General features: G+C 68.4%; 52 protein-coding genes (1 of these 52 only partly in view). 33 read left to right on the top strand and 19 right to left on the bottom strand.

The annotated features are described in order from the left end of the window. On the bottom strand, positions 1-904 hold the 5' end (the start) of the coding sequence (locus B2R83_RS22155; RefSeq protein WP_292045065.1) for a GH92 family glycosyl hydrolase. The gene continues 1451 nt to the left of window position 1, outside the view; 904 of the gene's 2355 nt are visible here — the first part of the coding sequence; its start codon is at positions 902-904; its stop codon lies beyond the left edge, outside the window. A gap of 186 nt (positions 905-1090) precedes the next feature. Here B2R83_RS22155 and B2R83_RS22150 point away from each other — a divergent pair, with 186 nt between their 5' ends. Continuing rightward, positions 1091-3061, top strand: a complete 1971-nt coding sequence (locus B2R83_RS22150; RefSeq protein WP_292045063.1) for an alkaline phosphatase family protein — start codon at positions 1091-1093, stop codon at positions 3059-3061. Between the two features lie 19 nt (positions 3062-3080). Here B2R83_RS22150 and B2R83_RS22145 read toward each other — a convergent pair whose 3' ends face one another. From B2R83_RS22145 to B2R83_RS22135, 3 genes are read right to left on the bottom strand one after another with little or no spacing between them, the layout of a single operon-like run. Next, the gene (locus B2R83_RS22145) at positions 3081-5504 is read right to left on the bottom strand and encodes an ABC transporter permease (RefSeq protein WP_292045062.1); all 2424 of its coding nucleotides are present in this window, start codon (positions 5502-5504) and stop codon (positions 3081-3083) included. Positions 5505-5517: 13 nt separating this feature from the next. Further along, complete coding sequence (locus tag B2R83_RS22140; RefSeq protein ID WP_209586177.1) at positions 5518-6198, bottom strand: ABC transporter ATP-binding protein; 681 nt, start codon at positions 6196-6198, stop codon at positions 5518-5520. Between the two features lie 28 nt (positions 6199-6226). Beyond that, a complete protein-coding gene (locus tag B2R83_RS22135; RefSeq protein ID WP_292045059.1) occupies positions 6227-7516 on the bottom strand; it encodes an efflux RND transporter periplasmic adaptor subunit in 1290 nt (429 codons plus the stop codon). A gap of 215 nt (positions 7517-7731) precedes the next feature. On the opposite strand from B2R83_RS22135, the gene B2R83_RS22130 reads away from it, so the two are divergent. Continuing rightward, positions 7732-9102, top strand: coding sequence for a sigma-54-dependent transcriptional regulator (locus tag B2R83_RS22130; protein ID WP_292045057.1), 1371 nt, complete (start codon positions 7732-7734; stop codon positions 9100-9102). After that, positions 9092-10336, top strand: coding sequence for a sensor histidine kinase (locus B2R83_RS22125; protein WP_292045055.1), 1245 nt, complete (start codon positions 9092-9094; stop codon positions 10334-10336). The genes B2R83_RS22130 and B2R83_RS22125 overlap by 11 nt, the downstream gene beginning before the upstream one ends. Here B2R83_RS22125 and B2R83_RS22120 read toward each other — a convergent pair. Beyond that, a complete protein-coding gene (locus tag B2R83_RS22120) occupies positions 10326-11126 on the bottom strand; it encodes an AraC family transcriptional regulator (RefSeq protein ID WP_292045052.1) in 801 nt (266 codons plus the stop codon). The two genes, B2R83_RS22125 and B2R83_RS22120, sit on opposite strands and share 11 nt — an antisense overlap. 87 nt (positions 11127-11213) lie before the next feature. Here B2R83_RS22120 and B2R83_RS22115 point away from each other — a divergent pair, with 87 nt between their 5' ends. Next, on the top strand, positions 11214-12434 hold the full coding sequence (locus B2R83_RS22115; protein ID WP_292045051.1) for an MFS transporter: 1221 nt from the start codon (positions 11214-11216) through the stop codon (positions 12432-12434). Here B2R83_RS22115 and B2R83_RS22110 read toward each other — a convergent pair. Together B2R83_RS22110 and B2R83_RS22105 are read right to left on the bottom strand one after the other, a co-directional pair. Then, a complete protein-coding gene (locus B2R83_RS22110) occupies positions 12431-12832 on the bottom strand; it encodes a hypothetical protein (RefSeq protein WP_292045048.1) in 402 nt (133 codons plus the stop codon). The genes B2R83_RS22115 and B2R83_RS22110 overlap by 4 nt on opposite strands. Positions 12833-12859: 27 nt before the next feature. Beyond that, positions 12860-13231: a hypothetical protein gene (locus B2R83_RS22105; protein ID WP_292045046.1), complete on the bottom strand. Its 372-nt coding sequence runs from the start codon at positions 13229-13231 to the stop codon at positions 12860-12862. A 189-nt stretch (positions 13232-13420) separates the two neighbouring features. On the opposite strand from B2R83_RS22105, the gene B2R83_RS22100 reads away from it, so the two are divergent. Then, positions 13421-13984: a carboxypeptidase-like regulatory domain-containing protein gene (locus B2R83_RS22100; protein ID WP_292045044.1), complete on the top strand. Its 564-nt coding sequence runs from the start codon at positions 13421-13423 to the stop codon at positions 13982-13984. On the opposite strand, the gene B2R83_RS22095 is transcribed toward B2R83_RS22100, so the two are convergent. The 3 genes from B2R83_RS22095 to B2R83_RS22085 all read right to left on the bottom strand — a co-directional run bounded on the left by B2R83_RS22095 (position 13978) and on the right by B2R83_RS22085 (position 18292). Continuing rightward, positions 13978-14802 carry a hypothetical protein gene (locus tag B2R83_RS22095; RefSeq protein ID WP_292045042.1) on the bottom strand — a complete coding sequence of 275 codons (825 nt, stop codon included), beginning with the start codon at positions 14800-14802 and terminating at the stop codon, positions 13978-13980. The genes B2R83_RS22100 and B2R83_RS22095 overlap by 7 nt on opposite strands. A gap of 97 nt (positions 14803-14899) precedes the next feature. Beyond that, a complete protein-coding gene (locus tag B2R83_RS22090; protein WP_292045039.1) occupies positions 14900-17752 on the bottom strand; it encodes a PAS domain S-box protein in 2853 nt (950 codons plus the stop codon). A gap of 69 nt (positions 17753-17821) precedes the next feature. Further along, the gene (locus B2R83_RS22085; protein WP_292045037.1) at positions 17822-18292 is read right to left on the bottom strand and encodes a MarR family winged helix-turn-helix transcriptional regulator; all 471 of its coding nucleotides are present in this window, start codon (positions 18290-18292) and stop codon (positions 17822-17824) included. A gap of 130 nt (positions 18293-18422) precedes the next feature. Between B2R83_RS22085 and B2R83_RS22080 the strand changes: the two genes are divergently transcribed. Continuing rightward, the gene (locus B2R83_RS22080; RefSeq protein WP_292045035.1) at positions 18423-20345 is read left to right on the top strand and encodes a glycosyltransferase; all 1923 of its coding nucleotides are present in this window, start codon (positions 18423-18425) and stop codon (positions 20343-20345) included. Here the strand turns inward: B2R83_RS22080 and B2R83_RS22075 are convergent. Continuing rightward, complete coding sequence (locus tag B2R83_RS22075; RefSeq protein ID WP_292045033.1) at positions 20342-21649, bottom strand: metal-dependent hydrolase; 1308 nt, start codon at positions 21647-21649, stop codon at positions 20342-20344. The genes B2R83_RS22080 and B2R83_RS22075 overlap by 4 nt on opposite strands. A 173-nt stretch (positions 21650-21822) precedes the next feature. Here B2R83_RS22075 and B2R83_RS22070 point away from each other — a divergent pair, with 173 nt between their 5' ends. From B2R83_RS22070 to ccoS, 5 genes are all read left to right on the top strand, one after another. Further along, on the top strand, positions 21823-23418 hold the full coding sequence (locus tag B2R83_RS22070) for a methyl-accepting chemotaxis protein (RefSeq protein WP_292045031.1): 1596 nt from the start codon (positions 21823-21825) through the stop codon (positions 23416-23418). Positions 23419-23614: 196 nt separating this feature from the next. Then, a complete protein-coding gene (hemN, locus tag B2R83_RS22065) occupies positions 23615-25081 on the top strand; it encodes an oxygen-independent coproporphyrinogen III oxidase (RefSeq protein WP_084416228.1) in 1467 nt (488 codons plus the stop codon). Beyond that, complete coding sequence (locus B2R83_RS22060; RefSeq protein WP_292045030.1) at positions 25078-25863, top strand: sulfite exporter TauE/SafE family protein; 786 nt, start codon at positions 25078-25080, stop codon at positions 25861-25863. Before hemN ends, B2R83_RS22060 begins: the two co-directional genes overlap by 4 nt. After that, a complete protein-coding gene (locus B2R83_RS22055; protein WP_292045028.1) occupies positions 25860-28340 on the top strand; it encodes a heavy metal translocating P-type ATPase in 2481 nt (826 codons plus the stop codon). Before B2R83_RS22060 ends, B2R83_RS22055 begins: the two co-directional genes overlap by 4 nt. Position 28341: 1 nt before the next feature. After that, complete coding sequence (ccoS, locus tag B2R83_RS22050; protein WP_027863618.1) at positions 28342-28491, top strand: cbb3-type cytochrome oxidase assembly protein CcoS; 150 nt, start codon at positions 28342-28344, stop codon at positions 28489-28491. 8 nt (positions 28492-28499) lie between these two features. Here ccoS and B2R83_RS22045 read toward each other — a convergent pair whose 3' ends face one another. Continuing rightward, positions 28500-28898 (bottom strand): TraR/DksA family transcriptional regulator, encoded by a 399-nt coding sequence (locus tag B2R83_RS22045; protein ID WP_036208145.1) that lies wholly within the window; start codon positions 28896-28898, stop codon positions 28500-28502. Between the two features lie 217 nt (positions 28899-29115). On the opposite strand from B2R83_RS22045, the gene ccoN reads away from it, so the two are divergent. The 7 genes from ccoN (at position 29116) to B2R83_RS22010 (ending at position 35520) form a co-directional block, all read left to right on the top strand. Beyond that, on the top strand, positions 29116-30576 hold the full coding sequence (ccoN, locus tag B2R83_RS22040; RefSeq protein WP_051996255.1) for a cytochrome-c oxidase, cbb3-type subunit I: 1461 nt from the start codon (positions 29116-29118) through the stop codon (positions 30574-30576). Between the two features lie 16 nt (positions 30577-30592). Further along, entirely contained in the window at positions 30593-31213 is a 621-nt protein-coding gene (ccoO, locus tag B2R83_RS22035; RefSeq protein WP_036208150.1) for a cytochrome-c oxidase, cbb3-type subunit II, read from the top strand. 1 nt (position 31214) lies between these two features. Further along, positions 31215-31385, top strand: coding sequence for a cbb3-type cytochrome oxidase subunit 3 (locus tag B2R83_RS22030; protein ID WP_036208152.1), 171 nt, complete (start codon positions 31215-31217; stop codon positions 31383-31385). Beyond that, positions 31378-32325 carry a cytochrome-c oxidase, cbb3-type subunit III gene (gene ccoP / locus B2R83_RS22025; protein WP_036208156.1) on the top strand — a complete coding sequence of 316 codons (948 nt, stop codon included), beginning with the start codon at positions 31378-31380 and terminating at the stop codon, positions 32323-32325. The genes B2R83_RS22030 and ccoP overlap by 8 nt, the downstream gene beginning before the upstream one ends. Further along, positions 32322-33710 (top strand): cytochrome c oxidase accessory protein CcoG, encoded by a 1389-nt coding sequence (gene ccoG, locus B2R83_RS22020; protein WP_036208159.1) that lies wholly within the window; start codon positions 32322-32324, stop codon positions 33708-33710. Before ccoP ends, ccoG begins: the two co-directional genes overlap by 4 nt. A 15-nt stretch (positions 33711-33725) precedes the next feature. Next, positions 33726-34265 (top strand): FixH family protein, encoded by a 540-nt coding sequence (locus B2R83_RS22015; protein ID WP_292045020.1) that lies wholly within the window; start codon positions 33726-33728, stop codon positions 34263-34265. A 175-nt stretch (positions 34266-34440) separates the two neighbouring features. Further along, positions 34441-35520 carry a S41 family peptidase gene (locus B2R83_RS22010; RefSeq protein WP_292045018.1) on the top strand — a complete coding sequence of 360 codons (1080 nt, stop codon included), beginning with the start codon at positions 34441-34443 and terminating at the stop codon, positions 35518-35520. A 34-nt stretch (positions 35521-35554) separates the two neighbouring features. Here B2R83_RS22010 and B2R83_RS22005 read toward each other — a convergent pair whose 3' ends face one another. From B2R83_RS22005 to B2R83_RS21995, 3 genes are all read right to left on the bottom strand, one after another. Further along, positions 35555-36016 carry a hypothetical protein gene (locus tag B2R83_RS22005; RefSeq protein ID WP_292045016.1) on the bottom strand — a complete coding sequence of 154 codons (462 nt, stop codon included), beginning with the start codon at positions 36014-36016 and terminating at the stop codon, positions 35555-35557. Positions 36017-36133: 117 nt separating this feature from the next. Beyond that, a complete protein-coding gene (locus tag B2R83_RS22000; protein WP_292045014.1) occupies positions 36134-36895 on the bottom strand; it encodes a ThuA domain-containing protein in 762 nt (253 codons plus the stop codon). A gap of 91 nt (positions 36896-36986) precedes the next feature. Next, positions 36987-37385, bottom strand: coding sequence for a hypothetical protein (locus tag B2R83_RS21995; protein WP_292045012.1), 399 nt, complete (start codon positions 37383-37385; stop codon positions 36987-36989). A gap of 172 nt (positions 37386-37557) precedes the next feature. Here B2R83_RS21995 and B2R83_RS21990 point away from each other — a divergent pair, with 172 nt between their 5' ends. The 5 genes from B2R83_RS21990 (at position 37558) to B2R83_RS21970 (ending at position 42742) form a co-directional block, all read left to right on the top strand. Continuing rightward, a complete protein-coding gene (locus B2R83_RS21990; protein ID WP_292045010.1) occupies positions 37558-39390 on the top strand; it encodes a DUF885 domain-containing protein in 1833 nt (610 codons plus the stop codon). A 7-nt stretch (positions 39391-39397) separates the two neighbouring features. After that, positions 39398-40765, top strand: coding sequence for a serine hydrolase domain-containing protein (locus B2R83_RS21985; protein WP_292045008.1), 1368 nt, complete (start codon positions 39398-39400; stop codon positions 40763-40765). Then, positions 40765-41343 carry a PH domain-containing protein gene (locus B2R83_RS21980; RefSeq protein ID WP_292045006.1) on the top strand — a complete coding sequence of 193 codons (579 nt, stop codon included), beginning with the start codon at positions 40765-40767 and terminating at the stop codon, positions 41341-41343. The genes B2R83_RS21985 and B2R83_RS21980 overlap by 1 nt, the downstream gene beginning before the upstream one ends. Before the next feature lie 91 nt (positions 41344-41434). After that, a complete protein-coding gene (locus B2R83_RS21975; protein ID WP_292045004.1) occupies positions 41435-41863 on the top strand; it encodes a VOC family protein in 429 nt (142 codons plus the stop codon). Positions 41864-41908: 45 nt separating this feature from the next. After that, positions 41909-42742 (top strand): metallophosphoesterase, encoded by an 834-nt coding sequence (locus B2R83_RS21970; RefSeq protein ID WP_292045002.1) that lies wholly within the window; start codon positions 41909-41911, stop codon positions 42740-42742. A 31-nt stretch (positions 42743-42773) separates the two neighbouring features. On the opposite strand, the gene B2R83_RS21965 is transcribed toward B2R83_RS21970, so the two are convergent. The 4 genes from B2R83_RS21965 to B2R83_RS21950 all read right to left on the bottom strand — a co-directional run bounded on the left by B2R83_RS21965 (position 42774) and on the right by B2R83_RS21950 (position 47020). After that, positions 42774-43700 carry a DMT family transporter gene (locus B2R83_RS21965; protein ID WP_292045000.1) on the bottom strand — a complete coding sequence of 309 codons (927 nt, stop codon included), beginning with the start codon at positions 43698-43700 and terminating at the stop codon, positions 42774-42776. A gap of 60 nt (positions 43701-43760) precedes the next feature. Further along, positions 43761-44516 (bottom strand): helix-turn-helix transcriptional regulator, encoded by a 756-nt coding sequence (locus B2R83_RS21960; RefSeq protein WP_292044998.1) that lies wholly within the window; start codon positions 44514-44516, stop codon positions 43761-43763. Positions 44517-44527: 11 nt separating this feature from the next. Continuing rightward, positions 44528-45289 (bottom strand): fumarate/nitrate reduction transcriptional regulator Fnr, encoded by a 762-nt coding sequence (gene fnr, locus B2R83_RS21955; RefSeq protein WP_027863600.1) that lies wholly within the window; start codon positions 45287-45289, stop codon positions 44528-44530. A gap of 81 nt (positions 45290-45370) precedes the next feature. Further along, on the bottom strand, positions 45371-47020 hold the full coding sequence (locus tag B2R83_RS21950) for a hypothetical protein (RefSeq protein WP_292044994.1): 1650 nt from the start codon (positions 47018-47020) through the stop codon (positions 45371-45373). A 407-nt stretch (positions 47021-47427) separates the two neighbouring features. Here B2R83_RS21950 and B2R83_RS21945 point away from each other — a divergent pair, with 407 nt between their 5' ends. The 10 genes from B2R83_RS21945 to B2R83_RS21900 all read left to right on the top strand — a co-directional run bounded on the left by B2R83_RS21945 (position 47428) and on the right by B2R83_RS21900 (position 56480). Then, positions 47428-48912 (top strand): cytochrome ubiquinol oxidase subunit I, encoded by a 1485-nt coding sequence (locus tag B2R83_RS21945; protein ID WP_292044990.1) that lies wholly within the window; start codon positions 47428-47430, stop codon positions 48910-48912. Beyond that, positions 48902-49921 carry a cytochrome d ubiquinol oxidase subunit II gene (cydB, locus tag B2R83_RS21940; RefSeq protein ID WP_292044987.1) on the top strand — a complete coding sequence of 340 codons (1020 nt, stop codon included), beginning with the start codon at positions 48902-48904 and terminating at the stop codon, positions 49919-49921. Before B2R83_RS21945 ends, cydB begins: the two co-directional genes overlap by 11 nt. Further along, the gene (locus tag B2R83_RS21935) at positions 49921-50064 is read left to right on the top strand and encodes a DUF2474 domain-containing protein (RefSeq protein ID WP_292044985.1); all 144 of its coding nucleotides are present in this window, start codon (positions 49921-49923) and stop codon (positions 50062-50064) included. The genes cydB and B2R83_RS21935 overlap by 1 nt, the downstream gene beginning before the upstream one ends. A 95-nt stretch (positions 50065-50159) precedes the next feature. Continuing rightward, complete coding sequence (locus B2R83_RS21930) at positions 50160-50849, top strand: TorD/DmsD family molecular chaperone (RefSeq protein WP_292044983.1); 690 nt, start codon at positions 50160-50162, stop codon at positions 50847-50849. Positions 50850-50866: 17 nt separating this feature from the next. Then, the gene (locus tag B2R83_RS21925) at positions 50867-51121 is read left to right on the top strand and encodes a twin-arginine translocation signal domain-containing protein (protein WP_292044981.1); all 255 of its coding nucleotides are present in this window, start codon (positions 50867-50869) and stop codon (positions 51119-51121) included. A 19-nt stretch (positions 51122-51140) separates the two neighbouring features. Then, positions 51141-53960 carry a formate dehydrogenase subunit alpha gene (locus B2R83_RS21920; protein ID WP_292044979.1) on the top strand — a complete coding sequence of 940 codons (2820 nt, stop codon included), beginning with the start codon at positions 51141-51143 and terminating at the stop codon, positions 53958-53960. A gap of 38 nt (positions 53961-53998) precedes the next feature. Beyond that, the gene (gene fdh3B / locus B2R83_RS21915; protein ID WP_292044977.1) at positions 53999-54682 is read left to right on the top strand and encodes a formate dehydrogenase FDH3 subunit beta; all 684 of its coding nucleotides are present in this window, start codon (positions 53999-54001) and stop codon (positions 54680-54682) included. Continuing rightward, a complete protein-coding gene (locus B2R83_RS21910; protein WP_285378872.1) occupies positions 54679-54894 on the top strand; it encodes a hypothetical protein in 216 nt (71 codons plus the stop codon). The genes fdh3B and B2R83_RS21910 overlap by 4 nt, the downstream gene beginning before the upstream one ends. Before the next feature lie 10 nt (positions 54895-54904). Beyond that, on the top strand, positions 54905-56008 hold the full coding sequence (locus B2R83_RS21905) for a formate dehydrogenase subunit gamma (RefSeq protein WP_292044973.1): 1104 nt from the start codon (positions 54905-54907) through the stop codon (positions 56006-56008). 16 nt (positions 56009-56024) lie between these two features. Beyond that, positions 56025-56480, top strand: coding sequence for a hypothetical protein (locus B2R83_RS21900; protein ID WP_292044972.1), 456 nt, complete (start codon positions 56025-56027; stop codon positions 56478-56480). Positions 56481-56607 lie beyond the last annotated feature (127 nt).

Genomic DNA, 56607 nt, shown 5'->3' with positions numbered 1-56607 from the left:
TGGCCAGTGCGTTGTCTTCGCTGACCGGCGACAGCGCCACTTTCACCAGGAGAGTGCCATCCGGCGGCGCGCCGAATTCCAGCTCCGCCATCAGGGCCTTGCCCTCGACCAGCACCTTGTCCGCCGGCGTCTTGCCCGGCGGGGCGAAGCCGCGGTACTCGATGGCTTCCTCGCGGTTGTGCAGCTGGCGCGCGCTCATCGGGCGCGAGAACTTCACCGCGAAGTAGAGCTGGCGCCCCGGCGCCCAGCCGCGCGTCTCGCGCATGCCGGTGAGGGTAGTGGCATCAACCACGCGCAGGCGCGACCACAGGTTCTTGCTGCCGTAGTCGTAGATGCTCGAGCGCAGGTCGAGGATCACCTTGGCCGTGGCGTCCTTCCTGAAGCGGTAGCGGTGCAGGCCGACCCGTTCGCTGGCGGTCAGCTCGACGTCCACCTCGTTGTCCTGCAGGCGCACCGCGTAGTAGCCGGGCTCCGCCCGTTCCTGTTCGTGCGAGAAACGCGAGCGGTAGCCGGAGAAGGGACGCTCGGGGTAGCCCGGCTCCAGCTTGGTCTCGCCGCTGGTGGGCATCAGGAGCACGTCGCCCAGGTCGGAGTGGCCACTGCCGGAGAAGTGGGTGTGCGAGAAGCCGAGGATCGAATTGTCCTCGTAGCGGTAGCCGGCGGCCCAGGGATAGCTCTGGCGGAAGTGGCGCACCTGGGTGTCGGGGCTGAGCTGCACCATGCCGAAGGGGCGGGTGGCGCCGGGGAAGGTGTGGCCGTCGCCGCCGGTGCCGATGAAGACGTTCACTGCTGCGGCCGGGGTGCCCGGGGCCGCGGCCTGGGCCGGCACGGCGGCGGATGCCAGGGCGGCCAGAAGGACCAGGGTGGAGTGGGAGAGGGCGGCGCGGGTCGAACGGACGGTCATGGAGTCTCCAACGGTGGCGGCAAACGCTTTCTTGTCTCGCATGTATATGCCGAGTTTGCTTTTTGAGCAATAAAGCGATGGTAACCCAGCCCTTGTTTAGTTCGTTTACTAAACATCTTCCGAAACTGGACCGCCTGGAGTGTCTGCTACACTCGCGTGTTCATCAAACCAGCTTGGTCCACCCGATTGACCCCGACTCCAGCCCCTGAAGGCCTGCCGCCCGTCCTCGCCGGCCCTATCCTGCGTCGCCTCGAACCGGGCCGCCTGGTGCTGTGGCTGGTCGGCAGCGCGCCGCTCGACCTGACCCTGGTGCTGGCGCACAGCGCAGAAGCGCCCCGGCGCCTGCCCCTGGACACGGGCTGTTGTCGCGTGATCCGTGTCGGCTGCCACGCCTGCGTGCACCTGATCGACGTGACACTCACCGAGCCGCTGCCGCTGGACACGATCATCGAATACGACTTGCTCGTCACGCAGGACGATGGCGAGGAGGCCGGCATCGCCCGATGGGCGCCGCACCTGCTGCATGCCGGCGCGACACGGCCGAACCTCGTGCTGCGCAGCCGCAGCGACAATATCCTGTTCGGTTCCTGCCGCAAGCCGCACCATCCCGCGCGCGACGGCCTGGCGCGCGCCGACGCCTTGCTGGCCGATCATGTCGAGCAGGCCGAGGAGCGGCCCGCCGTGCTGATTCTGTGCGGAGACCAGGTGTATGCCGACGACGTGGCCGGCCCGATGCTGGCGGCGATCCACGCGCTGATCCGGCGCCTGGGCCTGTATGCCGAATGCCTGCAAGGCGCGGTGGTCGCCGACAGCGAGGCGCTGTACCGCCATCCGGCCAGCTACTACCGGCGCGAAGAGCTGCTCCCTGCGGTCAAATCCAACGACGCGCTGCGCGACCGCTTCTTCGGCGGCAGCGAAAAGCCGATCTTCACCACGGCCAATGCGCACAACCACCTGGTCACCCTGTCCGAGGTAATGGCCATGTACCTGCTGGTCTGGTCGCCGGTGCCATGGCAGCTGGTGGCGGATGCCGCTCCGCCCGCATTGGAACCCAGGCATGCGCAGCGCTGGCAGCGCGAGTCGCAGGCGCTGGCGGGCTTTCGCGGCGACCTGCCGCGCGCCGTCCGGCTGCTGGCGCACGTCCAGACCCTGATGATCTTCGACGACCACGACATCACCGACGACTGGAACCTGTCGGCCAAGTGGGAAACCTCCGCCTACGAGCACCCGTTCTCGCGCCGCATCGTGGGCAATGCGCTGGTGGCCTACATGCTGTGCCAGGGCTGGGGCAACCGTCCCGAGGTCTTCGGGGCGGCGCTGGACGACCTGGCGGGGCTGATCGACACGGCGGCTGGCGACGACCGCTTCGACGCCCCAAGGCAGGACGCGCTGATCGACCGTTTGCTGGCTTTCCGCAAGTGGGATTTCGTGCTGCGGACCCGGCCCACGATCATCGTGCTCGATACCCGCACCCGGCGCTGGCGCAACCGGGGCCGGCCCGGCCATCCGTCGGGCCTGATGGATTGGGAATCGCTCACCGAGCTGCAGCACGAGCTGCTGGACGAAACGGCCGCCGTCATCGTCTCGCCGACGCCCATGTTCGGGGTCAAGCTGATCGAGGTGGTGCAACGGCTTGCCACCTTTCTGGGTGCGGCCCTGACGGTCGATGCCGAGAACTGGATGGCGCATCGCGGCGCGGCCGGCAGCATGCTGAATATCTTCAGCCATTCGCGCACCCCGGGCAATTATGTGGTCCTGTCGGGCGACGTGCACTATTCGTTCGCCTACGATGTGGAGGTGCGCGAGGCGCGCGACTCGGACCGGGCGCCGCATGTCTGGCAGATCACCAGCAGCGGCATCAAGAACGAATTCCCGCGCCGCCTGCTGGACTGGCTCGATCGCCTGAATCGCTGGCTGTACTCGCCGCGCTCGCCGCTGAACTGGTTCACCCAGCGCCGCGATCTCGTGTTCACGCCGCACCTGCCCGACCAGCGCCAGGAGGGCCAGCGCGTCTGGAATGGCGCCGGCATCGGCCAGGTGTGGCTCGACGCGCAAGGCCGGCCGCTGCGCATCATGCAGCACAACGCCGATGGCCGGCCGTCGACCCGCTTCCTGGCGCCGGAGGGGGGATCGTCCCCTGCGGTGGCGGCCGAGTAGCCCGCAGGGAAGCGCTGACTTACTCGCGCAGCGCCTGGGCCGGCCGGATCTGCATCGCCGCCAGCGCATGGCGCGCGGTCGATCCGGTCGCGACCAGCGCCGCCACCACCAGGGCCGCGGTCAGGGTCCAGGCGCCGATCGGCGCCTGCTCGGTGAAGCCGGCCAGGTAGCGCTGCACCGCCACGAAGGCGATCGGCAGGCCGAACAGGGCGCCGATCCCGATCAGCACCACGAACTCGCGCGCCACCAGGCGGCCGATGGCGGCGTGGCCGGCGCCGTAGAGCTTCCTCAGGACGATCTCGCGCGCCTTGCGCTGCACGCTGTAGGCGGCCAGCACGTAGATGCCGAACGCAGCGATCGCGGTGGCGATCACGCTCGATGCCGCCAGCAGCTTGGCCATGCGCAGGTCGTCCGCATAGCTGAGCGCAAACATGGACGACACGCGCTGCACTTCCAGCACGTCGTTCGGGAAGTAGCGCGGCCACAGTTCCTCGATGGCGCGCTGCACGGCCTGCTGGTCCGGACCGGTTCGTACGGTAAACACGCCGGTGCGATCGCCCGGGAAGTAGACCGTGGGCTGCATCTCCTCGCGCGCCGAGCGGTGCCGGATGTCGGGCGCAACCCCGATGACCTGCATCCTGTCCGCGCCGATCGGGCTGATGATGAACTTGCCGACCGCATCCTGGGCGCTGGCGAAGCCGAACTTGCGGACGGCGGCCTCGTTGATGACGATCTTGTCCTCGTCCTCGACCTTGTCGCGCGCCGGATCGTACAGCCTTCCGGCAACCGGCTTGAGTCCGTGCACGTCGAAGAAATCGGGGCTGACCTGCCTGTTATTGATCTCGATCGGGCTGCCGCCGTCGCGTTGCAGGGATGTGCTGTTGAAGTTCACGGTCACCGCCGACTCGCTCGCCCCGACAGCGGTCACGCCCGGGATGCGCGCCAGGGTGTCGCGGAAGGCGCGCACATTGGCATTGCGCATGTCGTCGGAGGTGGCCACGAGCAGCAGCGGCGCCGCATCGAAGCCGGGGTCGAGCGTGCTGGCATAGCGCGTCTGCCAGGCCACGGCCAGGGTCAGGCTGGTCAGGCCCATGGCGGTGGCGAACTGCAGCACCGTGAGGACCCGGCGCAGGCGCAGGCCGCCCACGGTCTCGCTGTTGCCGCGGCCGGCCAGCGCCGCGGTCGGGCGCACCTTGATGGCCGACCAGGCTGGATAGGCGCCGGCCAGCAGGCCCACCAGCATGCCCAGCAGCAGGCTCAGGCCAAGCGAGAGTGGGGTGAACATATGGTCGAGCTTGCGCTGAACCAGGTCGGAGAACACCGGCAGCAGCAGCCAGGCCAGCAGCAGTCCGATTGCAGTGGCGATCAGGCACACCAGCACCGATTCGGCCAGGAAGTGGCGGCTCACCGTACCCGTACCGGCGCCGAGTACCTTGCGCACCGCGATCTCGCGCTGGCGGCGCACGGTGCGCACGGTGGCCAGGTTGACGTAGTTGGTGGCGGCCAGCACCAGGATCAGCGCTCCCACCGCGCCCAGGCCGAAAATGGTCTTCCGGTCGCCATGCGTGGGCGAGGATTCCTTGATCAGCGGGTCGAGGTAGGCTTCGCTCAGGGGCCCGAGGCGGAAATCGATCAGGTCGCGGCCGTTCAGGGACGCTATCTGCTCGGGACTCATGCGCTTGATGAAGTTCGAAGACAGCATGGCGCGCCGCAGCGAATCGAGCACGGTTTGCTTGTCCGCTCCCGGCAGCAGTTTGACGTACACGCCGCCGTGCGAGGAGCCCCAGTTGGTGGTAACCAGCTGCCGGTACTCGTCCTTCCAGATCGAGGTACGGCTGCCGGCCAGCGAAGCGTAGGGAAGGGTGGTGGCGGCCGGCTGGTCTTCCAGCAGGGCCGTGATACGGTAGGGTAGTCCGCCCACCTGCACGGTCTTGCCGACCACGTCGATGGTGCCGAACAGCTTGGTGGCGGTCTCGCGCGTCAGCGCCAGCGTATCCGGCCGGGCAAGGGTGACGGCCAGGTCGCCGGCCAGCACGGTCGGCTGGAAGATCTGGCGGAAATCGGGATCGACCACGGTCAGGCTGATGGTCTGAACCGGGCTGTGGCCGTTCACCACCGAGCGCACGTCGATGCTGCGTTCGATAAAGGCGCTGGCCAGTACCGGTGCGCCGCTCGCGATAACGGCGTCGCGTGCCGGCAGGCTGCTGGAGTCGTTCCAGTTGCCGCTGGAGTTCGAGGTATTCCATTTCTGCATGAGGCGGTAGACCTGTTCCCGCTGCGGCACGTGGCGGTCATAGGACAGCGAATGGGCCACGTAGCCGAGCAGCAGGAAGCAGGCGGCGAAGCCGACAGCCAGGCCCAGCACCACCACGGCCGAGTAGCCGGATTCCTTGACCAGCAGGCGCCAGCCGATGCGGAAATCACGTAAGACGCGCAGGTTCATTCTCAATCGCTCCTCATGCTGCCTGCAGGGCGTCGACCACCACGCGGCCGTCCACCAGGTGCAGGGTGCGCGAGGCCTGGGCGGCGTGCGCCGGCGAGTGGGTGACCATGACCACGGTCGTGCCCTCGGCGTTGATGTTGCGCAGCAGGCGCATCACTTCGTCGCCATGTGCCGTGTCCAGGTTGCCGGTCGGTTCGTCGGCGAGCAGCATGGCCGGCTCCGCCACCAGGGCGCGCGCGATCGCCACGCGCTGCTGCTGGCCGCCCGAGAGCTGGGACGGGCGATGCCTGGCACGGTGCGCCACCCCCAGGCGCTCCAGCATGGCCTCGACGCGGCGGCGCCGCTCGGCGGCCGCGGTGCCGGTGTATTCCAGCGCCAGCTCGACGTTCTCGTACACGCTCAGCTCCTCGATCAGGTTGAAGCTCTGGAAGATGAAGCCGACCCGCCCGCGGCGCAGCGCGTTCAGGCGCGCCTCGCTCCAGCCGGCCACGTTCTGTCCTTCGAAGAAGTAGTCGCCTTCGTTCGGCACGTCGAGCAGGCCGAGCACGCTCAGCAGGGTGGACTTGCCGCAGCCGGACGGCCCGGTGATGGCGACGTATTCGCCGGCCGCGATGTCGAGGTCGACGCGGTCGAGGGCGCGGGTCTGCACTTCGCCCGCCTGGTGGATCTTGGAGACGCCCCTGAGTTTCAGCATGGTGCTTCCTTTCTGATTGTTTGTTCGCTTATCGGTTGATCTGCAGCTGCTCGGCCTTGCCGAACGGCCCGTAACTGGAAATGACGACCTGCTCGCCCGCGCTCAAGCCGGACAGGACCTCGACGTGGCTGTTGTTGCGGCGGCCCAGGCGCACGGCGCGCTTCTCGGCGCGCCCGCTGGCCTGGTCGACCACGAAGACCCAGGCGCCGCCGGTATCGTTGACGAACGCACCCGTCGGCAGCAGCAGGGCCTGGGCCGGCTGGCCCAGGGTCAGCTGCGCGTCCAGGCTCTGGCCCGGGCTGATCACGGCCGGCTGCTCTCCCGTGAACACCATCTCGGCGGTAAAGCGGCCATCGCGGATTTGCGGGAACACCGCGCTCACCTTCAGCGGGTAAGCCTTGCCGTCCTGGGTCACGCTGCCCGCCAGGCCGCGCGTCACCCGGCTCAGGTAGAACTCGTCGACTTGCAGCGAGAGCTTGAAGCGCTTGGGGTCGTCGATGCGGCCGATGTTCTGGTTGGGCTGCACGGTCTGGCCCACCTGCAGGCGGAAGTCGGTCAGCATGCCGGCCGCCGGCGCACGCACGGCCAGGGCGTCGACGGTTGCGCTGACCAGCTGCAGGCCGGAGGCGAAGCCGTCAATCGCCGTTTCCATCTGTTGCAGGCCGCGCTGGCGTACGCGCTCCTCCAGCTCGAAGCGGCGCTGTTCGTTGTCCAGGGTGCGGCGCTGCTGGGCCAGGCGGTCGCTTGATTCTTCCAGCGCCACCGCCGAGATGAAGCCCTGCTGGGCCAGCCGGCTGTTGCGCGCATGCTGCTTCTCGGCCTGCTGCACCGCGAATTCGGCATCCGACAGGCGGCGGCGGTGTTCGCTGCGGCTGGTTTCCTGGGCCACGCGCAGGTTGGCCAGGTTCGAGATCTGCTGCGCCTGTTCGGCCTGGCGCTCCAGCAGCGCCAGGTTGCGCAGCGGGTTGGACAGGCGGAACAGCAGCTGGCCTTTGTCGACCGCCTGGCCGTCCTCCACCAGCACTTCCTCGACGCGGCCGGATTCGACCGAGTCGAGCATGATCGAATTGAGCGGCTGCGCGGTGGCGCGCACCACGATGTCGTCGCGGAAGATGCCGGTGGTGGCGCTGGCCAGGCGCACGTCGGCGCTGTCTACCTGCAGGCCGTGCGGCATGGTGTGCCAGGCGCCGGCGCCGAAGGCGGCGAGCAGGGCGAGGGTCACGCCGGCGCGCACATACAGCTTGGCGCGGCGCTTGGGCATCACCACGTCCATGGCGGCGCCGGTGACGGCCTGGGCTTGGGGAGGGAGTCGGTCCATAGTAGTCGGGTATTCGAGACTGCGGGTTGAAATGCCCCAGTCTTCGCAACTTCCGTGCCATCCCGGTTTTGGCGCTTGCGAATGGCGATTCGAACAAATGTGTCCGGATTCGGACAGGTATGCATGTTCGCAGGCGGACAGGTGTCCGGCTGGCTGTCCACAGCGCGGATTGGCGCTGCTAGAATGCGATTCTGTCATTACCCGCGCACGAACGCATGTCCCCATCGACCGCCTCCATCCTGATCCTCGACGACGACGAGGACGTCGCCTGCGCCGCGCAGATGCTGCTGCGCCGGCGTCACGGAAAGGTCGCGACGCTGGGCGATCCGCGCGGGCTCGACGCGGTGCTGGCAGAAGGCGTACCCGAGCTCGTGCTGCTCGACCTGAACTTCACCCCCGGCCGCATCGATGGCGCCGAAGGGCTGGCGGTGCTGGACCGCCTGCGCGCGCTGCCGCGCCCCCCCGGCGTGATCGCGCTGACGGCCTATGCCGACATTCCGCTGGCGGTCGAGGCGCTCAAGCGCGGCGCCAGCGATTTCATCACCAAGCCCTGGGACAATGCGCGCCTGGTGGCGGCGGTCGACGGCGCCCTGGCGCGCCACGCCGCCACGGCGCCGCTCGACGCGACTCCGGGCCAGGCGGGCGCCTCGCCGCTGATGGGCGACTCCGGCCCGATGCGCGAGCTGCGCGCGATGATCGCCGCGGTCGCCCCGACCGAGGCCAACGTGATGGTGCTGGGCGAGAACGGCGTCGGCAAGGAGCTGGTGGCGCGCGCCATCCATGCGGCCTCGAAGCGCGCCGGGGAAACCTTCCTGGCCGTGGACATGGGCGCGTTGCCGGAAGCTACTTTTGAAAGCGAACTGTTCGGTCACCGCAAGGGGTCCTTCACCGACGCCAGGTCCGACCGCGCCGGGCGTTTCCAGGCGGCGCGCGCCGGCACCCTGTTCCTCGACGAGATCGGCAACATGCCGCTCGGCGCCCAGGCCAAGCTGCTGACCGCGCTGGAGCGTCGCGAAGTCACGCCCCTGGGCGCGGACCGGGCCGAGCCGATCGACGTGCGCATCGTCAGCGCCACCAACCTGGAAGAAGCGCGCCTGTTCGACACCTCGGTATTCCGGCCCGACCTGTTGTTCCGCCTGAACACCATCGTGCTGCGCGTGCCGCCGCTGCGCGAGCGGCGCGACGACATCCCCCAGTTGCTGCACCACTACCTGTCGCTGTACGAAGGCCAGTACGGGCGCCCGGTGCGCGAGCTGACCCCGCACGCGCTGGACGCCCTGTGCGCCTGGCCCTGGCCCGGCAACGTGCGCGCGCTGCGCCACGCCTGCGAGCGCGCGGCGATCCTGGCGGCGCAGCCGGAATACCGCTTCGAGGATTTCGGATTGTCGGCGCCGGCTGCGCCACCCGCCGCGGCGCCGGCCGTGGAGACGCCGGCGCAGACCGAGGACTTCAGGCTCGGCACGCTGGAACGCGACACCATCGCCGCCGCCCTCGACAAGGCCAAGGGCAACATCAGCCTGGCGGCGCGCATGCTGGGCCTGAGCCGCGCCGCGCTGTACCGCAAGCTGGGCAAGCATGGCATCTGAGCCACGGCTCAAGGCCAGCGTCCTCTTGTCAGTGGCGGGCGTCGCCGTGCTGGCCTTCGGCGCCGGCATGGTCCACGATTCGCCGCGCCTGGTGGTGCTGTGCGCCCTGGCGGCGCTGCCCTTGCTGTGGACGCTGTGGGGCTGCCTGGAGCGGCTGGCCATGCTACGCCATCCCAAGCCGCCCGAACCGAAGGCCGTCCTGACCATCGAACAGCAGCACCTGGTCGACAATGCGCTGGCGCTGGAGACCAGCCTGGAGCACGCGCCGATCGCGCTGTTTCGCATCGAGGGCGCGGGCGAGGAAGCGGCGGCCACGCTGGTAAAGCCCCTGAACGGCAATGCGCGCAAGCTGGTCGCGCCGGGCCGCGCCGTCGAACCCGCCGCGCTCTACCGCCAGCTGGCCGGCCAGCCCGGCGAACGCCGCACCATGATCCAGTTCGATACCGAGCGCGGCGTCGAGCGCGCGCTGCTGGCCGTGTCCGAGCTGGTGCTGCAGGGAAGAAGCCAGCGCCTGGCCGCCCTGATGCCGGTCGAGAGCGAACTGGAAGCCGAGGCCCTGAACGCCTGGCGCCAGCTGGTGCACGTGCTGACCCACGAGATCATGAATTCGCTGACCCCGGTGGCCTCGCTGTCGCGCACCGCGCGCGACATGCTGGACGAGGTGCGCGCGGCGCTGCCGCAGGATGTCGCCCACGACCTGGTCACCGCGCTCGACGCCATCAGCCGGCGCGCCGACAGCCTGGCCGACTTCGTGGCCAGTTACCGCAGCCTGTCGAACGTGCCGGCGGCGCGGCCGGAACGCATCCACGTTGCCGCCCTGTTCGAGCGGGTGCGCGCACTGGTCGCCCCGGCCTGGCGCGCGCGCGGCGGCCAGGTCCAGTTCTCGGTGGAGCCGGCCACGCTCGAGCTGGTGGCAGACCCGGGGCAACTGGAACAGGCCCTGATCAACCTGCTCAAGAACGCCTTCGAAGCCAGCGCCGGCGTCGACAAGGCAGGCGCACGCGTCAGCGCGCGCCTGGTGCGCGGCGGCCGCCTGCGCATCGAGGTGGCCGACGACGGCCCCGGCGTGCCGCTCGAACTCGTCAACCACATCTTCACGCCCTTCTTCACGACCAAGAAGCAGGGCGGCGGCATCGGACTGGCGATGGTGCGCCACCTGGTGCACGAGAACGGCGGCACCGTGCGCTATGCGCGGCCGGTGGGCGCCGGGGCGCGCTTCGTCATCAGCTTCTAGGGCGGCGGTCGTCGGCGAAGAAGCTCGACGGCGTGCTGCCGAAGGTCTTCCGGAACATGGCGCTGAAGGCCGACTGGCTGGCGTAGCCGAGCTGCTGCGCCACCTGCCACAGCGGCATGCCGCGCGCGATCAGGGAAACGCCGTGGGCCAGGCGCACCTGCTGGCGCCACTGGCCGAAGCTCATTCCCAGCTCGCGTTCGAACAGGCGCGCCAGCGTGCGTTCCGAGGCGCCCGCCGCGTGCGCCCAGCCGGCCAGGGTCTGGGTGTCGCCGGGCGCCGCCAGCAGGGCTTCGCACAGGCTCTGCAAGCGCTTGTCGCGCGGCAGCGGCACGCGGATCGGGCGCGATGGGGCGCGCGCCAGCTCGTCCAGGATCAGTTCGCCGATCAGGGCGGCGCGCCATGGGTCGCGCGGCTGCTCGCCCGTCTCGAGGGCGGCGATCAGCTCGCGCAGCAGGCCGCTCACTTCCACCACGCGGCAGGTCTCGCCGCGGAACGGGTCGCGCGAGGCGTGGATGCGCAGGGGACTGAGGCGGGCCGCCTCCATCATCGTGACTGCGTGGACGACGTGCGGCGCGATCCAGATCGCGCGCTGCGGCGGCACGATCCAGCTGCTGTTTTCCGCGCTCACCCGCACCAGGCCGTTGTGCGCATAGGTCAGCTGCCCCCACTCGTGGCTGTGGGCCCCCACCGAGACGTCGGCGGGCAGGTCGCGGGCAACCAGGCTGACCGGACGCTCGCTGGTCGGGCCCGGTCCCGGAGTCGGAGGAAGCGAGGTTCTCGCAAGCGGCATGGCAGGTTCTCGACAAATCTTGACAGGCTATCTTAAATCGGACGCCGGAAATGTGCTTACACTGGCTTTTTCGGCAAGAGGGATGCGATGAACAACGACAACAGCTTGAAGCAGGATGCCCGCGTGATCGGCCTGGTCGGCCTGGCGCACGGCACCTCGCACTTCTATCACCTGATCCTGGCGGCCCTGATCCCCTGGCTCAAGCCCGCCTTCGGCCTCAGCTACACCGAGCTGGGTCTCCTGATGACGGTGTTCTTCGTGGTCTCGGGCGTGGGGCAGGCCCTGGCCGGCTTCGTGGTCGACCGCGTCGGCGCGCGGGCCGTGCTGTTCTTCGGCATGTCGATGCTGGGCGTGTCGGCGCTGGTGCTGGCGCGCGTGGACAGCTATGCCGGCCTGGTGGCGGGCGCGCTGCTGGCCGGCATCGGCAATGCGATCTTCCACCCGGCCGACTACACGCTGCTGAACCAGCGCGTCTCGCGCGACCGCCTGGCGCACGGCTTTTCGGTGCACGGCATCAGCGGCAACATCGGCTGGGCCGCGTCGCCGATCTTCCTGACCTCGATCGCGGCCACCCAGGGCTGGCGCGCCGCGCTGCTGTGGGCGGCGCTGCTGCCGATGGCCGTGCTGGCCTTGCTGGTGCTGAATCGCGCTGTCCTGTACCCGGATCCGATCAAGCGTACGGCCGGGACCGCCCAGGGCGGCACGCTGGGTTTCCTCAAGCTGCGCGCCGTCTGGCTGTGCTTTGGCTTCTTCCTGCTGACGGCGGTGGCGCTGGGCGGCATCCAGAGCTTCGCGACGATCAGCCTGGAATCGCTGTACGGCATTTCGCATGCGCTCGCCACCAGTTCCTACACCGCCTACATGCTGGCCTCGGCGCTGGGCATGGTGGCGGGCGGCTTCCTGGGCGCGCATGCGAAGCAGCACGACCGCACCGTGGCGGCGGCCTTCGCGGCGGCGGCGCTGCTGGCCCTGGTGCTGGCGGCGGGCGCCGGCCCGTCCTGGATGGCCTTGCCGCTGATGGGCCTGATCGGCCTGTGCTCGGGCGTGGCCGGACCTTCGCGCGACCTGATGATCCGCGCCGCCGCACCGCAGGGCGCGACCGGGCGGGTCTACGGCGTCGTGTATTCGGGCCTGGACAGCGGCCTGGCGATTGGCCCACTGCTGTTCGGGCTGGTGATGGATGCGGGCCGGCCGGGCTGGGTGTTTGCGGGCGTGGCGCTGTTCCAGGCGCTGGCGATCGCCACCGCGGTAGGGGTGGGCGGCAGTACCCGTGCGCGCCAGGCCGGCACGGCCGGGCAGGCAGCCTAGGCCGGTCCGAGCCTTACGGCCGGCGGCCGAGGCTGCGGCGTGTCCAGCTGCGGCGCATCCAGTTGCGGCTGCGATGGGTCCGCCAGCAGTGCGCCGGCGTCGCGCATGATCGAGAGCATGGTCCGCACGCAGGCCAGGGTCGGCACCCCGGTGTGGGCGTCGGCTCCCTTGGCGTAGGCACGTGCGATGCGGGTCGCGACCGGTGCGCCGCCAGGCACCTGTTCGCGGTACAGGCGGATCAGGGTGACCACCGTCTCGTGCAGGATGTGCTGCGCGCCGCGCGCGATGTTGCGTCCGCTGCCGACCTCGCGGACCGAGTCGGCGACGATCTGTTCGAGCTGGCGTTCGGCCCTGCCGATGAGCATGGCGACCTGGCCGGGAGTGAAGCTGATACGCATGCGTCTACCTCGTCTTCCGTGTTGAAATCATGCCGCCTCCTTGGCGACGGAGCCCGCTCGCGGCATCACCCGCGATGGCCGCACGCGCGGCGGCGGCGGCGGCGGGGCGAAGGGCCGGATCTGCGTCAGGGTGCCGGGAAAGGGCGCCACCGTATCGTCGATCTGGTGGACCTCGCCCGCGGCGCCTTGCAGGAACTGGGCAATCGCGATTCTGACAAGCGTGCGGTTGGTGAGTTCGGACGTCAGCCCGACTTTTCGGCTGTGGTACAGATAGGTCGAGATCACGCCGTCCTGGCCGGTGATCTCGACCTTCTTCGGCAGCGAAAAGCCGTAGCGTCCGCTGGCCCAGAGCTTCACCAGGCACGCGCCGCTGGTTGGGGTAGAAAAGCTGAAGTTCATGCATAAATCGTAATCCCGGCTGCAGGTATGCACGATTCGAAATTGTTCCAAACCGTAACGGACGAAATATTCGTTTCCGCGTGTTATGGCTGAGTCGACCCAGGGCTAGGCGCGGCCGGCAGAGTATGCTTTACTCTCGGTCAGCATCGACGGCCACGCAGTTTGCCTCGGGAGGATGGAATGCACAGCATGAAACGATCGTCCGTGATCGCCCTTGTCGCGATCGCTTTTGCCGGCCAGTCGCTTGCGGCCGAGATCATCCGCGGCCGGGTCGTCGATGGCGGCGCGCGCGGAGCGGGCATTCCCGCCGTCACGGTCAACATCGAGGACAAGGACGGGAAGCTGCTCAAGGCTGCCCTGACCGACGCAGCCGGCCACTATCGCCTGGAAGTGCCGGAAAGCGCCCGCTATGCCAGCTTCGACAAGCTGAAGTACCAGAACCGGTCGGCGCGCCGCACGCTCCAGCCGGGCGCCGCTGCGCAGGCCGACGTCATCCTGGTGGCGCAAGGCCGTCCGGCGGCCTATTACCGCGCCCTTGCCAGGGCATTCAAGGAGAGCGGGCAAACGCAAGCGCTGCAGTATGCCGCGAGCGTGGCCGCGCTGCCGCCGGCTGAACGCAAGCTGGTGACGGACGCGCTCACCGCTTCAGGCGCGGCCGCCGCGCTGGCGTCGGTCAGGCGCATTCAGGATACGGGCCTGCCGCGGACGCCCGACGGCAAGCGCTTCGACACGGCAAGCCCTTTCCCTCACTGAACGGCCGGCGGCGATGCGCTCGTCGCCCCCACGTAGAACACGCCGTCGAACTGCGGCGACGGCGGCACCAGCGAGAACGGGCCGGCTGGGGCTGGGTCGACGCGGTTGATGTCCCAGGCGGTGGCGCCGCAGGTGTCGGGCGTGGCGCCCCGGCACACCCAGGCGGTGCCGCCCGCCGTACCCACCGTGAGCGAGAGCGGCCTCTGGTCGGCCAGCAGGTAGATCGCGGATTCGTAATGAGGATTGAAGCGATTGCCCTTGCTGCGGATCGCATGCGGGGCGCCGACCAGTGCCACCAGCTGGCGGCCCGTCCCCTGGCGCAGTTCGGCGCGCAGGTGCTCGGCCATCGCGGCGCTGCGTTGCGGCGTCGCGGTCACGGTATCGATCGCGGTAATGCGGATGTCGGCGCCTTGCGCACGCAGCGTGCGCACCTGCTGGATCAGGCGCAGCATGTCGATGCTGGTCCTGCCATCCTGGCGCGGACTGCGCCACAGGCCGCCCCCCAGCAGCCGTTCGACGTCCTGCGGCGTGCCCTGGCTGGCCAGGAAGGCGTCGAGCGCGTCCTGTGCGCTCGACGGCAGTTCGATGGCCAGCGTGGTGCTGCGCTGCCGTTTCGCGCCAGCGCACAGGTAGGCGGCGACGAAGGCCGGCACCTCGCGGGTGCCGTGCACGTCGCCGAGCACCAGGAAGGGCGCGTCCGCGACCGCCGCCGGTATGGCTTCCAGCGGCGTGCAGGACAGGGCCGTGGCCGCGTGCAGCGGCAGCGAGGCGAACAGGGCGGACAGGACCAGGGCGGCGGTGGCGCGGCGGGGCGGCATGGGTGTCCTTCGTGAATGGCCGGGCCAGCCGGCGACAGCGCCAGCATAGTTGCTTGCGCGTTCCCCGGGCAATGCGCATTGCATGGGGCGCGCCCGGTTAAGCCTGCCTTAATCCCGAGCGCGGCGCGCGTTCGATGATCTGCGCCAGCGGCGCCAGGTCCACCGGCTTGACGAAGTGATGGTCGAAACCGGCCGTCTTGGCCAGCACCCGGTCGTGGGCCTGGCCGTAGCCGGTCAGGGCGAGCAGGGTCGCGGCCCGTCCACGCTCGCTGTCGCGCAGGCGGCGCGCCAGCGCGTAGCCGTCGATGTCGGGCAGGCCGATGTCGAGGATGAAGACATCCGGCCATTCCCGCTCCGCCTGCGCCAGCGCGTCCCGCGAATCGTGGGCGGTGTCCACCAGGTGACCGAGCGAGCGCAGGACGTCGGCCAGCGACAGGGCCGCATCGACGTTGTCGTCGACCACCAGGACGCGCCGGCCGCCGCCCGAGCGTGCCGGCGCCGCCGCTTGCCCTTCCCCCGGCGCCGCACCAGGCTCGCCGTCGAACACCGGCAGCGTCACCGTGAAGCTGCTGCCCTTGCCCAGGCCGTCGCTGTGGGCGGCGACCTGGCCGCCGTGAAGCTGCACCAGGCTGCGCACCAGCGCCAGGCCGAGCCCGAGCCCGCCCTGGGAACGGTCGGGGGTGCGCTCGGCCTGGGTGAACAGGTCGAACACGTGCGGCAGGATGGCGCGGTCGATGCCGATGCCGTTGTCGCGCACCGCGATCGTCACGCTCGCCGCATCGGTCTCGACCGACAGCGCGATGGTGCCGCCCTGGGCGGTGTACTTGGCCGCGTTGCCCAGCAGGTTGACGATCACCTGCACCAGCCGGATGCGGTCGCCGAACACCCAGCAGCGCCGCGACGTCATGTGCTGGTCGAAGGCCTGGCCGCGCGCTTCCATCAGCGGCCTGGCCTGCTCGACCGCGCTGGCGACGACCGCCTTGACGTCGACCCGTTCGCGCTCCAGCTCCACCAGGCCGCGCGTCACGCGCGAGACGTCGAGCAGGTCGTCCACCAACGAGGTCATGTGGCGCACCTGGCGGATGATCACTTCGCTCGACTGGCGCACCCGCTGCGGGTCGAGCGTGGTCATCGAGAGCAGCTGGGCGGCGTTGCTGATCGGCGCCAGCGGGTTGCGCAGCTCGTGCGCGAGCATGGCCAGGAACTCGTCCTTGCGGCGCGCCTGGGCGCGCAGCTCTTCCTCGCCGGTCTTCTTGTCGTGGATGTCGGTCAGGGTGCCCATCCAGCGCGTGGCCTTGCCGTTCTGGTCGAGCAGGGGCAGGGCGCGGTTGAGCATCCAGCGGTACTCGCCGGAATGGTGGAGCAGGCGGTGCTCGATCTCGTAGGGCGTCCCCAGGGCCAGGCTGTTGCGCCAGGCCGCGAGCAGGGCCGCCAGGTCGTCCGGGTGGACCACCTCGCCCCAGCCGTTGCCGCCGATGCGCTCGACCGGCAGGCCGGTGAACGCGCTCCAGCGCGCGTTCAGGTAATCGTTGGTGCCGCCGGCGTCGGCCGACCAGGCCAGTTGCGGGATGGCGTCGGCGATCAGGCGGAACTTGGCCTCGCTTTCCATCATCGCCCGTTCCGCCTCGATCTGGGCGGTGATGTCCATGTTGGCGGCCACCGCGCCCACCATCGCGCCCTCGCGGTCGTGGATCGCCGCGGCCCGCACCAGGATCGTGCGGCGCGTGCCGGGCTCGCCGAAGGGTTCGATCTCGAACACCCCGGCGGCCTGGACCTCGCCCTGCAGCGCGCGCGCGATCGGCCATTCGTGCGCCTGCACGCGCTGTCCCGCCTGTGCCGAACCATCCGGCCACCAGCCTTTCCATTCGGCGTACTCGCCGACCTCGCCCGGCATCGGATGCGCCCCCCAGATCTGGCGGTTGGTGGCATTCGCCACCAGGAGCTGGCCCGCGGCGTCGGCGTAGACGATGCCGACCGGCGCGGCGTCGAGCAGCACGTCGAGCCGGCGCGCGCTTTCGTCGGCGCGCCGTGACGCGGCCAGCGCCGCGCGCTCGCTCTCGATGCGCGCCCCCTCGGCGTGCTTGCGCTCGGTGATGTCGACGGCGATGCCGGCGAAGCGGCGGCTCCCGGTGTCCGGATCGGCGAACACCTTGCCGCGCGCGTTGACCCACACGTCCTGCCCGGAGCGCTGCGGGATCCGGTATTCGATGTCGTACAGGGTCTCGGTGAGGATGGCGCGGTCGATCGCGGCCAGCACGGCCGGGCGGTCCTCGGGGTGGATCATGTCGGTGAAGCGCACCAGCTCCGTCCCCTCGCGGGCGAGCGCGGCGTCGACCTGGAACAGGCGCGCGAAGCGTTCGTCCACATGGGTGGCGGCGGTGTCGAGGTCGTAGGACCAGGTGCCGATGTTGCCCGAGGCTTCGAGCGACAGGGCGAGGTGCTCTTCCGCCTCCTTGTGCCGGGCCAGCGCGCGCACCTTGTCGCTGACTTCGATGACCGTGCACAGCAAGCCGCACACGACGCCCTGGTCGTCGCGCACCGGGCTGTAGGAAAAGGTGAACCAGGCCTGTTCGCGGTAGCCATGGCGCTCCACCGTGGTGGCATAGTTCTCGAAGAAGAAGGACTCGCCTGCCAGCACGCGAGTGGCATACGGGCCGACCGTGTCCCACACCTCATCCCAGACCTCGGGCAGCGGCCGGCCGAGCGCATCGGCGGACTTGTTGCCGAGCAGGGGCAGGTAGGCATCGTTATAGAACAGTTCCAGCCGTGGGCCCCAGGCCAGGAAGGTCGGGAAGGCCGAGCCCAGCATGATGCCGAGCGTCGTGCGCAGGGCCGCCGGCCAGGCGGTGATCGGTCCGAGCGGGTGCGCGTTCCAGTCGTGCGCGTGGATCCGGGCACCTAGGGCGCCGCCGTTCGACAGGAAGGCTAGCATGGGTTCGGTAGGGGGCACGGCGGTTCGAACGCTGGGAAAACTGGCGATTTTACTGAAAAAATGGCAAGTGCCGCGCCACCATGCCGTTCAGTCCGGGTCGGCCGGCGCCGATTCGCCGGATTCGTGCAGGCCGCTGTCGACCACAGCGCGCATGGTCGCCAGCAGCTGGACGCCGCGCTCCGCGCCGAACTGCGCGTCGAAGCGGGCCTGGGCGCGGCGCCAGGCGGGAAGGATGGCCTCGACCTTGTCGCGCCCGAGCGCGGTCAGCTCGATGACGCGCTCGCGCCGGTCCTGCTCGCCGGGACGTACCTGCACCAGTTGTTCGCGCACTAGGGGCTGCAGGTTGCGCGCCAGCGTGGTGCGGTCCATCACCATGCTCTGTGCCAGCTGGGTCACGCTGGCCGGGCGCGGCCTGAGCCGGGACAGGATCGCGAACTGGGTCACGCGCAGGCCCGATCCGGACAGCATCTGGTCGTAGAACGAGGTGACGTAGCGCGAGGCCTGGCGCAGCGCCGAGCAGTAGCACGCGGTATCGGGAAGTGGCTGGTCGGGATTCATGCCGCGAGTATAGCCTTGCAGCGGCGCCCGCGCTCGGGTCCCGGGAGGCCGCCGCGCACTGCTGACATGCCGCAAACGCAGCGGGGCCCCGCCTTCTAATCTGGGGAGGCTCCCACAACCAGCCATCGCCATGAGCAGCCAGCCGTCCGTCCCCGCTTCCCCACGCGTCAGCGTACTCATGCCCACCTTCGAGCAGGCGGCCTTCATCGGCCGCGCCCTCGACAGCCTGTGGGCGCAGACCTATCCCGACTGGGAGCTCGTCATCGTCGACGACGGCTCCTGCGACGACACCGCCAGCGCCCTGGCGCCCTGGCTGGCCGACGCCAGGGTGCGCTACCTGCGCTTCGACAGCAATGGCGGACTGGGCCGCGCCATCAACGCCGGCCTCGACGCCGCGCGCGGCGAACTGCTGGCCTACCTGCCGAGCGACGACGTCTGGTATGCCGGGCACCTGGCGCAACTGGTGGCCTGCCTCGAGCGCGCGCCCGGCGCGGTGCTGGCCTATGCCGGCGTGCGCCACCACTACAACCGCAGCGCCGACGGCATCGTCCCGGGGGAATGCCTGCAACCCGTGCAATGCCTGCACCGCCGCACCGCACTGCGCTGGCGCGAGCGCGCCGAGCTCGAGAGCGACGACCTCGACCGCCTGTTCTGGACCGGACTGCGCGCCCAGGGCGCCTTCGTGCCGACGGGGGAGATCAGCTGCGAGTGGGTCGACCATCCGGGCCAGCGCCACAAGCGCATGCGCGAGCCGCTCGGGGGCATCAACCCCTTCCGCCAGCACTACCGGGTAGCCGGACCGCTGCGCTTCCATACCAGCACCGGCAACCCCATCGACGAGGAGCGGCTGTATGCGCAGGTGCGCGCCGCCCGGCCGCAAGACGCACGCAAGGGCTTGAAGATCGTGCTGGCCGGCGAGCTGGCCTATAACGCCGACCGCGTGCTGGCGCTGGAAGCCCTGGGGCACCGGCTGTACGGATTGTGGACGCCGGCGCCTTGCTGGTTCAATACGGTCGGGCCGCTGCCTTTCGGCCAGGTCGAGGAGTTGCCGCGCCATGGCTGGCGCGAGGCGCTGGCGCGCATCGAACCCGACCTCGTCTACGCCCAGCTCAACTGGCAGGCCGTGCCCTTTGCCCACGAAGTGCTGATGCACACGCCGGACATCCCCTTTGTCTGGCATTTCAAGGAAGGCCCCTTCATCTGCATCGAGAAGGGAACCTGGCCGCTGCTGGCCGACCTGGTGCGGCTGGCCGACGGCTGCATCTACAGCAGCCCTGAAATGCGCGACTGGTTCGCCACCGCTCTGCCCGGGCTGCCCATCGGGCGCCCTGCGCCTCGTCTTGAACATGTGCTCGACGGCGACCTGCCGCGCCGCGCCTGGTTCCTGCAGGAGCGCTCGCCCCTGCTGTCCGCAGCGGGCGCGGGCGGCCAGGTGCACACCGTGGTGCCGGGGCGGCCGATCGGGCTGCATCCGCCCACGGTGGCCGAGCTGGCGCGCCACGGCATCCACTTGCATTTCTATGGAGACTTTACGCAGGGCCAGTGGCGCGAGTGGATAAGGACAGCACAGGCGCTGGCGCCGGAACACCTGCACCTGCACCGGAATGTCGACCCGGACGGATGGGTGCGCGAATTCTCGCAATACGACGCCGGCTGGCTGCACGTGTTTCGCAGCCAGAACGGCGGCGACATCCGGCGCGCCGACTGGGACGACCTGAACATTCCGGCGCGGGTCGCGACCCTGGCGGCGGCCGGGCTGCCGATGATCCAGGTCGACAACGGCGGCGCCATCGTGGCAGCCCAGGCGCTGGCCCGGCGCCTCGGCATCGGGGTGTTTTTCGACAGCATCGAGGACCTGGCGCGCCAGCTGCACGACCGCGCCGCCATGGCCGCGCTACGCGAGCGCGTGTGGCAGGTGCGCGACGGCTTCTGCTTCGACTTGCATGTGCCCGGCCTGGTGGACTTCTTCGGGCGCGTCATCGCCCGGGCCGGACGGCAGGGGAGGGTGCGGGCCGGCGGGCCGTTGCGAACGCCGCTGCGGCGCGCAACTTAGCGCGCTCCCTGCCCTTTCCAGCCGAGCAGGTCCCCGCGCGGATAGCCCCATGCCGCCAGCGGCGACGGGCAGGGTTCGGTCGCGCGGACGGCATACGGCAGGGTCGAGAAGTTGGGCTGGTCGGGAGCGCCGAAGCGAATATCGGTGGCATTGCCCCCAGCCAGCGAGGGCACGCGGGCGAAGCGCAGCCAGGCGTCGAAGTGGCAATTGGTCCGCTGCAGCGCGCGGAAGTCCTGCAGGCTGCCGGTCTCGCTGAATTTCCAGGCCAGTGCCGCTGTCGCCGCAGGCACAGCCCGGGCGGCCGCTTCGGCTCCCCGACCCCCTGCGTCGCGCAGCACCGGCCTCCCGGCGGCTTCGCTTGCACTATCGGGCACACCGCCGAAGCGTTCCGGGCATGCCCAGACCGGGCTCAGGCCGGGCGCCAGGCTGAGCACGCCGACCCGTACCCCATAGCTGCCGGCGGCCGGCTTGTCGGACACGGTGGCAAAGGACCAGCACAAGGGATTGGCCGGGAAGGACGACAGTGCGATGTCGAGCACGCGGCTGCCCGGCGCCACCGTGTCGAGCGCGCTGCGGATCTCGGCGCGCGCAAGCTGCGCGCCCACGGCCTGGATGCCGACGAAGCCCACGCAGGCGAGGGAGGCCGCCACCAGTCCGGCACGCGCCCCCAGCTTGAGCCTGGCGCCGGCGACCAGCAGCGCCACCATGCCCAGCCCGGCGAGCGAACCCCATTGCAGGAAGCCCATCCAGGTAAACAGCACCGGCATGCCTGCAAAGAAGCCCAGCCCCAGCCAGCGCAAGCCGGTGCGCCGCGACAGCAGGGCCAGTGCAAAGCCGAGCGCGGTCCAGAACACCGGCTCGACGATGAAGACGAGGTCGCCGTACAGCCAGCGCGAATCGAAAGGGTGGAAGGGGTGGACCCCGTACACGTTCAGGCCGTCGAAGGACAGGTGCAGCACCATGCCCAGCAGGGCGGTGCCGACGACGGCGCGGCGGGTGCGGCAATCTTCCTGCAGCAGCCGGCGCGCTGCCGGCCACAGCAACCAAGTCAGGGCCAGCAGCAGGAGCACCTGCGGCAGCGCGTACAGCAGGGTATGCGTGTGGCCGCGGTGGTGGATCAGGTAGCCCAGCGGCGCCGGCAGCAGCGGCGTGAGCACCAGGTCGAGGTCGGGGAAATTACTGGCCAGCAGGCCGGTGAGCAGGAGGGCGCGGCGGCGGGTACGGCCCCGGGCCGGATCGCTTGCCGGGGGCAGGGCGCGCTCGACCAGTTCTCCCAGGGCCAGGCCGACGAGCGAGTGTGTCATGTTGTCCATATCTAAAGCTTACACCAATGGCAACCTTTGACGTAAATCAAGGTTTTTTGCGGGCTCTACGCCACGTGGTCACAGTTAAATTTGATCCAAGTCAAAAAATTCGGTGTTTCACTTGTTAGAATCGTGCGCTTGGAGTTTTGCCTTACGGCAACAAGGAGAAGCACGTGCGTACCAACCTGCCGGTCACCGGCATCGAATACCTGTTACAGGAAGGCCAGTCCATCGTTTCCAAGACGGACACCAAGGGCCGCATCACCTACGTCAACCCCAGCTTTGTCGAAGTCAGCGGCTTCGACGAGCACGAATTGCTCGGAAAGGCGCACAACATCGTCCGCCATCCGGACATGCCGCCGGAAGCATTTGCCGACCTGTGGCGCACGCTGCAGGCGGGCGAGCCCTGGACCGGCCTGGTCAAGAATCGTCGCAAGAACGGCGACTTCTACTGGGTGGTTGCCAACGTGGTGCCGGTCAAGGAGGGAGGCCGCGTCACCGGCTACATGTCGGTGCGTACCGCACCGAGCCGCGAGCAGGTGGTGGCGGCCGGCGAGCTCTATCGGAAATTCCGCGCCGGCGAGGCGAAGGGGCTGACGATCCACCGTGGCGCCGCACGCCGCCTTGGTTGGCGCGCCCGCCTCGGTGCGCTGCGTTCGCTGCCGCTGTCGCGCCGCCTCGGCATCATGATGGGCGGCCAGGCGGTGCTGATGGCCGCCCTTGGGCTGGCAGCGGACGGCTTGCTGTGGAAATTGCTGGCGGGCGCAGGCGTGGCGGCGACGCTGGCGGCCTGGGCCGAACTGCAGCGCACCATCGCACGTCCCCTGCGCGAGGCCACCGCCGCCGTGTATGCACTGGCCGGCGGCGACCTGTCGCACCCTTGCGAGCCGGGCCGCAACGACGAGATCGGCCGCCTGCAGCTGGCGCTGCGCCAGCTGAACGTCAACCTGAAGGCGATCGTCGGCGACGTGCGCCGCAATGTGGGCTCGATCGAGCATGCGACCCGCGAGATCGCGGCCGGCAACGGCGACCTGGCCAGCCGTACCGAAGCCCAGGCGGCCAGCCTCGAGCAGACCGCGAGCAGCCTGGCGCAGATCGCCGCGGCGGCCGGCCACAACACCGACAGCGCGGTGCGCGCCGACGGGCTGGTCGTGGCCGCCTCGAACGTCGCCGGACGCGGCGGCGAGGCCGTGGGCCGGGTGGGCGACACCATGGGCCACATCAGCGCCTCGGCCACCCGCATCGTGGACATCATCGGCCTGATCGACGGCATTGCCTTCCAGACCAATATCCTGGCGCTGAACGCAGCGGTCGAGGCGGCCCGTGCCGGCGAGCAGGGGCGCGGCTTTGCCGTCGTCGCCGGCGAGGTGCGCAGCCTGGCGCAGCGCTCGGCCGCGGCGGCCAAGGAAATCAAGACCCTCATCGAAACCTCGGTGCAGCAGGTCGGCGAAGGCAATGTGCTGGTGGGCGACGCCGGCCAGACCATGCGCGAAGTGGTGGCCAAGGTAGCCGAAGCGGCCGCGATCATGAACGGCATCACCGGCGCCAGCCGCGAGCAGGGCGCCGGCATCGCCCAGGTGAACGCGGCCATGGCCCAGCTCGACCAGATCACCCGCGAAAATGCCGCCCTGGTGGAAGAATCGGCGAATGCCTCGGCCAACGTGGCCGACGAGGCCTTCCACCTGGTGCAGGCATTGTCGGTGTTCAAGCTCGACGAGCAGGCGCCGGCGCGGCGCTCGGCGCCCACTGGACCGGCCATGGTACGGTAGGGCGGGCGGCGGCATTCGGCAGGCAGAGAAGCCGCGCCGTCAATGCCGCCCACCCCACGGTCCAGGTTCAGGAATGTTCGCAGACTCGTCCGTATTTGATGCAAGTCAAGGATTTCCAAGACGCTGATCAATAAACTGCCTGTTATTCGAGCCGTTTTGCAGTTCCGCAAACCGGCAGCAGCAGGAGTTGATTGACATGCATGCAACAGTGTTACCGGCCGTGGGCAAGCCCGTGGTTCCCATCCTTGCCCACCCGGCAACCCAGGCCGCCGCAACTTCCAGCGTCGACGTCGACCTGGACCTGCTCAAGCGCCTCGGCAAGAACGGCCCGCGCTATACCTCGTATCCGACCGCCGACCGCTTCGGCGAGGAATTCGGTTACCGCGACTACCTGCATGCCGTGGCCGGCCTGCGCACCCGCGGCGGCGCCCGCCCGCTGTCGCTCTACCTGCACATTCCGTTCTGCGACACGGTCTGCTACTACTGCGCCTGCAACAAGATCGTCACCAAAAAGCGCGACAAGGCCGCGACCTATCTCTCCTACCTGAAGCGCGAGATCGCCATGCAGGGCGCGCTGTTCGCCGGCATGAACGAGGTCGAGCAGCTGCATTTCGGCGGCGGCACCCCGACCTATCTTTCCGACGCCCAGATGGACGACTTGATGGCCCACCTGCGCCGCAACTTCCGCTTCGCGCCGGACGAGGTAGGCGAATACTCGATCGAGGTCGATCCGCGCACCGTTTCAAGCGAGCGGGTGCATACCTTGCGGCGGCAGGGCTTCAACCGCATCAGCCTGGGCGTGCAGGACTTCGACCCCGAGGTGCAGCGCGCCGTCAACCGCGTTCAGCCCGAGCATGAAACGCGTGCGGTGATCGATGCCGCGCGCGCCGCCGGCTTCCGCTCGGTGAGCATCGACCTGATCTACGGCCTGCCGAAGCAGACCCTGGAGACGATGCGCCAGACCCTCGACAAGGTGGTGGCGGCAAGCCCGGACCGCATCGCCGTCTACCACTACGCCCACATGCCGCACCTGTTCAAGCCGCAGCGCCGCATCGTGGAAGCCGACATGCCGTCCAGCGACACCAAGCTCGCGATGCTCCAGCTTTGCATCGAACGCCTGGGCGCGGCCGGCTACGTCTACATCGGCATGGACCATTTCGCCAAGCCGGACGACGACCTTGCCGTGGCCCAGCGCCAGGGCCGCCTGCACCGCAACTTCCAGGGTTACTCGACCCATGCCGACACCGACCTGGTGGCCTGCGGCGTCTCGGCCATCGGCGCGGTGGGGGCCACCTACAGCCAGAACGTCAAGACGCTCGAGGAGTACTACGACCTGCTCGACCAGAACGAGCTGCCGGTGGCGCGCGGCATTCGGCTCGGCATGGACGACGCGCTGCGCCGCAGCCTGATCCAGAAGCTGATGTGCCAGTTCGAGGTGTCGATCCCGGCGCTGGAGCAGGCCTTCCCGATCGTGTTCCGCGACTACTTCGCGCCCGAGCTGGCGCGCCTGCGCCAGATGGAAGAGGACGGCCTGGTGAGCGTCGGTCCGGAATGGCTGACCGTGACCATGAAGGGACGCCTCCTGATCCGCAACGTGTGCATGGTGTTCGACCGCTACCTCGCCGCCCGCAGCGAGGGTCCACGCCACTCGCAGACCATATGAACGTCAGCCTGTTCCCGGTATTCCTGGTCGGCCTGGCCGGCAGTGTCCACTGCGCCGGCATGTGCGGCGGCATCGTGGGCGCACTGTCGGTCGCGCCGCGGCCTGCATTCCCGGTCCCGGTGCGCACCGTGGCCGTCCAGCGCCTGGCGCCGGTGGCTGCGCACGTGGGGGCCTACAACGCCGGCCGTATCGCCAGCTATGCCACTGCCGGCGCCCTGGCCGGCGGCCTGGCGGGCGGCGCGGCCAGGCTTGCCGGGCTGCCGGCGCTGCAGCTCGGGGCCTACGTGCTGGCCAACCTGATGCTGGTGGCGCTGGGACTTTACCTGATGGATGCCTGGCGCGGCCTGGCGCTGCTGGAGCGAAGCGGGCAGGCGCTGTGGCGCCGCATTTCCCCGCTGCTGCGCCAGCTCGGTCCGGGCGCCACGCCGGGACGCATGTTCGCGGCCGGCGCGCTGTGGGGCTGGCTGCCTTGCGGGATGGTCTACAGCATGCTGGTGACGGCCATGCTGAGCGGCTCCGCGCTGGGTGGCGCAAGCGTGATGCTGGCCTTCGGGCTGGGCACGCTGCCGATGCTGGCGGCGATCGGCATGGCCGGGGTGCGCCTGCGCACCCTGTTCCAGCTGCGCCAGGTGCGCCTGGCCTGCGGCCTGCTGATCCTCGGCTTCGGCCTGCTCGGGCTGTGGCGCGCCGTCGGCGGGATGTCCGCGCCCGGCGCCGCGGCCCACGGGATGTGGGCCCACTGGATCGACGTCCTGTGCGTGGCGTCGGGAGCTGAAGCATGAGCGCGGTGCTGGCACAGGTCGCGCCGCCGGTAGGGGCGGTGGAGGGCGCCGAGGCAGCCGCCGCCAACGATGCCCTGCGCAGCGCCGGCCTCGGCGCCGCCGCCGCGGGCTGCTTTCACTGCGGCTCCCCGGTCCCGGAAGGCAGCCGTTGGCAGGCCCGGGTCGACGGCGCGCCGCGCAGCATGTGCTGTCCCGGCTGCGCCGCCGCGGCCGAGGCGATCGTCGCCGGCGGCTTCGCCGACTATTACAGCGTGCGTACCGAATACGCGGCATCGAATGCCGCCAGGGCGGACGAACCCGAGCTGGCGCTGTTCGACCAGCAAGGCATGCAGGGCGAGGGCAGCTTCTCGATCGAAGGGGTGCGCTGCGGCGCCTGCGTCTGGCTGGTCGAGCGCCGCCTGGGGCAACTGGCCGGCGTGCAGGAAGTGGCGCTGAACGTTGCCACCGGGCGCGTGTTCGTGCGCTGGGACCCGGCCCTGTGCCGCCCCAGCGCGATCGTGCGCGCCTTGCGCGCCATCGGCTACTTCGCCGCGCCCTACGATGTCCAGCGCCATGCCGAACGGATCGAGCGCGCACGCCGCACCCTGTTCCGCCAGCTGTTCGTGGCCGGCCTGTCGATGATGCAGGTGATGATGTATGCGGTGCCGGTCTACCTGGCCGAAGACGGCAGCATGGACGCCGACATGCGCGCGCTGATGGCTTGGGCCTCGTTCGCGCTGACCCTGCCGGCCGTGTTCTATTCGGCCCTGCCTTTCTTCGCGGGCGCCTGGCGCGACGTCAAGCGCGGCGTGCCCGGCATGGACGTGCCGGTGGCGCTGGGCATCGCGGCCGCCTTCGCCGGCAGCTGCGCCACGCTCCTCTCGGGCAAGGGCGAGGTCTACTTCGACTCGATCACGATGTTCGTGTTCCTGCTGCTGGGCAGCCGCTACCTCGAGCTGGGCGCGCGCCGGCGCGCCACCCAGGCGCTCGACACCCTGCGCGGCGGGGTGCCGGCCTCGGGCCTGCGCCTGCTCGGCGATCCGGCCGCGCGCGATACCGAGCTGGTGCCGGCGTCAAGCCTGGCGGTGGGCGAACTGGTGCTGGTGCCGCCGGGACGGGCGGTGCCGGCGGACGGAGTCATCGATGAGGGCACGACCGAGCTGGATTTCTCGCTGCTGACCGGCGAAAGCCGGACCCGCCGCATGGGGCCGGGCGAGGTGCTGCCGGGCGGCGCCGTCAATGCCGGCCAGGCCATCGTGGTGCGCATCACCGCGTCGGCGCGCGACAGCACGGTGGCGATGCTGGTCAGGCTGGTCGAACGGGCCGGCCAGGGCAAGCCGGCGATCGCGCTGTGGGCCGACCGCGTCGCCGCCTGGTTCGTGCTGGCCCTGCTGGTCTTGAGCGCGGCGGTCTACCTGATCTGGAGCACGGTCGACCCCGAACGTGCCTGGCATGCGGCGGTGGCGGTACTGGTGGTGTCCTGCCCATGCGCGCTGTCGCTGGCCACCCCGACCGCGCTGGCCGCGGCCACCGACCGGCTGCTGCGCCGCGGCGTGCTGGCCGTCGCCCCGCATACGCTGGAAACCTTCGAGCGCGCCACCCACGTCGTGTTCGACAAGACCGGCACCCTGACCCTGGGCCGCCCGGTGCTGCGCCAGGTGCAGCCGGTCGGTGCGCTCGACAGCGACCTGTGCCTGCGCATCGGCGCCGCGCTGCAGGCCGATAACTCCCATCCGATCGGCATGGCGATCCGCGCCGCGATGCCGGGCCACGGCTTGAGCGCGCGCGGCTTGCGCGCCGACATCGGGCGCGGCATCGAAGGCAGCATCGACGGCGTCGTCTACCGCATCGGCACCGCGGACTACGTCCAGGAGCTGGCCGGCGGCGTGGTGGGTTCGGCGGCGCCGGCCGGCACTAGCACCGCCTGGCTGGCCTGCGAAGGCCAGTGGCTGGCGCGCTTCGACCTGTCCGACGCACTGCGCGAGGAGGCCCGGGAGGTGGTGCGGCGCTTCCAGCGCGGCGGCAAGACCGTGATCCTGCTCAGCGGCGACGACCAGGCCGCAACGGCTGCGGTGGCGCGCCAGCTCGGCATCGCCAGCGCCTTCGGCGGCCGCCTGCCGGCCGAGAAGCTCGCCTTCGTGCGCGAGCTGCAGGCCGATGGCGCGGTGGTGGCGATGGTGGGCGACGGCAGCAACGATGCGGCCGTGCTGCGCGGCGCCGACGTTTCCTTCGCCATGGGACGCGGCGCCGAACTGGCCCAGGTGCATGCCGACGGCGTGCTGCTGGGCGACAGCCTGCTGCCGCTGGCCGACGCCGCCGTTACCGCGCGCCGCACCCTGGCGGTGATCCGCCAGAACCTGATCTGGGCCTCGGTCTACAACCTGGCCGCGATCCCGGCGGCGGCGACCGGCTTGCTCAACCCCTGGCTGTCCGGCATCGGCATGGCGGCCAGCTCGGCGATCGTGGTGCTGAACGCGCTGCGGCTGCGCAAGGACTGATATGGAAGCACTGTATTTGTTGATACCCCTGAGCGTGATCCTGGTCGCGCTGGCGGTATGGATCTTTTTCGGGGCCGCGGACAGCGGGCAGTTCGAGGACCTCGAAGGGCCGGGGATGCGGATCCTGGTGGACGACGACCGGCCGGCCTGAGCACCGGCCTACATCGACGGTCCGCGCCCGGTATGCTGGTCTTTCTCGAGCTGTTCCTGGCACGCGATGCACAGCCGCACCGTGGGCGTGGCCAGCAGGCGCGCGTCCGGGATGTCGCGCCCGCAGGATTCGCAGATGCCGGCGCCGCCCGATTCGAGCTTGCCGATGGCGACGTCGATCTCGTGCAGGAGGCTTGATTCGTGGTCGGCCAGGTGCTGCTCGTTGTGGCTGATCATTTCCGATTGCGGCGCATCGTCGCTCTGGCCCTGGTGGGCGAGGGGACCGATGGCTGGCGCTTCGTCATCTTGCGGGCCGGTGCGCGAGCGCACGGTGTCGAGCAAATCTTGGCGCGCCTGGTGCAGGCGCTTGCTGAGTTCTTCCGATACGGATTGCGATAGAGGCGGCATGGCGCGGTTCCTTCCTTTCCGAGTGTCCGTCGAGATCCTTGAATGATCTCAAATCGCAGCCTTGATTTTTCAGTCAACACGCCTCGCGCACTCGGCCGCAAGATGCTGTTGCATAGCTCATCTGATGCTGAACAATTTGATTCACATCAAGGATTTTTGCACTGCGAAAAACGACACTCCTGATTGTCATCCATCAAGGTATTTTCAGGAGAGCATCTTGGACACCAGTCTAAACTATAACTACAAGATCGTGCGCCAGTTTGCCATCGCGACCGTCGTGTGGGGCGTGATCGGCATGGCCGCCGGCGTCTTCATCGCGGCGCAGCTGGCCTGGCCCGCGCTGAATTTCGACATCGCCTGGCTGAGCTACGGACGCCTGCGCCCGCTGCACACCAATGCGGTGATCTTCGCCTTCGGCATCTGCGGCCTGTTCGCCACTTCCTACTACGTGGTGCAGCGCACCTGCCAGGTGCGGCTGTTCTCGGACAAACTGGCCAGCTTCACCTTCTGGGGCTGGCAGGCGGTGCTGGTGTCGGCCGCGATCTCGCTGCCGATGGGCTTCACCCGCGGCAAGGAATACGCCGAGCTCGAATGGCCGATCGCGATCCTGATCACCGTGGTCTGGGTGGCCTATGCGGTGGTCTTCTTCGGCACCATCATCAAGCGCCGCGTCCAGCACATCTACGTGGCCAACTGGTTCTTCGGCGCCTACATCCTGGCGGTCGCCATCCTGCACGTGGTGAACGGCGCGGTGATGCCGGTGTCGGCGATGAAGTCCTACTCGGCCTACGCCGGCGTGCAGGACGCGATGATCCAGTGGTGGTACGGCCATAACGCGGTGGGCTTCATCCTGACCGCCGGCTACCTCGGCATGGTCTATTACTTCATCCCGAAGCAGGCCGAGCGCCCGGTGTATTCCTACCGCCTGTCGATCGTGCACTTCTGGGCCCTGATCTTCACCTACATGTGGGCCGGCCCGCACCACCTGCACTACACCGCGCTGCCCGACTGGACCCAGTCGATCGGCATGGTGTTCTCGCTGATCCTGCTGGCGCCCTCCTGGGGCGGCATGATCAACGGGATCATGACCCTGTCGGGCGCCTGGCACAAGCTGCGCTCGGACCCGATCCTGAAGTTCCTGATCGTCTCGCTGTCCTTCTACGGCATGGCCACCTTCGAGGGCCCGATGATGTCGATCAAGACCATCAACTCGCTGTCGCACTACACCGACTGGACCGTCGCCCACGTCCATGCCGGCGCCCTGGGCTGGGTCGGCTTCATCACCATGGGTTCGATCTACTACCTGATCCCGCGCCTGGCTGGGAAAAAGCAGATGTGGAGCCTGACGCTTGTCGATACCCATTTCTGGGTGGCCACCATCGGCATCGTCCTGTACATCGCCTCGATGTGGATCGCCGGCGTGATGCAGGGCCTGATGTGGCGCGCGGTGAACCCGGACGGCACCCTGACGTATACCTTCGCCGAAAGCGTCAAGGCCACCTATCCCTACTACGTGATCCGCTTCACCGGCGGCTTCCTGTACCTGTCGGGCATGGCGATCATGGCCTTCAATACCTGGAAGACGCTGAGCGGCACGAAGAGCGTGGATGCCCTGATCCCGCTTGGGCCGGCCAAGCCGCATCCGAACCACGTGCAGCCCGAAGCGGCGCACGCCTGAACCACCGGAGCACACAATGAAGAAGAAGTTTACGCATGAATGGATCGAGAAGAACCCCTGGCTCCTGATCGGCCTGGTGCTGCTCGTGATCTCCTTCGGCGGCCTGGTCGAGATCGTGCCGCTGTTCTTCCAGAAGTCCACCACCGAGCCGGTGGCGGGATTGAAGCCCTACTCGCCGCTGCGCCTGGCCGGGCGCGACGTCTACATCCGCGAAGGCTGCTACAACTGCCATTCGCAGATGATCCGGCCGTTCCGCGCCGAGACCGAGCGCTACGGCCACTATTCGGTCGCGGGCGAATTCGTCTACGACCACCCGTTCCAGTGGGGCTCGAAGCGCACCGGTCCCGACCTGGCCCGCGTGGGCGGCCGCTACAGCGACGAATGGCACCGCACCCACCTCGACAACCCGCGCGACGTGGTGCCGGAATCGAACATGCCGGGCTATCCGTGGCTGGCCAAGGCCAAGCTGGACCCGAGCGAGATCATCCCGAAGATGCGCGCGATGCGCCGCCTGGGCGTGCCCTACACCGAGGCCGAGATCGCCGCCGCCCCGAGCGAGGTGACGGGCAAGACCGAGCAGGACGCATTGATCGCGTACCTGCAGGGCCTGGGCACCCAGATCAAGACGAGGAACTAACATGGCACTCCAACAAATCTTTGATGACGCAAGCAGCGTCATGACGGTGATCAGCTTCGTGACCTTCCTGGGCATCGTTGGCTGGACCTACGTGCTGCGCAAGGGCAGCGATTTCGACAAGGCTGCCGCGCTGCCCTTCGCGGACGAGGCAGGGGAGAACGAGCGTGGCTGATTTCTTCAACGAGTTCTGGCACTGGTACGTGGCCGTCATCACGGTGCTGTCGATCCTGGGCTGCGGCATCCTGCTGTGGTCGCAGTCGAGCTACCGCGTCAAGCTGGGCGCCGACGGCACGCCCGAGAAAACCACCGGCCACGTCTGGGACGAAGACCTGACCGAACTGAACACGCCGATGCCGCGCTGGTGGATCGTGCTGTTCTGGCTCACCATCGTGTTCGGCTTTGCCTACCTGGCCTTGTATCCGGGCCTGGGCAGCTATGCCGGCAAGCTGGGCTGGACGACCACCGGCGAGTACAGGGCCGAGCTGAAACAGGCCAGGCTTGAGTTCGGCCCGCTGTTCGCCAAATACGCCAACCAGGACCTGAAGCTGGTCGCCGCCGACCCGCAGGCCCATGCCATCGGCGAACGCCTGTTCCTGACCTATTGCGCGCAGTGCCACGGGTCGGATGCGCGCGGCAGCAAGGGTTTCCCCAACCTGGCCGACCGCGACTGGCTGCACGGCGGCGAGCCCGACGTCATCAAGCAGAGCATCATGCAGGGCCGGGTCGGCGTCATGCCGCCGATGGGCGCGGCGCTCGGTTCGGACAAGGACATCGAAAGCGTGGCCCATTATGTGCGCGACCTGTCCGGCCTGCCGGCGGACCCGATCAAGGTCGCCTTCGGCAAGCCGAAGTTTGCCGCCTGCGTGGCCTGCCACGGCGTGAAAGGCGAGGGCAATCCGGCCATGGGAGCGCCCAACCTGGCGGACAAGACCTGGCTGTACGGCGGCAGCCCGGAAACCGTGATGGAGACCATCCGCAAGGGCCGCACCAACACCATGCCGGCCTTCGGCGAGTTCCTCGGCGAAGAGAAGGTGCACGTGCTGGCAGCCTATGTATGGAGCCTGTCGAACGGGGCGGAATTGAAACCCATCGTGACGGCGCAAGCAAAATGAACTCCCCTCAGGAGGCGGTGGTCCGCCTGTACGCGGCGCGCGAAGAGATCTACCCGCGCGAGATCAAGGGCCGCTATGCCTCGCTGCGCTGGGCCTGCGTCTGGCTCACCCAGCTGCTGTTCTACGGCCTGCCATGGTTCGAGATGCACGGCCGCCAGGCGGTGCTGTTCGACCTGGCCAGCCGCAAGTTCTATCTGTTCGGACTGGTGCTGTGGCCGCAGGACTTCATCTACCTGGCCGCGCTGCTGATCCTGTGCGCCTACGGGCTGTTCCTGGTGACGGCGGTGGCGGGCCGGGTGTGGTGCGGCTTCGCCTGCCCGCAGACGGTCTACACCGAGATCTTCCTGTGGATCGAGCGCAAGTTCGAAGGCGCGCGCAGCAGCCGCATCCGCCTCGACCGCCAGCCCTGGACGCTGGAAAAGATCGCGCGCAAGGGCGGCAAGCACGCGGCCTGGGGCCTGGTGGCGCTGTGGACCGGCTTTACCTTTGTCGGCTATTTCACCCCGGTGCGCGAGCTGAGCTTCGACATCGCGACGTTCGGGCTCGGACCATGGGAAAGCTTCTGGGTACTGTTCTATGGGCTCGCCACCTACGGCAACGCCGGCTGGCTGCGCGAGCAGGTGTGCAAGTACATGTGCCCGTATGCGCGCTTCCAGAGCGCGATGTTCGACAAGGACACCCTGATCGTCACCTACGACGCCGCCCGCGGCGAGCCGCGTGGCGCGGTCCATGCCCGCACCGGGACCCCGAATGGCGGCGACTGCATCGACTGCAGCATGTGCGTGCAGGTATGCCCGACCGGGATCGACATCCGCAAGGGCCTGCAGTACGAATGCATCGGCTGCGCCGCCTGCGTGGACGCCTGCAACGGCGTGATGGACAAGGTGGAGCGGCCGCGCGGCCTGATCCGCTATGCGACCGAGAACGCGCTGGCGGCGAAACTCTCTCCGCGCCAGGTGCGGCGGCGCGTATTGCGTCCGCGCGTGATGATCTATGCCGCGGTGCTGGCGATCCTCGGCAGCGCCATGGTCGCCTCGCTGGCGCTGCGCAACCCGCTCAAGCTGGATGTGATCCGCGACCGCGGCTCGATGGGCCGGGAAGTCGACGACGGGATGATCGAGAACGTGTACCGGCTGCAGGTGATGAACACGCTGGAACAGGCGCAGCGCCTGCGCATCACGGTGGACGGCATCGCCTCGGCGAACGTGGTGGACGAGGACGTGGTCGAGATCGATGCGGCCACCACGCGCGCCGTGCCGGTGCGGGTGCGCATCGCCGGTGGAGATGGCCGGCCCGGCTCGAACCGGATCGCCTTCACGCTGGCATCGACAGACGGCGCCGCGCTGCAGGTGACGGAAGAAGCGGCATTCATCGTGCCCAAGTAAAAAGGAGCAAACAAGATGCGAGCAAATACGAGCCTCCAGCCGGCCGCCCCCTGGTACCGGCACCGCTGGCCCTGGTTCCTGATGATCGGCCCCGTGCTGGTGCTGGTCGGCGGCTTCGTCATGCTCTCGCTGGCGCTGAGCCGCCCGGACGCGATGGTGGTCGGCGACTACTACAAGCAGGGCAAGGCCATCAACCAGGAACTGAAGCGCGACCGCGCCGCCAGCCGCCTCGGGCTGCGCTTCGAGGCCGGCTACGATGCTGCGGCCGGGCGCGTCACCGGCACCCTGCTCAGCCATGGCGAGCCGGTGCGCGCACCCTTCCACATCCGCCTCGCGCATCCGACCCAGCCGGAACGCGACCGCGTCCTGGAAGCCCTGCCTGACGCCCGCGGCCGCTTCGTGGCGCAGGCACCGGGACTGGAGGCGACCCACTGGCAGGTCGTGGTGGAGGGGAGCGCGCGCGACTGGCGCCTGGCGCGCAGCTGGAGCTGGCAGCGCGAGCCGGTGCTGGCGATCACGGCGGATGTGGACGCGGGGAGCGGCGCCAAGCCCTGAATCGGGCTGCCTCTTCCATGACAGCTTCATGCCGCGCGCTCGGCCGGCATAAAAACTTGCTATGAGCTAGCATTTGTTGTGCTATCCTCAATTCGTTTCTCTGCTTCAAAACTGAAGTAATTGTTTCCGCCCTACCCGCCGCGCATACATCGCGCGCGCCACACAAAGGAAGACAATGAAGAAGAAATGGATCGTGATAGTGCCTTTGCTGGTGCTGGCCCTTGCCGGCATCGCTGTTACCATGCCGATCTGGGCGCACTTGTGGCAGATGTATGTGCCGCAGCCTAAGGTAGCGATCGATCGGGGCACAAGCCGCGAGGCCATCGATGGGCTGATCACCCAATACAACAGGCACTATGTCTTGCCCGACAAGGCGAAACAGGTCGAAGCCTTCCTGCGCCAGCGCCAGCAGGAGGGCATCTACGATCGGGTGACGGACGCCGAACAGCTGGCGCAGCAGCTCACCGACGACGTCCAGCGCATCGCCCCTGACCGCCACATGATGGTCGGGTTCAGCGCCGACACGTTCCCTCCTGACAGCAAGGGCGGGCCGCGGCCGGAGACGCAGGCGGACTGGGAGCGGCGCAACAACTTCGTGATGCGCCAGATCACCTACGTCATGGCGAACCCGGTCGACAAGGTCGAGCAGCTGGACGGCAACATCGGCTACCTGAAGATCTCCGGTTTCCCGCCACCCTTCATCTCGGGTCGCAGGTTCGCCGCTGCCATGGATGAACTTGCCGGTACCGATGGCCTGATCATGGACCTGCGCGGGCACCGCGGCGGCAATCCAGAAGGCGTGGCCTTACTCATCAGCTATTTCGTGGACCAGCGTACCCGCCTCAACGACATCTGGGATCGCAGCACCGGCACCAGCCAGCAGCACTGGAGCGTCGACAAGCTCGATGGAAAGCGCTATGGCAGCAAGAAGCCGGTCCTGATCCTGGTCGACCCCGACACCAAGTCGGCAGGCGAAGAGTTCGTCTACACGATGCAGGCACTCAAGCGCGCCACGGTGATCGGCGCGCCGACCTGGGGCGGCGCCCACCCGTCGCGCGCCTTCCGCATCGGCGAGCATTTCCTTGCCTTCATTCCCAACAGGCGCGCCATCAACCCGATCACCGGATCCAACTGGGAGGGCGCGGGCGTGATTCCGGATATCGCGGCGGCGCCGGACAAGGCGCTCGGGGTGGCCGAGGACCTGCTGCGGCGCCGGCTCGAGGAGGGCGCCGCGCTGGCCGCCGCGCGGCAGTAAGCTCGCCGGCCAGCGCGCTCGGCCCCGCGGCGGATTACGCGGCCGCGACCCGGAAGGCGGTCACGACACCGGCCGCAAACGGAATGGCGCAGATCGCCGCCACGCCGATCAGGATTGGCGCAGCCCAGGAGCGGCGCGCATAGCTTTCGCCGTGGTGGTCGTCGACATGCTTGATCTGCTGGTAGGCCGACCCCGCACCCCAGGCGCCGAACAATGCCAGCGAGGCCCACCAGGGCACGGAGAGATCGTCGCGGCCAAGCAGCGCGCCCGCGGCGCCGGCGGCGTAACTGGCGATGGCAATCAGGAGCATGCCGGCGAACCAGTAGCGCGCTTGCCTGGCCTTGTCCGGCTGTCCGAGCCGCTCCCAGTTGCGCATGTGGAGCCAGGCGCCGAAGGCCGGTGTGAAGACCAGGCTCCACAGTGCGGCGGCGGTCGGGTTCCATAACGCGATCGCCTGGTTATCGCTGATGGGGATGCTGTCTGCCGTTTTGTCCATGCCTGTCTCCATTTGATTTCCAAGTGGAAACAGCATAGTTGCTCAGCACAGCAGCGCCCTTGACATGCGGCAGCAAGGCAACGCGCCGCCGGCGGCCGCTTGCGCTGCAACGACATCCTACTCGGCCTTGAAGCCGCGCCCCGTCGCCGCCCAGTAGATGCCGCCATACAGGTGGTGCAGGAACACCGGGTCGCGGTAGGTGGCCTGCATGTGCCCCAGCGCCGTGTAGAAGGCGCGCCCGCCATCGTAGGCCTGGTACCAGCTGATCGGGTGGAACGCGCCCATGCCCTTGCTCTTGCCGGTTTCGGGTTTGTAGGTGGACTCGTCGACGCTCAAGAGGTAATTCAGCTTGCCGGAAGTCGGCGGGCCGAACTCATACCATTCCTCGGTGAACAGGGTGCGCGGCGCGAAGCGCTCCATGCCGGGGAAGTTGCGGTCGCGCACCTGCAGCACCGCGGTCTGCACCGCCGGATGCACGTGGAACATGTGGCCGACCATCTTCGTGTACCACGGCCAGCCGTATTCGGTGTCCGAGGCGCTGTGCACGCCTACGAAGCCGCCGCCCTTGCGGATGTAGCGCTCGAAGGCGGCCTGCTGCTTGTCGTCGAGCACGTCGCCGGTGGTCAAGAGGAAGACGACGGCCTGGTACTTGGACAGTTCGGCGTCGTTCATCACGCGGCCCGCGTCGGCAGTCCAGAAGACCTTGAAGTCGTGCAGCTTGCCCAGTTCCTCCACGGCGCTCACGCCTGCGTGCACGGCGTCATGGTGCCAGCCGGCGGTCTTGGTGAACACGAGGACGTTGAACTGTTCGGCCTGGGCTGGCGCGGCAGCCAGCAGGGAAGCGCCCAGCAGTGCCGGCGCCATGAAAGAAAACTTCATTTTTGTCTCGATTATGAATTATTATTTCACCGCAACAATGGCAGTGAGCGCATGCCCGAAGGCAAGGGCAATAATAGTTCAATAATCGAACTTAATGGGCGGGGCCGAACGCGCGTGGCCGGCCCGACCAGGTAAGACGGGTATGCTGGACCACTTCGCTCCAGCTGTCCCCGATCCTGGTGAACTCCACCTGGTAGGGACGCGGTCCGGCAAGTCCGCCGCGCTCGTAGCGTACCAGCACCGTATCCGGCCGCACTTCGGCCCAGACCAGCCGCGCATGGAAGGTGCCGGGCTTGCGCACGCAAGCCTCGCTGAACGGCCCGCCGACGTCGGCCATGCCATCCTCGCGGCGCAGCAGCAGTTCGCGCACCGCGTCCGGCAATTCGGCCATGGTGGTCGGGTAGGTGGGTTCGGCGGCGCGGCCATCGATCCCCGCCAGCAGGAGGGCAAGGAAGGCAAGGGAGGCTATCGGGCGTCGGAGCATGCGCATGTCGGGTCCTCGTGGATGGCTCCGGCCCAGTCTAGCAGCGTATGGACGGCCTGTCTGTACATACCACGGGCGCGTTGTTTCTTTGACCTTTTTCATGTTAGATTCCTCCGCGGCAAGCACGGCGCCCGGCGCCGTCGACCGACACCACAACGACCAAGGATACGAGACCAAGATGCCATCCCTCTGCCAGCGCAGCCTGCGCGCCGCCATCGCCGCCCTGTTCATCCCCGCCGCCATCGCGGCGGCAAGCCTGCCGGGCGCCGCACTGGCCGCGCCCGCGGCCAAGGCAGCCAGCGCCAAGCCGAACAAGGCCTTCGATACCTGGGCCGACAAGTTTGCCGAAGACTGGGTGCGCCTGAACCCGCAGATGGCCACGTCCACCCAGTACTTCAGCGGCGCCGCGCAGGCGAAGCTGGACCGCGAGCTGACGCCGATGACGAAAGCCCATCGCCAGAAGATGCAGGCGCTGGCCAGGACCGGCCTGGCGCGCCTGGACAAGTGGATGGCCGGCCCGCTCGACGAAAACCAGCGCATCTCGGCCGCGGTCATGCGCTGGTCGCTGCAGAACGTGATCGCCAACGAGCCCTACGAGGACCATGCCTTCGTGTTCTCGCAGTTCAGCGGGGTGCAGGTCGGCCTGGTCAACTTCATGAACACCACCCATCCGCTGCGCAACCCGCAGGACCTCGACAGCTACCTGGCGCGCCTGGAGCAGGTCGGCACCCGCATGGACGAAGCGCTGGCGCGCGCCCGCGAGGCCGCCGCCAAGTCCCTGATCCCGCCGCGCTTCATCCTCGAGCGCGCGCAATTCCAGGTCGACAGCTTCCTCAAGCCGGCGGCGAACGAGAACGTCCTGGTGACCTCGCTGGCCCAGCGCACCGAGAAGATCGAAGGCCTGAACCCGGACGTGCGCAACGCCGCACTGGCGCGCGCCGCCCGCATCGTGGACGAGCGCATCCGCCCGGCCTACAAGCGGGTGCAGGAATTCATGGCCGAGATCCACCCGCGCACCGGTGACGTGGCCGGCATCTCGCGCCTGCCGAACGGCGCCGCGGCCTATGCGCGCGCGGTCGAGAACTTCACCAGCACCAAGCTGAGCCCGAACGAGATCCACGAGATCGGCCTGCGCGAAGTGGCGCGCATCGAAGGCGAGATGGATCGCCACTTGCGCTCGCTCGGCCTCCTTGAAGGCAACATCGAAACCCGCATGAAGCAGCTCGATGCGCGCTTCCAGCCGAAGGGAGAAGGCGACCCGCGCCCGGCCATCATCGCCAGCTACGGCGAGATGGTGAAGGACGCCGAGCGTCGCAGCGCCCCGCTGTTCAACCTGAAGCCGCGCGCGCCGGTCGAGGTGCGCCGCGTGCCGCCGCTGACCGAACCCTCGGCCGCCGCCCACTACACGCTGCCGGCGCCGGACGGCACCCGCCCGGGCATCTTCTGGGTGCCGCTGCGCGGGCCCAGCTTCGACATGATTCGCATGCGCAGCCTGGCCTACCACGAGGCGGTGCCGGGCCACCACTTCCAGCTGGCGATCCAGCAGGAACTGACCGGCATCCCGAAATTCCGCAGCCAGCGCATCTTCAGCGGCGGCAGCGCCCACGCCGAGGGCTGGGCGCTGTACACCGAGCGCCTGGCGGTGGAGCAGGGCTGGTACGAAGGCGACGTGCCCGGCCTGCTGGGGGCGCTCGGTTCGGAACTGTTCCGCGCCCGCCGCCTGGTGGTCGACACCGGCCTGCATTCGAAGGGCTGGACCCGCCAGCAGGCGATCGACTACGGCATCGGCGCCCAGGAAGTCGAGCGCTACGTCGTCTGGCCGGGCCAGGCGAATGCCTACATGATCGGCATGCTGCGCATCATCGAGCTGCGCGAGAAGGCGAAGAAGGAACTGGGCGACAAGTTCTCGCTCCCGGGCTTCCACGACCTGGTGCTGGGCGCGGGCTCGGTGCCGCTCGACGTGCTGGGCGAGCTGGTGGATGGCTGGATCGCCAAGCAGAAGAAGGCGTGACCGGGCCGTGAAGTCGACGCTGGCCATGCTTGCGCTGTCGGCGCTGTCCTGTGCGAGCGCAGCCGCGCCCCTGTCCGCACCCCAGGCCGAGGCCCTGACGCGCCGACTGCAGGCCATCGTCGACGACCCCGCCATCCCGCTCCCCGGCCTGGCGGTGGTGGCGGTCCGTGGCGGCGAGATCGTCTACAGCCGCCAGTTCGGCTACAAGCGCCTGGCCAGCGCTGCCCTGCCGGCGCAGCCGATGGATGCCGACACGATGTTCCGCATCGCCTCGGTGTCCAAGCTGGTGACCGCGCTGGGCGCCATGAAGCTGGTGGAGCAGGGCAGGCTGGCGCTGGACCAGGACGTCAGCGCCTGGCTCGGCTACCGGCTGCGCAATCCGCACTTCCCGGACCAGCCGATCACCCTGCGCATGCTGCTCACGCACACCTCCTCGCTGCGCGACGAGGGCGGCTTCAAGTTCGACCCTTCGGTCGACCTGAAGGAGGTCTTGCTGCCGGGCGGACGCCTGCACGGCAAGGGCGCCATGTGGTCCAGCACCCATGCGCCGGGGCGCTACTTCGAATACGTCAATTTCAACTCCGGCATCATCGCCACCATCATGGAGCGCGCCGGTGGCGAACGCTTCGACCGCCTGATGCGGCGCCTGCTGTTCGATCCGATGGGTCTGAAGGCCGGCTTCTACCTGGCCGACTTCACGCCAGCCAGGATCGAGGATGCGGCGACGCTGTACCGGCGCCGCGAGAAGGACGGCGACGAACGCTGGGACCCGCAAGGCCCGTGGATCGCGCAGTCCGACGATTTCCACGTCAACCCGCCAGTCGCGCCGCCGGGGCTGGAGCGCTACGTCGTGGGCACCAACGGCACCCTGTTCGGCCCGCAGGGCAGCCTGCGCATCTCGGCCAACGAGTTGGCGCAGCTCATGCTGATGCTGATGAACGGGGGTGACCATCAGGGCCGGCAGATACTGAAGCCGGAAACGGTGGCCGCCATGCTCGCGCGCCAATGGACCCTGCGGCCGGGCAGCGGCAACGGCGACAGCGACAACTTCCGTGGCCTGTACCACGCCTGGGGCCTGGGCAACCAGCACTTCCTCGATGTCAGCATTGTCAGGGACGGCCGGGCCAGCGGCGATCGCCTGGTGGAAGGCGGCGGCTTCACCGGCGTCGGCCACCTGGGCTGGTCCTGGGGCCTGAACGCCTTGTTCGTGTTCGATCCGACAACGAAGAACGGCATGATCTACGTGGGCAGCGGCGTGGGCGACGACCCCGACCGCCACCCCGGACGCTTCTCGTCCGAGGCGCGCTTCCAGGAACGCATCACGGACGCCCTGTACCGCGGCGCGATCGCCGCACCGAAGGAAGGAGCACCGTAATGCCCGACTGGCTAAGCGCAGTTGCACAAGGATTGTTCTGGGTGCTGGCGATGACGCTGACCATGCGCTGGCTGGCGCGAGGCAGGCAGCGTGGCGCCCCCGTCGCTGGCAGCGGCTGCGTGCAGCATCACGCGGGTTCGCTCGTCATCGGGGTGATCTGCACGCTGTTCTTCGTCGGCGTGATGGTGGCGGCCAGCATCTGGCCGGACGAGGGCGTCAATGCCTGGTTCTATGCCTTCATGACGGGCTTCGTACTGCTGGGGGCCTACCTGGTGGCCGACTGGCGTTTCGCACGCCATACCGTGTCGGACGCAGGCATGGATTTCGGCCGCCCGACAGGCCGTCGCGTGGCTTTCGGCTGGGCCGAAGTCCGGCACGTCCGCTTCTCGAAGAGCTGGAACTGGTTCAGGATCGAGCTGCAGTCGGGCGAGGTCGTGCGCGTGTCCGGCATGATGACGGGCCTGCCCGAATTCGCCGCCAAGGTGCTGGAAGGGGTTCCGGAAGCGCGCATCGACGCCGGCACCCTCGCGATGCTGCGCGACACCGCAAACGGCAAGCTCCCCCCGGTCTGGGAGTAAGCGCCCGGCAATCGTTGCCACGGTTCCGCTTTGCCTCTACACTGCTCGCGCACACGCTGTCTTTCACGACCTTCTTTCGCAGGAGCGCAGCATGGAAACACAAGAAATCTACCGCGGCCGACTCATCGACCACATCCAGCTCGTGGTCAGGGACCTGCCCGCATCGCGCAGGTTCTACGGCGCCGTGTTCGAGGTGCTGGGCATTCCGCTGGGCGGCGCGGGCGACGATTATTTCTGGGCCGACGAACTCTTCATCTCCAGCCGCGACAGCGCGGCCGCGCAAGGCGTGCTCACCGGCCGCCACCACCTGGCCTTCCAGGCGCGTGACCGCAAGATGGTCAATGCCTTCTATTTCGCGGCCCTGGCCGCCGGCGGCAGGGACAACGGCCGCCCCGGCGAGCGCGCCTACCACCCGGGCTACTACGGCGCCTTCGTGCTCGACCCGGACGGCAACAACATCGAAGCCGTCTACCACGGCGAGGCGAAGCAAAGCGCGCCACACGTGCGCGTGAGCTTCTGACACGGCGGCGCAGCCTGCGGTGGAAACCGCTATACTGCGCCGACCATGCGCATCCAGATTTTCTCCGACCTGCACCTCGAACGCTACGCCGGTTTCAATCCGCAGATCCACGCCGACACCGACGTCGTCGTGTTGGCGGGCGACATCGGCTCCTACCAGGCCGGGTCGCGCCTGACCGACGCCGATTTCGGGCTCGAACGCTTCTCGCCGCTGCGCCCCGGCGCCAATGGCGCGCGTGTCCTGTACATCCCCGGCAACCACGAATTCGATGGCCTCGACTACGACCAAGCCTACGCGCGCCTGCGCGCCAGCTGCGCGCGCCTCGGCATCGAATGGCTGGACCGCGAAACGCTCGTCATCGGGAGTATCCGCTTCATCGGCACCACGCTGTGGAGCGACTTCGACGCGCTGGCGCTGCGCGAGCAGGAGCTGAGCAAGCAGCTGCAGAAACGCGAAAAGGCCTTCCGCGCCGCCAACTGGTACCTGTCGAAGAACACCACGCTGAAGAACGGCGAGAAGGTGCTGGCCGAGGGCATCCGCGAGATGGCGCTGGACTGCCAGGACTGGCTGCGCGGGGCGCTGGCGGCGCCCTTCGAGGGGAGCACGGTGGTGGTGACCCATTTCGCGCCCAGCCTGCAAAGCGCCGACCCGCGCTACGGCCTCACGCCCGGCACCGCGGGCTTCTGCAATGCGCTCGACGGCTTGTTCCCCCAGGCCGACATCTGGATCCACGGCCACCTGCACTGCGCCAACGACTATGTGGTCAGCGGCGTCGATGCCGGCCGGCCCTGGACCTGCCGCGTGGTGGCCAACCCGCTCGGCTACCTCAGCAAGGGCGAGCAGCAAGCATTCCGGCCCGAGCTGGTGATCCAGGTGTAAGAAGGGAGCGCCTGGCGCTCCCTGGAACCGCTCAATTGCGGTGGGCGGCGGCGCAGGACACCACGCCAGCCAGCAAAAGCACCAGCGCCGCCGCCTCCAGGCCGCTGGGCCAGCGCGCCTCCCACAGGAAGCCGTAGAGCGAGGCGAACACGGTCTCGAACACGATCATCTGGCCCATCAGCGCCATCGGCAGGGCGCGGCTGGCGTAGTTCCACAAGGCGTTGCCGATCACGGAACAAAAGATCCCGACCGCCGTCACCACGCCGAGGAACTGCAGCCATTCGCTGCCCGTGTGCGCGGCGCCGCCAGGCGGGAAGGCCGGCAGCGCCAGCAGCAGGGCCTGGGCGCCCGTCATCACCCCCACCAGCAGGCTCCATTCGTTGGCCGAAATGCCCTCGAGGCGCGCCAGCCAGCGCCGGTTGACGGCCGCATAGAAGGTCCACGACAGCAGCGCGCCGATCGCCGACAAGAGGCCGATGCCCGACCCGCCATCCAGGGAAGACAAGGAATCCCAGCTGATGCAGGCCAGGCCGGCCCCGCCCAGCAGCAGGGAGGGGACCAGGCGCCGCAAGGACACCGCGCCGTGCTCGCGCAAGCCCGCCAGGGTCACGGTGATCGGCAGCAGCCCGATCACGATCGAGGTCATGGCCACGCCACCCAATTGGACGGCCTGGGCCAGGAACAGGTAGTACACGATGTTGCCCGCCAGGCTGAGCCAGGCCAGGCCGCGCCAGTCGGCCCGGGTCAGGCGCTGCCTGAGCCGCGGCCAGGCGCGGGCGACGAGGATGGCGGCGACGATGCCATAGGCCAGGTAGCGGCCCGCCGCCAGCTGCAGGGCCGAGAAGCCCGGCACCAGTTCCGGGGCCAGGAACACCAGGCCCCAGAAGGCGCCCGCGGTGATGCCGGCGCCGATGCCGAGCTGGGTGGTGTGGGCTGTGGCGTGAATCTGCGAAAGCATGGTCGATCTCCTTGGGAAGGGAGATTGTCGTCCGGATGCCCGCGGCGCTCTTGACCCTGGCTACTGCTGGTTTGACAGATTCTCGCGATACGCGCGCCGGTAGGCCGCGGGCGTGGTGTCCATCGCCCTGCGCATGGCACGGGTCAGCGCGCTCTGCTCGGAAAAGCCCGCTGCCAGCGCGATCTCGGCCACCGGGCGCGCCGTCGCACGCAGCCATTCGCAGGCATGGCGCAGGCGGCAGTCCAGCAGCCAGTCGTGGGGCGTGCTATCGCGCTCTTCGCGAAACAGCGCATGCAGGCGGCTGACGCTCAGGCTGGCGGCGCGCGCCATGGCCTCGGTGGTCCAGGGCAGGCCAGGTTCGGCCTCGATGCGGGCGAGCAGGGCCGCCAGACGCGAGCCAGGCGCGGGCGCGCCCAGCACCAGGGTGTCGAGCAGCAGCGGGGTCCAGCCGGCCAGCACGGAAGGCGCGGGCGGCCGGGTGGCGGCCATGATGCCCATGAATTCGACCAGCTTGCGGGCCGCGGGACCGATGGCGCCGAAGGGCTGCTCGAGCAGGCGCTGCCAGGGTCCTTGCGCGAAGGTATCCGGTCCCAGGTCGACGATCAGCGACCGGTTGGCCACCGGGCTGCACTGCGAGTGCCAGGCGCCGGGCGCCACCACCGCCACGCGCAGCGGATCGAGCCGGGCCTGGCGGCCTTCGATTTCCACGGCGACTTCGCCGCTCACGGGCAGCACCAGCTGGCCGAACTCGTGGCGGTCCGAGCTGCGCGCGGCGCCATAGCTGCGCAGGTGCAGGTCGAGCAGCGGCGCAGCCATCCTGGCTGATCCTAGCCCATCGGGCTGCAGACGTCGGTGCCGGCCGCCAGCGCCTTGAGCTTGGCCGGGTCGAGCAGGGTGACTTCGCGCTTGTCGACCTGCAGCCAGCCCTGCTTCTTGAAGCGCGACAGCAGGCGGCTGATGCTTTCGATGGTGAGCCCGAGGTAGTTGCCGATGTCTTCGCGCGACATGCGCAGCTGGAAGCTGTGCGGCGAATAGCCGCGCGCCGCGTAGCGTGCCGACAGGTTGACCAGGAAGACGGCAAAACGCTGCTCCGCCCGCATATTGCCGAGCAGCAGCATAACGTTCTGTTCGCGCGTGATTTCCTGGCTCATGATGCGGTGGAAGTGGCGCAGCAGGGCCGGCACGTGGCCGAACAGCTCTTCCAGGCGCGAGAACGGGATCTCGCACACCTCGCTGTCCTCGAGGGCCACGGCGTCGCAATGGTGGGTGCCGCTGATGGCGTCCATGCCCAGCAGTTCGCCGGCCATCTGGAAGCCGGTGATCTGGGCTTCGCCGGCGGCGTTCACCTGATAGGTCTTGAAATGGCCGAAGCGCACCGCGTACAGGTTGCGGAAGGGCTCGCCCATGGCGTACAGGCGCTCGTCGCGCGCGAGGCGGCGGCGGCGGCCGATGATCTGGTCGAGGCGATTGATGTCGGCATCCTCGAGGCCCATCGGCAGGCACAGCTGGTGCATGCTGCACGCGCTGCAGCTGGCCTTGAGGGCCTGGATGACCTTCGCTTCGCCCGGGAGCGAGATGGGTTGGTTCATGGCATGGAAACGAAAATGCTGACGCGGCCATTATAGACAAAGGCCGCGTCCGCGGGTTTCATTTCCAAATAACAAGCCCGATTACAGGTGATGCCGGTGTTCCGCCTTCATCCTGTAGTACTCCTGGCGGCCCTTGGCGCGCACGGTCGCGGCGACCTCGGCTGCTTCCTGCGCCGCCTGGTTCACGGTCGCGAAGGCGTCGGCGTTCCCCTTGAGCGCTTCCACGGCCTGCTGCGATTGCGCCGTGCCCGCCAGCGCCAGCCCGAAGGTGGCCGACACCGCCAGCTCGGCGGCCAGGGTGTCGAGGCTCGGCGCCACCACGTCCTGCGCCGCCTTGGCCGCCTGCAGCTCGGCGCTGGCCTGGGGCGCTGCCAGCGTGCGCGCCAGGTCCATGTCGCCGGCGACCCGCGCCAGGAAATCGAGCGCCGCGCGGCTGCCGGACCGGTTGGCCAGGTCGCCGAGGCGCAGCAGGGCCGTGTTCCTGGCATTGAACACGGCACGGCCGGCGCGCGGCTGCTGGACGAAGTCGATCATCGGCTGGACCGCGATCTCGCTGCCGATGTAGCCGAGGGTGGCCACGATCTGGGTCAGGAACTCCTCGTGCTGCTCCGGCTCGTTCACCAGCCAGTCCAGCAGCAGGCGGGCGTCCTTCTCGCCGTACTGCGAGGCCAGCTCCCATGGCACGCCCTCGATCCAGTGCTGGGAGACGAAGTCGCGCACGTCGGCAGGCAGCGCCAGGCCGCCTGCGCCGCAGGAGCAGCCGCCGGCGGCCATCACCTTGCCGCTGATGCTGAGCGGGCCCGAAAGGAAGGCCGAAGACTCGGCCGCGTTGACCACGTGGTGGTCGGCGCCGACGGACGGGTACATGACCGCGCGCGGGTCGTCGGTGCGGTGGCTGAGGCCGCAGTTGTGGTCGTACTCGTGCACCCAGATCAGGCCTTCCTGGTTCGCGGTGAAGCGCACCGCGGCCACGTTGACCGAGGCGCTGCCGACCGGGGCGCAGCCGATGATGCCGTCGCCGGGGCCGCCGCACCAGCGGATGGCCTGCACGATCTTGACCCCGCTGCCTGCGGTCAGGAGGGCATTCAGGTCGTTTGACGTCTGGATGGTGCCGGGGATGTTCGCCGGCAGCAGCCGGACCGCGCCGTTGCGCACGAAACGGACCGGGGTCGCGACGTCCGGCCCGGTGTCGTCGTTCTGGAGGATCGTGCCCATGTCGGCCAGGATCCGGTCGGCCTCGGCTTCGCTCAGGGCCACGCTGCTGTGGCGGTGCACCGTGACCGAGACCGTGCGCAGGCCAGGGGGCGCCGCGGGCGGGTTGACGACGAGGTAGTCGACGTACAGCGAAATGTCGGCGCTCCACTCGATGTTGACCCTGATGTCGACGCCGTTGAAGCGCGGGGCGACGTTGTGCAGGGTGTAGCGGGCCGCGCCGATGAACTTGCCGGCGGGCGGTCCGCCCGGCACGCCTTCGCCGATGGCCACGAAGACCTGCGAGCCGGGCTGGATCAGGTCCCAGTTGAGCCGCAGCAGCCATTCGCCGCGGCGCATGCCCCAGTCGTGGCGGTAGGTCAATCCGGTCCCCTGCAGCGCGGGCTGCACGCCTTCCGTGCCGACGCTCGCTTCGGCGACGGCCCAGGAGCCTTCGGTGCTTGATGAATCCGCGCGCTCCTGCGTTCCGGGGTCGAGGAGCAGTGCTGCGTCCTGGTCGAGACGATCGTTTGGTGCCATGGGAATCTCTTGGTGCGCTTCAAGGGTTGATGATCGGGTTGTAGCGGGCCGAGCCGATGAACTTGCCGGCGCACGGGCCGCCGGATCGCGAGTCCGCATGCATGCTGGATACACAGGATTCCGGCTGCCGCCGGGCTCGAATCGTCAGCCAATATAGACGAGTGGTTTGAGTCGGCAGGATCGATCTGACGGGTCATTAATATGGATCAGTGACCCCGAGTTTTCTGTGGGAAGGAAAGGTTTCGACGCCGAAAGCAGACCCGGTCCTGCGCATGCATAAAAAGCGACCCGCATGCCGCCGAAGCCAGGTTTTGGCGTATCAAATCGACATCGCCAAGCGTGCGCACCCTTCCCGCATGCTAGATTCTGGACACCACAACGGAGTACGACGAGCAAAAGGGGCCCGCATGTTCGGTTTGTCCGCTTTGGATCTGGCGCGCGTGCAATTCGCGTTCACGATGTCCTTCCACATCCTGTTCCCGGCGATCACGATTGGCATGGCCAGCTACCTGGCCGTGCTCGAGCTGTGCTGGCTGCGCACGAAGCGCCAGGTCTACGTCGACCTCTACCACTACTGGCTCAAGATCTTCGCCGTCTGCTTCGGCATGGGGGTGGTGTCGGGCATCGTGATGGCCTACCAGATCGGCACCAACTGGAGCTACCTGTCCGAGTTCGCCGGCAGCATCATGGGTCCGATCCTGTCCTACGAGGTGCTGACCGCCTTCTTCCTCGAAGCCGGCTTCCTGGGCGTGATGCTGTTCGGCTGGACCCGCGTCGGCCCCGGCCTGCACTTCGCGGCCACCTGCGCGGTCGCGGTCGGCACCCTGATCTCGGCCACCTGGATCCTGGCCGCCAACAGCTGGATGCAGACCCCGCAGGGCTATGCCATCGAAGGCGGCCGCATGGTCCCGGCCGACTGGCTGGCGATCGTCTTCAACCCGTCCTTCCCGTACCGGCTGCTGCACATGGTGATCGCCGCCTATCTCACCACGGCCCTGATCGTCGGCGCCACCGGAGCCTGGCAGCTGCTCAGGGGCCGCGACAATCCGGCGGTGCGCAAGATGCTGTCGATGGCGATGTGGATGATCCTGCTGGTGGCGCCGATCCAGGCGGTGGTGGGCGACTTCCACGGCCTGAACACCCTGAAGCACCAGCCGGCCAAGCTGGCGGCCATGGAAGGGCACTGGCAGAACGAAGGCGACCAGGCGATCCCGCTGCTGCTGTTCGGCGTGCCCGACATGGAAGAGGAACGCACCAAGTACGCGGTCGGCATCCCGCACCTGGGCAGCCTGATCCTCACCCATTCCTGGAACGGCCAGTTCCCCGGACTCAAGGATTTCCCGCGCGACGAGCGGCCCAATTCGCTGATTGTGTTCTGGAGCTTCCGCCTGATGGTGGGCCTGGGCCTGCTCATGATCGCGCTCGGCGCCTGGAGCCTGTGGCTGCGACGCAAGCGGGAAGGGGAGGCGCGCCTGTGGCGCAACCGTCTGTTCCTGCGCTTCGCCCTGTGGATGGGGCCGGCGGGACTGGTCGCCATCCTGGCCGGCTGGACCACCACCGAGGTGGGCCGCCAGCCCTGGGTCGTGTATGGGGTGCTGCGCACCGCCGACGCGGTATCGAAGCATGGCGCCGCCGAGCTCGGCCTGACCCTGGCCCTGTTCGTGGTGGCCTATATCTTCGTGTTCGGCACCGGCACCGTCTACCTGCTGCGCATGATGCGCAAGGGGCCGCAGCGCTTCGAGCTGCATACGCCGGCCCGGGGCGGCCCGGGCGAGGAACGCACGCCCAGCCGGCCGCTGTCGGCCGCCGACGTGCAGAACGACGACGACGAGGGCGAGGCCAGCCCGGATCGCCTCGGCCGCGACAAGGAGGAACCCGGTCATGGGCATTGACACCACCGTCATCTGGGCGATCATCATTTTCTTCGCCGTCTTCATGTATGTGCTGCTGGACGGCTTCGACCTGGGCATCGGCCTGCTGTTTCCCTTCAGCCCGAAAAAGCGCGACCGCGACACCATGATGAACACGGTGGCGCCGGTCTGGGACGGCAACGAGACCTGGCTGGTGCTGGGCGGCGAGGGGCTGCTGGCGGCCTTCCCGGTGGCCTATTCGATCATCCTGTCGGGGCTGTACCTGCCGCTGATCTTCATGCTGGTCGGCCTGGTATTTCGCGGCGTGGCCTTCGAATTCCGCTTCAAGGCCAAGGATCACGAGCGCCACCTGTGGGACAAGGCCTTCATCGGCGGCTCGGTGGTGGCCAGCTTCTTCCAGGGCGTCTCGCTGGGCGCTTTTCTCAACGGCATCGCGGTGTCGGGGCGCAGCTATGCCGGCGGGCCGCTCGACTGGATCGCACCCTTCCCGCTGCTGGCCGGGTTCGGGGTGATGATCGCCTACACCCTGCTGGGCGCCACCTGGCTGGTGATGAAGACCGAGGGCGAGCTGCAGGCGCGCATGATCCAGGTGGCGCGTCCCCTGGCCCTGATGCTGCTCGCGGCCATCGTCATCGTCAGCATCTGGACGCCCTGGCGCGACCCGGCGGTGGCGGCGCGCTGGTTCAGCTTCCCGAACATCGTGTTCCTGGCGCCGGTGCCGGTGCTGGTGGCGGTGTTCATCGTGCTGCTGCTGCGCTCGCTCAACGGCCGGGATGAGCACATGCCGCACCGTGTGCCTTTCGTGGCGTCGCTGGCCCTGATCTTCCTCGGCTACAGCGGCATGGCGATCAGCATCTGGCCCCATATCGTGCCGCCCGCGATCTCGATCTGGGAAGCGGCCTCGCCGCCCAGCAGCCAGGGCTTCGCGCTGGTCGGCACCCTGTTCATCCTGCCCATCATCCTGATGTACACGGCCTGGTCGTACTGGGTGTTCCGGGGCAAGGTCAAGGCCGACGCGGGGTATCACTGATGGTCGGGCCACGAAAGGTGACCCGGCGCGAATGGCTGCGGCGCCTGGCCTGGATGGCGGCACTCTGGCTCGGCGGCGTGTTTACCTTGTCGGTGGTAGCCTACGTGATCCGGACCCTCATGCATGCCCTGGGCATGCGTTGAGCATGATTTGATGGCACCGTGTCATCAACCGTGCGCGGCCTGCCGCGCTGGAGGACTACACTGCTGGTGACCCTTTGCCAACAGGAGAGCAGCACGTGTCCCACCCTGACGCGCCGTCGATCAACCGTCCCGCCGACCCCGCCATCACTGTCGCCGTACCGCTACCGCTGTCGGGCGAGGACCAGGCGCGCGCCGATCTGTATGCGCTGCTGTCGCGCCTGCTGCTGGCGGCGCCGGACGGCGCCCTGCTGGACGCGCTGGCGCATGCCGACCCCATCCTTTCCGAAGGGGGCGATCCGGCCCTGGAGCAGGCCTGGGAAGCCTTGAGCCTGGCCTCGGGCGTCATGGACCCGGATGCGGTGGCCGAGGAGTTCGACGCGCTCTTCATCAGCGTCGGCACGCCGCCCGTCAATCCCTACGGCTCGCGCTACCTGGCCGGCTTCATGAACGACACCCCGCTGGCCGAGCTGCGCGCCGACCTGGCGCGCTTCGGCATCGGCCGGGTGCGCGGCGTCGGCGAATTCGAAGACCACCTGGGCGCCCTGTGCGAGACGATGCGCGTCCTGATCACCGGCGCGCCCGGCATTGCGCGCCAGCCGCTCGCGCGGCAGCAGGCCTTCTTCGAAGTCCACATCGCGCCCTGGTACGAACGCTGCCTGGCCGACATCGCATCAAGCGAGGGCGCCAATTATTACCGGCTGGTCGCGCGCCTGGCCGGCGCCTTCCTCGCCATCGAAGCCGAAGCCTTCGTGGTCGGGGAAGCGCTCACTGAATCAATGGTTTAACTGAAGCGAGGCACAGCATGGAACAGCATCCGCAGCTACTTGAACACGGACAGGACGGCAAGCCGGCCGCAGGCGCCGGGCACGATGTGCCGGATCCCAGCCGCCGCGGCTTCCTGAAGGCCGCGCCGCTGGGAGCGCTGGCCGTCGTGGCAGGCACCGCCGAGGCCGCCGATACGCCGGCGCCCCCGCCCGCCGCGAAGCCGCAGGTCAAGCGCGGCTACCACGAAACCGAGCATATCCGCCGTTACTACGAGACCGCCGCCTACTGGTGAGCACAAAGGGAGAACCAGCATGTCCCTCGTGAAGTCCGTCCGCGACAGCGGACTCAAACGGCGCCGCTTCCTGGTCGGCGCCGGTGTCGCCGCCGGCGCCGGCGCCCTGGCCAGGCAGCTGCCGCTGAACGTGATCGAACCGGCGCATGCCGACCAGGCCCCCGACGCCCCGGTGCCCACCGAGATCAAGCGCACCATCTGCAGCCACTGCTCGGTGGGCTGCTCGGTGGACGCGGTGGTGGCCAACGGCGTCTGGGTGCGCCAGGAAGCCGCCTTCGATTCGCCCATCAACATGGGGGCGCACTGCGCCAAGGGCGCCTCGGTGCGCGAGCACGCCTTCGGCGAGCACCGCCTGCGCTACCCGATGAAGCTGGTGAACGGCAAATACGTGCGCATGTCCTGGGACCAGGCCATCAACGAGATCGGCGACAAGCTGATCGAGCTGCGCCAGAAATCCGGGCCGGACGCGCTGATGGTGATCGGCAGCTCCAAGCACAACAACGAACAGGCCTACCTGCTGCGCAAGTGGGTCTCGTTCTGGGGCTCGAACAACTGCGACCACCAGGCGCGCATCTGCCACTCGACCACGGTCGCGGGCGTGGCCCAGACCTTCGGCTACGGGGCGATGACCAACTCCTTCAACGACTTGCACCACAGCAAGGCGGTAATGTTCATCGGCTCCAACCCGGCCGAGGCCCACCCGATCTCGATGCTGCACTTCCTGCACGCCAAGGAGCTGGGCGCGAAGATGATCGTGATCGATCCGCGCTTCACCCGCACCGCGCGCTTCGCCCACCACTACGTGCGGGTGCGCCCCGGCACCGACATCCCGCTGGTATGGGGCATCCTGTGGCACATCTTCCAGAACGGCTGGGAGGACAAGGAATACATCGCGGCCCGCACCTACGGCATGGAAGACGTGCGCAAGGAAGTGGCAAAATGGACCCCGGATAAGGTCTCCGACATTACCGGCGTGCCGGAAGCCTCGGTCAAGATGGCCGCCGAGATGCTGGCCAAGAACAAGCCTTCCTCGGTGGTCTGGTGCATGGGCATCACCCAGCACACAGTCGGCACCGCCAACGTGCGCGCGCTGTCCATCTTGCAGTTGGCGCTGGGTAACATCGGTGTCCCGGGCGGCGGCGCCAACATCTACCGCGGCCACGACAACGTGCAGGGCGCCACCGACGTCGGCCCCAACGGCGACTCGCTGCCGGGCTACTACGGCATCGCCGAGGGCGCCTGGAAGCACTTTGCCGGCGTCTGGGGCGTGGACTACGAATGGATCAAGTCGCGCTTCGGCTCCAAGGAGCTGATGGAAAAGCCGGGCATCACGGTGTCGCGCTGGTTCGACGCGGTCAACGAAGAAAACCAGTACATCGACCAGCCGAGCAATCTGCGCGCCGTGTTCTACTGGGGCCATGCGCCCAACAGCCAGACCCGCCTGCCGGACATGAAGGCGGCCATGCAGAAGCTCGACATGCTGGTGGTGATCGATCCCTACCCGAGCATGACCGCCTCGATGCACGGGCGCACCGACGGCGTCTACCTGCTGCCGGCCGCCTCGCAGTTCGAGACCTCGGGTTCGTGCACGGCCTCCAACCGCAGCATCCAGTGGCGCGAGCGCGTCATCCTGCCGCTGTTCGAGTGCAAGAGCGACCACGAGATCATGTACCTGTTCGCCAAGAAGCTGGGCTTCCACAACGAACTGTGCAAGAACATCAAGGTGGTGCTCAACGAGCCGGTGGTCGAGGATATCCTGCGCGAGATCAACCGCTCCTGCTGGACCATCGGCTACACCGGTTGCTCGCCGGAGCGCCTGAAACTCCACATGGAGAACAAGCACACCTTCAACCCGACCACCCTGCGCGCCGACGACGGTCCCTGCAAGGGCGACTACTACGGCCTGCCGTGGCCGTGCTGGGGCACGCCGGAAATGAAGCATCCCGGCACCCCGATCCTGTACGACCTGAACAAGTCGGTGGCCGAGGGCGGCCTGCCGTTCCGCGCCAACTGGGGCGTCGAGCACAACGGCGAGTCGCTGCTGGCCGCCGACGGCTCGACCAACAAGGACAGCCAGCTCGACGTCGGCTACCCCGAGTTCGACCACGTGTTCCTGAAGAAGCTCGGCTGGTGGGCCGAGCTCACGCCCCAGGAGCAGGCGATGGCCGAGGGCAAGAACTGGAAGACCGACAACTCGGGCGGCATCATCCGCGTCGTCATCGGCCACGGCTGCGCGCCTTTCGGCAATGCACGGGCACGCTGCAACGTGTGGAACTTCCCGGATCCGGTGCCGACCCACCGCGAGCCGCTGGCTTCGCCGCGGCGCGACCTGGTCGCCAAGTACCCGACCTACGACGACAAGGCCAACTTCTGGCGCCTGCCGACGCTGTTCAAGTCGGTGCAGGAGGTCGACTATTCGAAGGACTTCCCGCTGATCATGACCTCCGGCCGCCTGGTCGAGTACGAGGGCGGCGGCGAGGAAACCCGCTCGAATCCTTGGCTGGCCGAGCTGCAGCAGAACATGTTCGTCGAGATCAACCCGCGCGACGCGGCCCAGATCGCGGCCAAGGTCGGCGACTACGTCTGGGTCGAGACCCCGACCGGGGCGCGCCTCAAGATGATGGCGATGGTCACCGAGCGGGTGCCGATCGGCCTGGTCTGGATGCCGTTCCACTTCGGCGGCTGGTGGATGGGCGAGGACCTCGAGCGCCATTACCCGGAAGGCGGCGCGCCGACCGTGCGCGGCGAGGCCTGCAACACGGGCTGGACCTACGGTTACGACGCCGTGACGATGATGCAGGAAACCAAGGTATCGCAGTGCCGGATCGTCAAGGCCTGAGGCGCATCGAGATCAACTGAAGAGCGGAGGAGAACGGCATGGCCGCGAGAATGAAATTTATCTGCGACACGGAGCGCTGCATCGACTGCAACGGCTGCGTGACCGCGTGCAAGAACGAACACGAGACACCCTGGGGCATCAACCGGCGCCGGGTGGTGACCATCAACGACGGCATCCCGGGCGAGCGCTCGGTGTCGGTGGCGTGCATGCACTGCACCGACGCGCCCTGCCTGGCGGTGTGCCCGACCAACTGCATCTACCACACCGAGGACGGCATCGTCCTGCACAGCAAGGACCAGTGCATCGGCTGCGGCTACTGCTACTACGCCTGTCCGTTCGGCGCGCCGCAGTTCCCGGAGACCGGCATGTTCAACCACCGTGGCAAGATGGACAAGTGCACCTTCTGCGCCGGCGGCCCGGAACCGGATACGTCGGAAGCCGAGTTCAAGAAATACGGCCGCAACCGCATCGCCGAAGGCAAGCTGCCGGCCTGCGCCGAGCAGTGCGGCACCAAGGCCCTGCTGGGCGGCGAGGCGAACCAGATCGCCGACATCTACCGCCAGCGCGTCGAGACGCGCGGCTACGGCCCCGAGCTGTGGGGCTGGAAGATCGCCTACGGCCGGCCCAAGCGCGGCGGCGAGATCAAGACCAAGGGCGACCTGCCGCGGGTGAACCAGCAGGTCGGCGACGTGCAGAACGACCCGGGGAGGATTGTCCAATGAAAAAGCTCCGCTATTGCGTCCTGGCGCTGCCGCTGCTGCTGTCCGGCTGCCTCGAGGTCGAGCAGTTCCCCGGCTGGCTGCACGGCGAATATGCAGGCAAGGAAGACCAGCGCCATTTCCAGCAACGCTTCCACAATGACAGGCTGGCCTGGTCGGCCACGGTCCAGAACCGTGCCATGAAGCAGAACGAATACAACCGGGCCAACCCCTGAGGAGCCGACCATGCACGCCATTTCCTCGCGCGCGTCGCAGTTGCTGACGCAGTTGCTGATTACTGGCCTGGTGCTGGCACTGCTGTCGACGGCCGCCTGGGCCGGCGTACCCAACAAGGACGCCAAGCCCGCCTATGCCGAGGAGCAGACCATGCTCCAGATCGAAGGCGATTCGGTGGTGAAGGAGCCGGGCCTGACCAACGCGGCCTCGGGCCGGGTCCACATGGACCGCCACTTCCTGGGCCAGTACGGCGCCACCGAGGCCAACGTCATCGTCCAGCGCGGCGGCAACACCTGGCGCCACCTGCGCAACGGCCCGCTCGCCAGCATCGCCGGCTTCATCCTGCTGGCGGTGCCGCTCCTGATCTTCGTGTTCTACAAGGCGGTCGGCGCCGCCAAGGAAGTACCGCCGTCCGGACGCCAGATCAAGCGCTTCACCAAATGGGAGCGCCAGGTACACTGGGCCACGGCCTACAGCTTCATCGCCCTGGCGATTACCGGCATCATCATCATGTACGGCAAGAAGATCATGCTGCCCTGGATGGGACACGACCTGTTCTCCTGGTTCGCCATCATTTCCAAGTACCTGCACAACTTCGTCGGGCCGCTGTTCATCGTCTGCTCGGTGCTGATGTTCATCACCTTCCTGCGCCGTAACTTCTTCAACCGGAACGACTGGCAGTGGGTGAAGCAGGGCGGCGGGCTGGTATCGCACAAGCATCCGCCGGCCGGCTTCTTCAATGCGGGCGAAAAGGCATGGTTCTGGCTCGGCGTGACCCTGCTGGGCATCCTCATGTCGATCACCGGCCTGATCCTGGACTTCGTCACCTTCGGTCAGACCCGCTACGTGCTGCAGGTGGCCAACTACCTGCACATCGGCGGCGCCGCCCTGTACATCGCCGCCGCGATGGGCCACATCTACATCGGTACCTGGGGCACGCCGGGGGCCTACCAGGCCATGCGCGAAGGCCACGTCGACGAGAACTGGGCCGCCGCCCACCATTCGCTGTGGCTGGAGCAGGTCCGCAACGGTACCGCGAGCGACCCGGCGCACCGTCCGCACCCCGACGCCAGGCCGGGCCGCCCGAGCCCGCGTCCGGGCCCGGCCGCCTGAGGCATAGAGGACCACCATGAAAGCATCCACCATCATCACCCACGGCGCGCTGGCCCTGTTTGCGGTGCTGGCCAGCGGCTGCGACCGCGGCCGCAACCCGAGCGTGGGCGGCATCGAACAGACCAAGTACCCGGGCCAGGTCACGGCCGGCGGCCGCACCGCGGGCGCCATCATCGCCAGCACGGCCAAGCCGGTCACCGATGCGACCTACGCCGGCGGGCAACCGGGCACTGCCGGCGGTTCAGGCGGCAATACCGGCGGCGCGCAACTCGGCGGCTCCACGACCGAAACCGGCGGCGGGCCGTCCTCCGGTGTCGCGCCGTCATCCGGTGCGCAGCCGGGAACGCAAACGCAGCCTGGCGACAACGGCAAACCGGCGGCGCCGGCGCCGGGCACGGTGGAGGCGCCGGCCGCCACCAATGCGGCCCCGCAAGGCCCCGCCGCGCCGGGAACACTGGGAGCCAAGCAATGAACATGAATACACATCGCCCATTGCGCTGGGTGCTGGCCGGCCTGCTGGCCTGCAGCGCTTCCAGCTGGGCGGCCTTGAAGCCGCCGACCCCGGCCCAGCAGCAGGAGGCCGCCGCCAAGAAGGCCGC

Origin of the sequence: Massilia sp. UBA6681 (assembly GCF_002454935.1) — a bacterium.
Lineage (GTDB): Bacteria > Pseudomonadota > Gammaproteobacteria > Burkholderiales > Burkholderiaceae_D > Telluria > Telluria varians.
This window is presented reverse-complemented; position numbering and strand designations above follow the sequence as displayed.

Coding starts and splice junctions, on each gene's coding strand:
- B2R83_RS22145 (WP_292045062.1), bottom strand. CDS start 5,504: ATGAACCTGCGCGTCTTACGTGATTTCCGCATCGGCTGGCGCCTGCTG.
- B2R83_RS22140 (WP_209586177.1), bottom strand. CDS start 6,198: ATGCTGAAACTCAGGGGCGTCTCCAAGATCCACCAGGCGGGCGAAGTG.
- B2R83_RS22135 (WP_292045059.1), bottom strand. CDS start 7,516: ATGGACCGACTCCCTCCCCAAGCCCAGGCCGTCACCGGCGCCGCCATG.
- B2R83_RS22130 (WP_292045057.1), top strand. CDS start 7,732: ATGTCCCCATCGACCGCCTCCATCCTGATCCTCGACGACGACGAGGAC.
- B2R83_RS22125 (WP_292045055.1), top strand. CDS start 9,092: ATGGCATCTGAGCCACGGCTCAAGGCCAGCGTCCTCTTGTCAGTGGCG.
- B2R83_RS22120 (WP_292045052.1), bottom strand. CDS start 11,126: ATGCCGCTTGCGAGAACCTCGCTTCCTCCGACTCCGGGACCGGGCCCG.
- B2R83_RS22115 (WP_292045051.1), top strand. CDS start 11,214: ATGAACAACGACAACAGCTTGAAGCAGGATGCCCGCGTGATCGGCCTG.
- B2R83_RS22110 (WP_292045048.1), bottom strand. CDS start 12,832: ATGCGTATCAGCTTCACTCCCGGCCAGGTCGCCATGCTCATCGGCAGG.
- B2R83_RS22105 (WP_292045046.1), bottom strand. CDS start 13,231: ATGAACTTCAGCTTTTCTACCCCAACCAGCGGCGCGTGCCTGGTGAAG.
- B2R83_RS22100 (WP_292045044.1), top strand. CDS start 13,421: ATGAAACGATCGTCCGTGATCGCCCTTGTCGCGATCGCTTTTGCCGGC.
- B2R83_RS22095 (WP_292045042.1), bottom strand. CDS start 14,802: ATGCCGCCCCGCCGCGCCACCGCCGCCCTGGTCCTGTCCGCCCTGTTC.
- B2R83_RS22085 (WP_292045037.1), bottom strand. CDS start 18,292: ATGAATCCCGACCAGCCACTTCCCGATACCGCGTGCTACTGCTCGGCG.
- B2R83_RS22080 (WP_292045035.1), top strand. CDS start 18,423: ATGAGCAGCCAGCCGTCCGTCCCCGCTTCCCCACGCGTCAGCGTACTC.
- B2R83_RS22075 (WP_292045033.1), bottom strand. CDS start 21,649: ATGACACACTCGCTCGTCGGCCTGGCCCTGGGAGAACTGGTCGAGCGC.
- hemN (WP_084416228.1), top strand. CDS start 23,615: ATGCATGCAACAGTGTTACCGGCCGTGGGCAAGCCCGTGGTTCCCATC.
- B2R83_RS22060 (WP_292045030.1), top strand. CDS start 25,078: ATGAACGTCAGCCTGTTCCCGGTATTCCTGGTCGGCCTGGCCGGCAGT.
- B2R83_RS22055 (WP_292045028.1), top strand. CDS start 25,860: ATGAGCGCGGTGCTGGCACAGGTCGCGCCGCCGGTAGGGGCGGTGGAG.
- ccoS (WP_027863618.1), top strand. CDS start 28,342: ATGGAAGCACTGTATTTGTTGATACCCCTGAGCGTGATCCTGGTCGCG.
- B2R83_RS22045 (WP_036208145.1), bottom strand. CDS start 28,898: ATGCCGCCTCTATCGCAATCCGTATCGGAAGAACTCAGCAAGCGCCTG.
- ccoO (WP_036208150.1), top strand. CDS start 30,593: ATGAAGAAGAAGTTTACGCATGAATGGATCGAGAAGAACCCCTGGCTC.
- B2R83_RS22030 (WP_036208152.1), top strand. CDS start 31,215: ATGGCACTCCAACAAATCTTTGATGACGCAAGCAGCGTCATGACGGTG.
- ccoG (WP_036208159.1), top strand. CDS start 32,322: ATGAACTCCCCTCAGGAGGCGGTGGTCCGCCTGTACGCGGCGCGCGAA.
- B2R83_RS22015 (WP_292045020.1), top strand. CDS start 33,726: ATGCGAGCAAATACGAGCCTCCAGCCGGCCGCCCCCTGGTACCGGCAC.
- B2R83_RS22010 (WP_292045018.1), top strand. CDS start 34,441: ATGAAGAAGAAATGGATCGTGATAGTGCCTTTGCTGGTGCTGGCCCTT.
- B2R83_RS22005 (WP_292045016.1), bottom strand. CDS start 36,016: ATGGACAAAACGGCAGACAGCATCCCCATCAGCGATAACCAGGCGATC.
- B2R83_RS22000 (WP_292045014.1), bottom strand. CDS start 36,895: ATGAAGTTTTCTTTCATGGCGCCGGCACTGCTGGGCGCTTCCCTGCTG.
- B2R83_RS21995 (WP_292045012.1), bottom strand. CDS start 37,385: ATGCGCATGCTCCGACGCCCGATAGCCTCCCTTGCCTTCCTTGCCCTC.
- B2R83_RS21990 (WP_292045010.1), top strand. CDS start 37,558: ATGCCATCCCTCTGCCAGCGCAGCCTGCGCGCCGCCATCGCCGCCCTG.
- B2R83_RS21980 (WP_292045006.1), top strand. CDS start 40,765: ATGCCCGACTGGCTAAGCGCAGTTGCACAAGGATTGTTCTGGGTGCTG.
- B2R83_RS21975 (WP_292045004.1), top strand. CDS start 41,435: ATGGAAACACAAGAAATCTACCGCGGCCGACTCATCGACCACATCCAG.
- B2R83_RS21970 (WP_292045002.1), top strand. CDS start 41,909: ATGCGCATCCAGATTTTCTCCGACCTGCACCTCGAACGCTACGCCGGT.
- B2R83_RS21965 (WP_292045000.1), bottom strand. CDS start 43,700: ATGCTTTCGCAGATTCACGCCACAGCCCACACCACCCAGCTCGGCATC.
- B2R83_RS21960 (WP_292044998.1), bottom strand. CDS start 44,516: ATGGCTGCGCCGCTGCTCGACCTGCACCTGCGCAGCTATGGCGCCGCG.
- fnr (WP_027863600.1), bottom strand. CDS start 45,289: ATGAACCAACCCATCTCGCTCCCGGGCGAAGCGAAGGTCATCCAGGCC.
- B2R83_RS21950 (WP_292044994.1), bottom strand. CDS start 47,020: ATGGCACCAAACGATCGTCTCGACCAGGACGCAGCACTGCTCCTCGAC.
- B2R83_RS21945 (WP_292044990.1), top strand. CDS start 47,428: ATGTTCGGTTTGTCCGCTTTGGATCTGGCGCGCGTGCAATTCGCGTTC.
- cydB (WP_292044987.1), top strand. CDS start 48,902: ATGGGCATTGACACCACCGTCATCTGGGCGATCATCATTTTCTTCGCC.
- B2R83_RS21935 (WP_292044985.1), top strand. CDS start 49,921: ATGGTCGGGCCACGAAAGGTGACCCGGCGCGAATGGCTGCGGCGCCTG.
- B2R83_RS21925 (WP_292044981.1), top strand. CDS start 50,867: ATGGAACAGCATCCGCAGCTACTTGAACACGGACAGGACGGCAAGCCG.
- B2R83_RS21920 (WP_292044979.1), top strand. CDS start 51,141: ATGTCCCTCGTGAAGTCCGTCCGCGACAGCGGACTCAAACGGCGCCGC.
- fdh3B (WP_292044977.1), top strand. CDS start 53,999: ATGGCCGCGAGAATGAAATTTATCTGCGACACGGAGCGCTGCATCGAC.
- B2R83_RS21910 (WP_285378872.1), top strand. CDS start 54,679: ATGAAAAAGCTCCGCTATTGCGTCCTGGCGCTGCCGCTGCTGCTGTCC.
- B2R83_RS21905 (WP_292044973.1), top strand. CDS start 54,905: ATGCACGCCATTTCCTCGCGCGCGTCGCAGTTGCTGACGCAGTTGCTG.
- B2R83_RS21900 (WP_292044972.1), top strand. CDS start 56,025: ATGAAAGCATCCACCATCATCACCCACGGCGCGCTGGCCCTGTTTGCG.